General features: G+C 68.6%; 52 protein-coding genes (2 of these 52 only partly in view). 32 read left to right on the top strand and 20 right to left on the bottom strand.

The genetic code is table 11. The features are described 5' to 3' along the window. The 4 genes from M9945_RS21850 to M9945_RS21835 form a co-directional block, all read left to right on the top strand. A protein-coding gene (locus M9945_RS21850) for an ABC transporter ATP-binding protein (RefSeq protein ID WP_367946223.1) crosses the window boundary here: on the top strand, positions 1–711 show its 3' portion. 75 nt of this gene lie to the left of the window's left edge; 711 of the gene's 786 nt are visible here — the last part of the coding sequence; the start codon falls outside the window, past its left edge; the stop codon is at positions 709–711. Positions 712–722: 11 nt separating this feature from the next. Continuing rightward, entirely contained in the window at positions 723–1,541 is an 819-nt protein-coding gene (locus M9945_RS21845) for an ABC transporter ATP-binding protein (protein WP_367946243.1), read from the top strand. 61 nt (positions 1,542–1,602) lie between these two features. After that, entirely contained in the window at positions 1,603–3,489 is a 1,887-nt protein-coding gene (locus M9945_RS21840; protein ID WP_367946222.1) for a long-chain fatty acid--CoA ligase, read from the top strand. A gap of 53 nt (positions 3,490–3,542) precedes the next feature. Next, positions 3,543–4,718 carry an ABC transporter substrate-binding protein gene (locus M9945_RS21835; RefSeq protein ID WP_367946221.1) on the top strand — a complete coding sequence of 392 codons (1,176 nt, stop codon included), beginning with the start codon at positions 3,543–3,545 and terminating at the stop codon, positions 4,716–4,718. A 56-nt stretch (positions 4,719–4,774) separates the two neighbouring features. Here the strand turns inward: M9945_RS21835 and M9945_RS21830 are convergent, their stop codons facing one another. Further along, positions 4,775–5,995, bottom strand: coding sequence for an MFS transporter (locus tag M9945_RS21830; protein ID WP_367946220.1), 1,221 nt, complete (start codon positions 5,993–5,995; stop codon positions 4,775–4,777). Between M9945_RS21830 and M9945_RS21825 the strand changes: the two genes are divergently transcribed. Beyond that, complete coding sequence (locus M9945_RS21825; protein WP_367946219.1) at positions 5,974–6,981, top strand: LysR substrate-binding domain-containing protein; 1,008 nt, start codon at positions 5,974–5,976, stop codon at positions 6,979–6,981. The two genes, M9945_RS21830 and M9945_RS21825, sit on opposite strands and share 22 nt — an antisense overlap. Positions 6,982–7,029: 48 nt before the next feature. Here M9945_RS21825 and M9945_RS21820 read toward each other — a convergent pair whose 3' ends face one another. Next, positions 7,030–7,842, bottom strand: a complete 813-nt coding sequence (locus tag M9945_RS21820; protein WP_367946218.1) for a helix-turn-helix transcriptional regulator — start codon at positions 7,840–7,842, stop codon at positions 7,030–7,032. A gap of 140 nt (positions 7,843–7,982) precedes the next feature. Here M9945_RS21820 and M9945_RS21815 point away from each other — a divergent pair, with 140 nt between their 5' ends. Then, positions 7,983–9,197 (top strand): YbfB/YjiJ family MFS transporter, encoded by a 1,215-nt coding sequence (locus M9945_RS21815; protein WP_367946217.1) that lies wholly within the window; start codon positions 7,983–7,985, stop codon positions 9,195–9,197. A gap of 16 nt (positions 9,198–9,213) precedes the next feature. Here the strand turns inward: M9945_RS21815 and M9945_RS21810 are convergent, their stop codons facing one another. Both M9945_RS21810 and M9945_RS21805 read right to left on the bottom strand, forming a co-directional pair. Next, positions 9,214–12,351, bottom strand: coding sequence for an efflux RND transporter permease subunit (locus tag M9945_RS21810; RefSeq protein ID WP_367946216.1), 3,138 nt, complete (start codon positions 12,349–12,351; stop codon positions 9,214–9,216). Positions 12,352–12,371: 20 nt separating this feature from the next. Then, on the bottom strand, positions 12,372–13,532 hold the full coding sequence (locus M9945_RS21805) for an efflux RND transporter periplasmic adaptor subunit (protein WP_367946215.1): 1,161 nt from the start codon (positions 13,530–13,532) through the stop codon (positions 12,372–12,374). 382 nt (positions 13,533–13,914) lie between these two features. Here M9945_RS21805 and M9945_RS21800 point away from each other — a divergent pair, with 382 nt between their 5' ends. The 8 genes from M9945_RS21800 (at position 13,915) to zigA (ending at position 26,608) form a co-directional block, all read left to right on the top strand. Then, complete coding sequence (locus tag M9945_RS21800; protein ID WP_367946214.1) at positions 13,915–15,285, top strand: glutamine synthetase family protein; 1,371 nt, start codon at positions 13,915–13,917, stop codon at positions 15,283–15,285. Between the two features lie 77 nt (positions 15,286–15,362). Further along, complete coding sequence (locus tag M9945_RS21795) at positions 15,363–16,748, top strand: aldehyde dehydrogenase family protein (RefSeq protein ID WP_367946213.1); 1,386 nt, start codon at positions 15,363–15,365, stop codon at positions 16,746–16,748. Between the two features lie 26 nt (positions 16,749–16,774). Further along, positions 16,775–17,947, top strand: coding sequence for an iron-containing alcohol dehydrogenase (locus tag M9945_RS21790; RefSeq protein WP_367946212.1), 1,173 nt, complete (start codon positions 16,775–16,777; stop codon positions 17,945–17,947). A gap of 726 nt (positions 17,948–18,673) precedes the next feature. Continuing rightward, a complete protein-coding gene (locus M9945_RS21785) occupies positions 18,674–20,638 on the top strand; it encodes a TonB-dependent receptor (protein ID WP_367946211.1) in 1,965 nt (654 codons plus the stop codon). Positions 20,639–20,641: 3 nt separating this feature from the next. Continuing rightward, positions 20,642–24,523 carry a cobaltochelatase subunit CobN gene (gene cobN / locus M9945_RS21780; protein WP_367946242.1) on the top strand — a complete coding sequence of 1,294 codons (3,882 nt, stop codon included), beginning with the start codon at positions 20,642–20,644 and terminating at the stop codon, positions 24,521–24,523. A 27-nt stretch (positions 24,524–24,550) separates the two neighbouring features. Then, positions 24,551–25,015, top strand: coding sequence for a MotA/TolQ/ExbB proton channel family protein (locus M9945_RS21775; protein WP_367946210.1), 465 nt, complete (start codon positions 24,551–24,553; stop codon positions 25,013–25,015). Beyond that, positions 25,015–25,338, top strand: coding sequence for a DUF2149 domain-containing protein (locus tag M9945_RS21770; protein WP_367928613.1), 324 nt, complete (start codon positions 25,015–25,017; stop codon positions 25,336–25,338). Before M9945_RS21775 ends, M9945_RS21770 begins: the two co-directional genes overlap by 1 nt. Before the next feature lie 46 nt (positions 25,339–25,384). Then, on the top strand, positions 25,385–26,608 hold the full coding sequence (gene zigA / locus M9945_RS21765) for a zinc metallochaperone GTPase ZigA (RefSeq protein WP_367946209.1): 1,224 nt from the start codon (positions 25,385–25,387) through the stop codon (positions 26,606–26,608). 27 nt (positions 26,609–26,635) lie between these two features. On the opposite strand, the gene recQ is transcribed toward zigA, so the two are convergent. The 4 genes from recQ to M9945_RS21745 form a co-directional block, all read right to left on the bottom strand. Then, positions 26,636–28,438, bottom strand: coding sequence for a DNA helicase RecQ (recQ, locus tag M9945_RS21760; protein ID WP_367946208.1), 1,803 nt, complete (start codon positions 28,436–28,438; stop codon positions 26,636–26,638). 102 nt (positions 28,439–28,540) lie between these two features. Next, on the bottom strand, positions 28,541–29,674 hold the full coding sequence (locus M9945_RS21755; RefSeq protein WP_367946207.1) for a CaiB/BaiF CoA transferase family protein: 1,134 nt from the start codon (positions 29,672–29,674) through the stop codon (positions 28,541–28,543). Beyond that, complete coding sequence (locus M9945_RS21750) at positions 29,667–30,407, bottom strand: NAD(P)H-dependent oxidoreductase (RefSeq protein ID WP_367946206.1); 741 nt, start codon at positions 30,405–30,407, stop codon at positions 29,667–29,669. The genes M9945_RS21755 and M9945_RS21750 overlap by 8 nt, the downstream gene beginning before the upstream one ends. Positions 30,408–30,527: 120 nt before the next feature. Next, entirely contained in the window at positions 30,528–31,484 is a 957-nt protein-coding gene (locus M9945_RS21745; RefSeq protein WP_367946205.1) for a LysR substrate-binding domain-containing protein, read from the bottom strand. Between the two features lie 121 nt (positions 31,485–31,605). On the opposite strand from M9945_RS21745, the gene M9945_RS21740 reads away from it, so the two are divergent. From M9945_RS21740 to M9945_RS21695, 10 genes are read left to right on the top strand one after another with little or no spacing between them, the layout of a single operon-like run. After that, the gene (locus M9945_RS21740) at positions 31,606–32,148 is read left to right on the top strand and encodes a thiamine pyrophosphate-binding protein (protein ID WP_367928652.1); all 543 of its coding nucleotides are present in this window, start codon (positions 31,606–31,608) and stop codon (positions 32,146–32,148) included. Between the two features lie 5 nt (positions 32,149–32,153). Then, positions 32,154–32,738, top strand: coding sequence for a thiamine pyrophosphate-dependent enzyme (locus M9945_RS21735; RefSeq protein ID WP_367946241.1), 585 nt, complete (start codon positions 32,154–32,156; stop codon positions 32,736–32,738). Positions 32,739–32,745: 7 nt separating this feature from the next. Further along, positions 32,746–34,224 carry an aldehyde dehydrogenase gene (locus M9945_RS21730; RefSeq protein ID WP_367946204.1) on the top strand — a complete coding sequence of 493 codons (1,479 nt, stop codon included), beginning with the start codon at positions 32,746–32,748 and terminating at the stop codon, positions 34,222–34,224. A 9-nt stretch (positions 34,225–34,233) separates the two neighbouring features. Further along, positions 34,234–35,406, top strand: a complete 1,173-nt coding sequence (locus M9945_RS21725) for an NAD(P)/FAD-dependent oxidoreductase (RefSeq protein WP_367946203.1) — start codon at positions 34,234–34,236, stop codon at positions 35,404–35,406. Positions 35,407–35,432: 26 nt separating this feature from the next. Then, positions 35,433–36,206 (top strand): SDR family NAD(P)-dependent oxidoreductase, encoded by a 774-nt coding sequence (locus tag M9945_RS21720; RefSeq protein ID WP_367946202.1) that lies wholly within the window; start codon positions 35,433–35,435, stop codon positions 36,204–36,206. A gap of 4 nt (positions 36,207–36,210) precedes the next feature. Further along, entirely contained in the window at positions 36,211–36,660 is a 450-nt protein-coding gene (locus M9945_RS21715; RefSeq protein ID WP_367946201.1) for a VOC family protein, read from the top strand. 30 nt (positions 36,661–36,690) lie between these two features. Further along, positions 36,691–37,467, top strand: a complete 777-nt coding sequence (locus M9945_RS21710) for a LamB/YcsF family protein (RefSeq protein WP_367946200.1) — start codon at positions 36,691–36,693, stop codon at positions 37,465–37,467. Position 37,468: 1 nt separating this feature from the next. Then, on the top strand, positions 37,469–38,173 hold the full coding sequence (locus M9945_RS21705; RefSeq protein ID WP_367946199.1) for an allophanate hydrolase subunit 1: 705 nt from the start codon (positions 37,469–37,471) through the stop codon (positions 38,171–38,173). Then, the gene (locus tag M9945_RS21700; RefSeq protein WP_367946198.1) at positions 38,170–39,207 is read left to right on the top strand and encodes a biotin-dependent carboxyltransferase family protein; all 1,038 of its coding nucleotides are present in this window, start codon (positions 38,170–38,172) and stop codon (positions 39,205–39,207) included. Before M9945_RS21705 ends, M9945_RS21700 begins: the two co-directional genes overlap by 4 nt. A 41-nt stretch (positions 39,208–39,248) precedes the next feature. Next, positions 39,249–39,983: an alpha/beta fold hydrolase gene (locus M9945_RS21695; protein ID WP_367946197.1), complete on the top strand. Its 735-nt coding sequence runs from the start codon at positions 39,249–39,251 to the stop codon at positions 39,981–39,983. Positions 39,984–40,033: 50 nt separating this feature from the next. Here the strand turns inward: M9945_RS21695 and M9945_RS21690 are convergent, their stop codons facing one another. The 8 genes from M9945_RS21690 to M9945_RS21655 form a co-directional block, all read right to left on the bottom strand. Beyond that, positions 40,034–41,251, bottom strand: coding sequence for an ABC transporter substrate-binding protein (locus tag M9945_RS21690; protein ID WP_367946196.1), 1,218 nt, complete (start codon positions 41,249–41,251; stop codon positions 40,034–40,036). A 223-nt stretch (positions 41,252–41,474) separates the two neighbouring features. After that, positions 41,475–42,398 carry a LysR family transcriptional regulator gene (locus M9945_RS21685; RefSeq protein ID WP_367946240.1) on the bottom strand — a complete coding sequence of 308 codons (924 nt, stop codon included), beginning with the start codon at positions 42,396–42,398 and terminating at the stop codon, positions 41,475–41,477. A 170-nt stretch (positions 42,399–42,568) separates the two neighbouring features. Next, positions 42,569–43,447: a transporter substrate-binding domain-containing protein gene (locus tag M9945_RS21680; protein ID WP_367946195.1), complete on the bottom strand. Its 879-nt coding sequence runs from the start codon at positions 43,445–43,447 to the stop codon at positions 42,569–42,571. Between the two features lies 1 nt (position 43,448). Then, a complete protein-coding gene (locus M9945_RS21675; RefSeq protein WP_367946194.1) occupies positions 43,449–44,825 on the bottom strand; it encodes an amidase in 1,377 nt (458 codons plus the stop codon). Further along, entirely contained in the window at positions 44,818–45,006 is a 189-nt protein-coding gene (locus M9945_RS21670) for a hypothetical protein (protein WP_367928596.1), read from the bottom strand. Before M9945_RS21670 ends, M9945_RS21675 begins: the two co-directional genes overlap by 8 nt. Before the next feature lie 10 nt (positions 45,007–45,016). After that, positions 45,017–45,787 carry an amino acid ABC transporter ATP-binding protein gene (locus tag M9945_RS21665; protein WP_367946193.1) on the bottom strand — a complete coding sequence of 257 codons (771 nt, stop codon included), beginning with the start codon at positions 45,785–45,787 and terminating at the stop codon, positions 45,017–45,019. Positions 45,788–45,790: 3 nt separating this feature from the next. Continuing rightward, positions 45,791–46,453 carry an amino acid ABC transporter permease gene (locus M9945_RS21660; protein WP_367928594.1) on the bottom strand — a complete coding sequence of 221 codons (663 nt, stop codon included), beginning with the start codon at positions 46,451–46,453 and terminating at the stop codon, positions 45,791–45,793. A gap of 47 nt (positions 46,454–46,500) precedes the next feature. Continuing rightward, positions 46,501–47,508, bottom strand: coding sequence for a proline racemase family protein (locus M9945_RS21655; protein WP_367946192.1), 1,008 nt, complete (start codon positions 47,506–47,508; stop codon positions 46,501–46,503). Positions 47,509–47,736: 228 nt separating this feature from the next. Between M9945_RS21655 and M9945_RS21650 the strand changes: the two genes are divergently transcribed. Further along, positions 47,737–48,255 (top strand): DUF2478 domain-containing protein, encoded by a 519-nt coding sequence (locus M9945_RS21650; RefSeq protein ID WP_367946191.1) that lies wholly within the window; start codon positions 47,737–47,739, stop codon positions 48,253–48,255. A 101-nt stretch (positions 48,256–48,356) separates the two neighbouring features. On the opposite strand, the gene M9945_RS21645 is transcribed toward M9945_RS21650, so the two are convergent. From M9945_RS21645 to M9945_RS21630, 4 genes are all read right to left on the bottom strand, one after another. Further along, positions 48,357–48,698, bottom strand: coding sequence for a hypothetical protein (locus M9945_RS21645; RefSeq protein ID WP_367946190.1), 342 nt, complete (start codon positions 48,696–48,698; stop codon positions 48,357–48,359). A 120-nt stretch (positions 48,699–48,818) separates the two neighbouring features. Then, positions 48,819–48,992, bottom strand: coding sequence for a hypothetical protein (locus M9945_RS21640; RefSeq protein WP_367928590.1), 174 nt, complete (start codon positions 48,990–48,992; stop codon positions 48,819–48,821). 190 nt (positions 48,993–49,182) lie between these two features. Further along, positions 49,183–49,572: a YciI family protein gene (locus M9945_RS21635; RefSeq protein WP_367946189.1), complete on the bottom strand. Its 390-nt coding sequence runs from the start codon at positions 49,570–49,572 to the stop codon at positions 49,183–49,185. Beyond that, a complete protein-coding gene (locus tag M9945_RS21630; RefSeq protein ID WP_367946188.1) occupies positions 49,562–50,302 on the bottom strand; it encodes an FCD domain-containing protein in 741 nt (246 codons plus the stop codon). The genes M9945_RS21635 and M9945_RS21630 overlap by 11 nt, the downstream gene beginning before the upstream one ends. A 308-nt stretch (positions 50,303–50,610) precedes the next feature. On the opposite strand from M9945_RS21630, the gene M9945_RS21625 reads away from it, so the two are divergent. The 7 genes from M9945_RS21625 to M9945_RS21595 form a co-directional block, all read left to right on the top strand. Continuing rightward, complete coding sequence (locus M9945_RS21625; protein ID WP_367946187.1) at positions 50,611–50,916, top strand: hypothetical protein; 306 nt, start codon at positions 50,611–50,613, stop codon at positions 50,914–50,916. A 28-nt stretch (positions 50,917–50,944) separates the two neighbouring features. Continuing rightward, the gene (locus M9945_RS21620; RefSeq protein WP_367946186.1) at positions 50,945–51,832 is read left to right on the top strand and encodes an NAD(P)-dependent oxidoreductase; all 888 of its coding nucleotides are present in this window, start codon (positions 50,945–50,947) and stop codon (positions 51,830–51,832) included. A 17-nt stretch (positions 51,833–51,849) separates the two neighbouring features. Then, positions 51,850–52,722: a fumarylacetoacetate hydrolase family protein gene (locus tag M9945_RS21615; RefSeq protein ID WP_367946185.1), complete on the top strand. Its 873-nt coding sequence runs from the start codon at positions 51,850–51,852 to the stop codon at positions 52,720–52,722. 31 nt (positions 52,723–52,753) lie between these two features. Then, positions 52,754–53,641, top strand: coding sequence for a VOC family protein (locus tag M9945_RS21610; RefSeq protein ID WP_367946184.1), 888 nt, complete (start codon positions 52,754–52,756; stop codon positions 53,639–53,641). A 131-nt stretch (positions 53,642–53,772) separates the two neighbouring features. Next, positions 53,773–54,720, top strand: a complete 948-nt coding sequence (locus tag M9945_RS21605) for an ABC transporter substrate-binding protein (RefSeq protein WP_367946183.1) — start codon at positions 53,773–53,775, stop codon at positions 54,718–54,720. 185 nt (positions 54,721–54,905) lie between these two features. Next, the gene (locus M9945_RS21600; RefSeq protein WP_367946182.1) at positions 54,906–56,066 is read left to right on the top strand and encodes an ABC transporter substrate-binding protein; all 1,161 of its coding nucleotides are present in this window, start codon (positions 54,906–54,908) and stop codon (positions 56,064–56,066) included. 21 nt (positions 56,067–56,087) lie between these two features. Further along, positions 56,088–56,398 carry the start of a branched-chain amino acid ABC transporter permease gene (locus M9945_RS21595; protein ID WP_367928581.1) on the top strand. It continues 589 nt past the right edge of the window, so 311 of the gene's 900 nt are visible here — the first part of the coding sequence; the start codon lies at positions 56,088–56,090; its stop codon lies off the right edge, out of view.

Genomic DNA, 56,398 nt, shown 5'->3' with positions numbered 1-56,398 from the left:
GTCGAGGAAGGCGAGGTGTTCGCGCTCGTCGGCCCGAACGGCGCCGGCAAGTCGACCATCTTCAACCTGATCTCGCGCTTCTACGATCCGTTCGAGGGCGACATCCGCTTCGACGGGGAATCGATCCTCAAGCGCCAGCCGCACGAGATCGCGAGGCTGGGCATCGCCCGCACCTTCCAGAACATCGAGCTGTTCGACCAGGCGACGGTGATGCAGAACCTGCTCGTCGGCCGCCATCGCCATCGCCGCAGCAACATGTGGACCGAGCTTCTGTTCACGCCCTTCGTGCGGCGCGAGGAACGCCGACACCGCGAGGCGATCGAGAAGGCGATCGACTTCCTCGACCTCCAGGCCTACCGCGAGAAATACATCGCCGGCCTGCCCTACGGCGTGCGCAAGGTGGTGGAGATGGGCCGGGCGCTGGCCATCGAGCCGCGCCTCCTGCTGCTCGACGAGCCGGCCTCGGGCCTCTCGGTCGAGGAGACGCAGGACGTCGCCTTCTGGGTCGAGGACATGAAGAAGCAGATGGGCATCACCGTGCTGATGGTCGAGCACGACATGCATCTCGTCGCCTCGGTCTCTGACCGGGTGCTGGCGCTGGCCGACGGCAAGATGCTGGCCATCGGCACGCCGCACGAGGTGCAGAACGACCCGCGCGTGATCGAGGCCTATATCGGCGCGACCGACGAGAACGAGAAGGTGCTGGCATGACGGCAACGGCGATGAAGGAGGGGGCGACGAAGGCGGGGGCAGCCCCCGCGGCGCAGGCGGATGTCGTTCTTTCGGTGCGCAACATCGAAAGCTATTACGGGCCGATCATGGCGATCCGCGGCGTCAGCCTCGAGGTGCGCGAAGGCCAGATCGTCAGCGTGCTCGGGGCCAACGGCGCCGGCAAGACGACGCTGATGAAGACCATTTCCGGCGTCATGGACCCGGAAAAGGGCCAGATCGTCTATCGCGGCCGCAACATCGCCGGCCAGAGCCCGGACCGGATCGTGCGCGCCGGCATCGTCCATGTGCCGGAAGGGCGCGAGGTGTTCCCGCTGCTCACCGTCGAGGAAAACCTGAAGATGGGCGCGTTCACCCGCTCGGACCCGGAGGGGGTGAGGCAGGATCAGGAGATGGTGTTCTCCTATTTCCCGATCCTCGCCGAGCGCCGCGGCCAGGCGGCCGGCACGCTCTCGGGCGGCCAGCAGCAGATGCTGGCCATCGGGCGCGGGCTGATGGCGCGGCCGAAGCTGATGCTGCTCGACGAGCCGTCGCTCGGCCTGTCGCCGCTTCTGGTCAAGGAGATATTCCAGATCATCCGCCGGCTCAACCGCGAGCAGGGCGTGACCATGATGCTGGTCGAGCAGAACGCCAAGATCGCGCTCGAGGTCGCCGATTACGGCTACGTGATGGAGCTCGGGCGCATCGTCATGGCCGATACCGCCGACAGGCTGCTACAATCGAAGGACGTGCAGCAGTTCTATCTCGGGGTTCAGACGGAGGAGGTCCAGCGCGGCCAGAAACGCTGGAAGCAGAAGAAGACATGGCGCTGATAGGGGCGCTGATAGGGGCGCTGATCGGGCCAATGACGCGCGCTTTCGGGAGGAAAGTCGAATGACCATCGCCGAAAAGATACCGCCGCAGCAGACGCTACTCGGCCATTCGTTCAACGCCGACCTGACGAAGGGCCCCTATTATTTCGACGGCTGCGACACGCTGGTGAAGCTGTTCCGCCAGCGGTGCCTCGAACTGGGCGACAAGGTCGCCCAGCGCGAGAAGGATTACGGCATCTGGCTGTCCTACACCTGGACCGATTTCTACGAGCACGCGCGGCTGATCGGCCTCGGCCTCGTCTCGCTCGGCCTCAAGCGCGGCGAGGTTGTGTCGATCCTGTCAGAAGACAACAAGCAATGGATCTACACCGATCTCGGCGTGCAGTCGGTCGGCGGCATCGCCTCGGGCGTCTACACGACCGACTCGGCCGCCCAGCTCAAATATCTCGTCAACGATTCCGACAGCCGGTTCCTGTTCGTCGAGAATGACGAGCAGCTCGACAAGTTCCTGTCGGTCCGCCACGAGATGCCGGGCCTTGCCAAGGTCATCGTCTACGACCGCGACGGGCTGCACGATTTCGCCGACGACCAAGTCATCTTCCTCGACGATCTCTACGCGCTCGGCCGCGCGGCCCTGAAGGAGAACCCGAACCGCTTCGACGAGGAGATCGCCAAATCCACGCCGGAGGAGGTTGCGATCCTCGTCTATACGTCGGGCACTACCGGCCCGCCCAAGGGCGCGATGATCACCCACAGGAACGTCATCGCCTCGGTCATCGGCGCGGCGCTGACGCTGCCCGTCGGGCCCGACGACGAGCAGGTGTGCTTCCTGCCGCTGTGCCACATCCTCGAGCGGCTGCTGACCGTGTTCCTGCCCATCGGCATGAAGTCGACTGTCAATTTCGCCGAGAGCCCGGAAACGGTGTTCGACAATGTGCGCGAGGTCTCCCCGCACGTCTTCACCGCCGTGCCGCGCGTGTGGGAGAAGATCTACAGCCGCGTCACCATCATGGCGAGCGAGGCGACACCGCTCGGCCGATGGGCCTTCGCGCAGGCGGTCAAGGCCGGCATGAAGCGGGTCAGGGCGCTGGACGCGGGCAGGCCGGTGCCACTCGGCACGCGCCTTTCCTACGGGTTCTGGGACTTCGTGCTGCTGCGCAACCTGAGGCGCATGCTCGGCTTCGACCGGCTGCGGCGCGGAACCTCGGGCGCGGCGCCGATCTCGCCGGACCTGCTGCGCTGGTTCAAGGCGGTGGGCATCGTCGTGCTCGAAGGCTACGGCATGACCGAGAGCTCGGGCGTCATCTCCGTCAACAACCTCGAGCGCGACAGGACCGGCACGGTCGGCCCGATCGTGCCGGGCGGCGAGGTGCGCATCGCCGCCGACGGCGAGATCCAGTATCGCGGCCCCAACGTCTTCCACGGCTACTGGAACAAGCCGGACAAGACCGCCGAGACGGTGACGGAGGACGGCTGGCTGAAGACCGGCGACGTCGGCCGGGTCGAGGACGGGTTCCTCACCATCACCGGCCGCGTCAAGGACATCATCATCACCGCCGGCGGCAAGAACATCACCCCGGCCGAGATCGAGAACCGGCTGAAGTTCAGCCCCTACATCTCGGACGCGGTGGTGATCGGCGACAAGCGCAAGTTCCTCACCTGCCTCGTCATGATCGACCAGGAGAACGTCGAGAAGTTCGCGCAGGACAGGAAAGTGCCGTTCAATGACTTCCGCTCGCTCTGCGCGGCGCAGGAGGTGCGCGACCTGATCGCCGGCGTGGTGGAGGAGACGAACCGCGAATTCGCCAGGGTGGAGCAGATCAAGGATTTTCGCTTGATCGACGTGCTGCTGACAGCCGAAGATGATGAACTGACAGCCACCATGAAGCTGAAACGCAGCTTCGTGGAGAAGAAGCACAAGCGTCTGATCGACGAGATGTACGGCTAGGCAAGAAAAAAGCCTCGCCGTAAGGGACCAGGGAAACAACCAGGAGGAATGAAATGAAGAATGCAGTCACGAAATCCATTCTCGCCGCCGCTTTCGCGATGGGCATGGCCTCGGCCGCGCAGGCGACGCAGGGCGTCTCCGACACCGAGATCGTCATCGGCTCGAACGGCGACCTGTCCGGCATCTTCGCCGCGTTCAACGTCGGCGCGATCAAGGCCGCGCAGCAGCTCTTCGACGAGGTCAATGCCAAGGGCGGCATCCACGGCCGCAAGATCCGCCTCGTGGTCGAGGATCACGGCTACCAGGTGCCCAAGGCGGTGCAGAACTTCAACAAGCTGATCAACTCCGATCAGGTCTTCGCGATGATCCTGAACCTCGGCACGCCGCACAACCTCGCCGGCTTCCCGCTGATGGAGGCCAAGCAGGTGGCGAACGTCTCGCCGCTGACGGCGGCGCGCCAGATGCTCGAAGGCGACATCTCCTACAAGTACACCGGCTTCTCCTCCTACTACGACCAGATCCGCGCCGCGGTGTCGATGCTGGCCGAGCAGAACGACGCCAAGGAAGTGTGCGCGATGTACATCCCCTCCGACTTCGGCCTCGAAGTCCATGAGGGCGCCAAGGACCAGGCCGAGAAGCTCGGCCTCACCTATGCCGCGGAGACCACCCACAAGCCGGACGAGCAGGACTTCGTCGGCTCGATCCAGAAGCTGCGCGAAGCCGGCTGCGACATCGTCGCCACCGGCCTCGGCGTGCGCCAGACCATCGTCGCCTACGGCACGGCCAAGAAGCTCGGCTGGACCGACGTCGCCTTCGTCGGCTCGTCGGCAGGCATGAACACCGCCGTCGCCAAGGTGCCGGAAGGCGTGACCGAGGGCTACTACGCCGCCGCCGGCTGGTCGGATTTCGAGAACCGCCTCGACAATCCGGAAGTCAAGGCGTGGGCCGAGGCCTATCAGGCGGCGCATGGCGAGCCGGTCGGCACGGCCGCCCAGCTCGGCTACGGCGCGGCGCGGGCCGTGGTGCAGGCGCTCGAGGCCGCCGGCCCCGAGCTGACGGCCGAGAGCTTCCGCACCGGCATGGAGAGCGTGAAGTACCATGACGCCATCAACGACGTCGACATCGACTACGGACCGGACCATCAGGGCGGCAACCTGATCGTCGTCTCCAAGATCGAGGGCGGCAAGTGGGTCGAGGTCGGCCGCCTCGACGAGTCGGAAGTCAAGTAATCCGGCCTCAGCCGGGCATGGGCCGCGCGGGAAACCGCGCGGCCTTCTTCTTGCGATCAGGCGGCTTCGGCTATCGGCTCCGGTTTGTCCCGCAGCAGGAAGACCATCAGGCCGGCTCCGGCCGCCAGCGCGGCCGAAATCATCCAGACCCGGTCATATTGCATCGTCAGATCGAAGATGTAGCCGCCGGACCAGGCGCCCAGGGCCGCGCCGAGCGCGTGGCCGGCCGAGATCAGCCCCATGGCAAGACCCATGACGCGCAACCCGATATGGCTGGCGACGAGGCTTGCGGTCACCGGGACGGTCGCATAGTCCACCGCGCCGAACGCGACCGCGAAGACGACCAGCATTTCATAGCTGGCCCCGATATTCATGAGGATGAGGAACGTCGCACCCCGAAGGACGTAGATCGAGCCGAGCAGAACGACCCTGTTCATCCGGTCGGTGAGCCAGCCGGCCCCGATCATGCCGAGCATGTTGACGGCCGAGAGGGCGCCGTAGGCGGCGGCGCTCGGGACCGGGCCGAAACCGCAGAACGCGGCATAGGGCATCAAATGCGTTTCGATCACCCCGGCGGTCGTGTAGCCGCAGAGCAGGAAGCTCCAGAACAGGATGTGGAACGCCGGTTTTCTGACGATCGTGCCGAGATCGGCCTTCAGCGTCGAAGGAGCCGAAGGCGATGCGGCTCGAGCCTCGCCCCTGTCCCTTGCCGCCAGCGTCCACCATAGGAGCGGGATCAGGGCGAGGCAGGCGAGCCCCATGGCCAGGAAGCTCCAGCGCCAGCTGAATGTCGCGAGGACCGCCGCGACCAGGGGCACGATGAGGAACTGACCGCCGGTCGAGCCGGATGTGGCGATGCCGGTCGCAAGCCCGCGGTTCTTGTCGAACAGCCTCGCGATCGCCGTCGAAACCACATGCGCCGCCACGATCCCGAAGCCGATCGCGGCGAGGCCGCTGAAGCCGAGAACGAAGACAATGGCGTTGCTCGTGCCGGCAACGATCAGGCATCCGACGCCGACGAACCCCAGTCCGAGCGCAAGCGTTGCCCGGACGCCGTGCCGGTCGACCAGCCGGCCCGCGAAGGGTGCGACCGCCGCCATGACCAGCAGCGCCATCGCGGCCGAGCCGGATATGAAGCTGCGTGACCATCCAAGCTCCTGCGACCAGATTGGCATGACCAGCCCGAGGGTAGCGCGGGCCGAAAAGGCCAGCGCCAGCGCCAGAAAGCCGAAGCCGACTACGGACCATTGCAGGATTGCGGGCGGCGAACGCTTCATGGGATCCTCCTGACTATCTCGGAGGAAAAATCCGCGAGCGCGGCGGCTTCGGCAAACGATGGTTTTGCCGCCCGTGTTTAGCTGTGCTAAACACAGACATGGCCGTTCCCTTGTCCTTGCTGGAAACCTTCGTTGCCGTCGCCCGCGCCGGACGGATGCGCCAGGCCGCCGATGCCATGTCGCTGACACCGGGCGCGATCAGCCAGCGCGTGCGGGAGCTGGAAGAACTGGCGGGGCATCGCCTGTTCGACCGAACGCCGGCAGGCGTGACGTTGAGCGCGGCCGGGCAGTCCCTGTTCGCGGCTCTGGACGAGCCATTCCGCCGGATAGACGACGCAAGGCGCGAGCTGGAGCGCCCGTCGGCCCGCCGCATCAGGGTCAGCACGATGGCGTCCTTCGCCTCCAACTGGCTGGTGCCGCGCTTGTCGCGCTTCTCGAAGCGCCATCCCGAGATCGACATCGAGCTGGAAACGGACAGCCGGCTTGTCGATTTGAGGCGCGAGCCGGTGGATATGGCGATCCGGCACGGGCTTGGAACCTATGCCGGGCTGGTCGCCGTACCGCTTGTCGCCCCGGAGCTGGTCGTCGTCGCCAGCCCTTCCTTGCTTGATGGGCGCGCGCCGATCCGGACGCCGGCCTACTGCCTCGCATTTCCTCTGCTGCACGACATGGAGCGGGCCGACTGGCGGCTCTGGTTCGAGGCGCATGGCGTGCAGGCCCCTGCCCATCTCGAAGGCCTGTCGTTCTCCGAGGACCATCTGACGGTGAAGGCGGCCGTTGCGGGGCACGGACTGGCGCTCGTGCGGGATACCTATGCGGACGACGATTTACGCGCCGGCCGGCTCGTGAGGGCGATTTACGTCCGATGGCCGACGCGCTTCGCCTATTACGCCGTGAGCACGGCGCAGGCGTTGCAGCGGCCGGCGGTGATGCGCTTCCGGGAGTGGCTGGTCGAGGAAGCCGCCAGCGCGCCGGACAACTCCTGAATCGCCGGGGCTGCGCGGGAAACCGCGCGGCCTTTTCTTTTTCCGCCGTCAGGCGGCATCCGCGCGCCGGCGGTAGACGTCGGGGCTGTGCCCGGTCTCCATCCGGAACATGTAGATGAAGGCCGAGGTCGAGGCGTAGCCGAGCTCGAAGGCGATGTCGGTGACGCTCATGCCGGTCTCCAAGAGCTCGATGCCGCGGAACAGGCGCAGGCGCCGGCGCCAGGCGCGCAGCGTCATCCCCGTCTCGTCGCGGAAGCGGCGCGCCAGCGTGCGCTCCGACATGCCGAGCCGGCGGCTCCAGCGCGCCATCGGCAGCGGATCGTCGGGCTGCGCGTCGAGCGCCTCGCACAGCCTCGTCAGCGCCGGGCTTTCCGGCCAGGGCAGGGCAGCAGTGAGCGGCCGCGCCCGGCGCAGCTGGGCGAGGATGAGGTTGTGCACCTGCTGGCGATAGGCGGCGTCGGCGTCGTCCGTTTCGAGCGCGTCGGCCTCGACGATCAGCGCCCGCAGCAGGGGCGGGACGGCGAACACCATGTGCTCGCTCGCCAGCGCCAGCGCCGGGTCGTTGGCGATGTAGAGGCTGTGGAACCCGGCGCCGAGACGCGTGCCTGTGCCGTGCAGCGTGCCGGCCGGCACCCATGCCGCCTGCTCGGGCGAGATGACGTAGCGCCGGTTCGCGACCGAGACCGTGACGACGCCGGAAACGGCATAGGCGAGCTGGTGCCAGTCGTGGCGGTGGAGCGGGAAATAGTGGCGCGGCGGCAGGCGCTGGGCGCGGACCCTGATCGGGTCCGGCGCGGGATGGTCGCGCGGCACGTCGAGCTCCGTCCATCGCGCGGCGTCGGGCGGGGAATGTCTGTTCATCGACAGATTTTGTCATGGCGTCGAAAGCCTGTCGAGCCGGCTTCGGCTAGTAGAGGATAGCGAGCAGGCCTCCCGCGTCCGCCGCCGAAACGCTGGATGCGGGAGCCGTTTCGACGCTGGCGCGCATGCGGAGACGATCCATGACCGAGGGCACGACGCAGACCTCTTCCCGCTCCTCGCCGTTCGCGCCGCGCCATCCGTGGCAGGTGCTGTGCGCGGGGATCGCCTCGCTGGTGCTCACGGTCGGGCTCGCCCGCTTCGCCTACACGCCGCTCCTGCCGCTGATGCAGGCGCAGGCCGGGCTGAGCGAGTCCATGGGCGGCTGGCTGGCGACGCTGAACTATGCCGGATACATGACCGGGGCGCTGATCGCCTCGGCGGCGTCGCGGCCGGCGCTGCGTCTCAGGCTCTATCGCCTCGGCCTGCTGGCCGGACTGATCGGCACAGGCGGAATGGGCCTGACCTCCGATCCGGTGCTGTGGATGGTGCTGCGCTTCATCGCCGGGGCGAGCGCCGCGGCGGGGCTGCTGCTCGCCTCGGGCATGGTGCTCGGCTGGCTGGTGGCGCATGGCAGGCGGCCGGAGCTCGGCCTCCACTTTTCCGGCATCGGCACCGGCATCGTCGTGTCGGGCGTGCTGGTGGCGCTGATGACGCCCGCCTTCGACTGGGCGCAGCAATGGCAGGTCATGGGCGCGGTCGGGCTGGCGCTGCTCGTTCCGGCCTTCCTGTGGATGCCGGCGCCGCAGCCGCCCGCGGCGACCGCTCCCGCGGCCGCCGCGCCCTCGCGGCCGAGCCTTTCGATGTGGCTGCTGATCGCCTCCTATTTCTTCGCCGGCATCGGCTTCGTCATCACCGCCACCTTCCTCGTCGCCGCGACCGAGAAGCAGCCGGCGCTCGTAGGGACGGGGTTCCTCGTCTGGATCGTGGTCGGCCTGACCTCCATTCCCGCCACCTTCGCCTGGGACCGCATCGCGCGGCGCATCGGCGAGGTGCCCGCGATGATCGTCGCCTATGTCCTGCAAGGCCTGTCCAGCCTGCTGCCGGTGATGAGCGCGCATCTGTGGGCGGCGCTCGGCGGGGCGGTGCTGTTCGGGGTCACCTTCATCGGCATCGTCTCGCTGATGCTGACGCTGGTCGGCAAGCGCAACAGCGCCAATCCCTCGCAGGCGATGGCAAGGCTGACGCTCTCCTACGGCGTCGCCCAGATCGTCGCGCCGGCCCTCGTCGGCACCGTGGCGGAGAAGACGGGCAACTACGACGCCGGCCTGTGGCTGGCGGCGCTGGCGATGTTCGCCGGCGCGGCCGTGCTTGCCGCCTATATCCCGGTCGAGCGCCGTCGGGCGGCAACGCGATGAGCGGGCGTCCTTGCGCTTATTCCGCCGGCTGCGCGGCAGCGGCTTCCCTGGCGCTCGCCTCCTCCAGCTCGCGGTGGAGGCGCTTTTCCTCCTCGACCTTCGGCGTGACGAAGCGGCCGAGCAGCAGATAGGCGACCGGCGTCAGGTAGAGCGTCGAGATGGTCGACAGGCCGAGCCCGCCGACGATGACCCAGCCCAGCGCAATGCGCGCCTCGGCGCCCGCGCCGCTCGCCAGCACCAGCGGCAGGCCGCCGACGATGGTGCACAGCATGGTCATCACCACCGGCCGCAGCCGGATGTTGGCCGCTTCCTCGATCGCCTCGTGCAGCTTCATGCCCCGGTCGCGCAGCTGGTTGGCGAACTCGACGATCAGGATGCCGTTCTTGGCCATGATGCCGACGAGCAGGACGAGGCCGATCTGGCTGTAGACGTTGAGGCTGGTGCCGGTCAGCAGCAGTGCGAACACGGCGCAGGCGAGGCCGAGCGGCACGGTGGCCATGATGATGGTGGCCGAGACGAAGCTCTCGAACTGGGCGGCCAGCACCAGGAGGATGATGACGATGGCGAAGCCGAAGACGACGGTCATGCCGCCGGAGGTTTCCTGCAGTGTCGCCGCCTCGGCCAGCGGCACGATGCGGCTGCCGGCCGGCATGTGCGGCGCGGCAACCTCCTGAACGACCTCGTAGGCCTCGCCGAGGGCGAAATTGCCGACGAGCTCGGTGGTGATGGCGACGGACCGCTGCTGCTGCTCGCGGGCGAGCGAGGGCGCGACGGCCTGCTCGCTCAGGATCGCGATGGTCGACATCGGCACGAAGCGGCCGTCCCGCGCCTTGATGAAGATGTTCTCGAGGTCGGTCGGGTCGTTGATCGGATGCGTGGCCGACAGGAGCTTCACGTCGTAGGAGCGGTCCTCGATGAAGACCGATCCGATCTCGCGGCCGTCGAGCATCGCCTGGATCGTCTCCGACAGGCCGGCGATGTTGACGCCGAGGTCGGAGGCGCGCTCGCGGTCGATGCGCACGGAAAGCTGCGGCTGGGTCGTCTCCTGCGTCAGGCGCGCGTTGCGGAAGCGGCTGTCCTTCTCGAGGTCGGCGACGGTGGCCTGCGCCGCCTGCGTCAGCTGGGCGTAGGAATTGCCGACGATGGCGAACTGCAGGCCCGAGCCCGCGCCGCGGATGCCGAGGCTGTTGGGCTGGAATGCGAAGGCGCGCACGCCCGGCACGGCCTCGACGCGGCTCGTCACGTCGGCGAGGATTTCCTGCTGGGTGCGGCTGCGCTGGTCCCACGGCGCCAGCGACAGCACCATGAAGCCGCTGTTCTGCGAGCCGCCCGAGCCGGCGATGGCGAAGACGGAGGCGATCTCGCCGGAATCGCGCAGCGGCCGGATCAGGTCCTCGAGGCCGCGCATCTGCTGGGCGAGATAGTCTAGCGACACGCCCTGCGGCGCGCTGATGCGCAGGAAGGCGGCGGAGCGGTCCTCCTGCGGGGTCAGCTCGGAGCGGATGGTGGGGAACAGCACCACAGCCAGCGCCGAGAACATCGCGGCGATGAGGACGACGACGAGCGGCGCGTTGAGCGCGACGTGCAGCGTGCGGCGGTAAAGGGTGGCCAGCAGCCCGCCGATCCGGCCGAGGATGCCGGAGGAATGCTCGTGATGGCGGCCGGTCATCAGCCGCGAAGCCATCATCGGGCAGAGCGACAGCGCGACGACCGCCGAGAGGAACACGGCGATGGCCAGCACGAAGCCGAACTCGCGGAACAGGCCGCCCGTCTGCCCCGGCAGGAAGGACAGCGGGATGAAGACGGCGATCAGCGTCGCGGTGGTGGCGACGACGGCGAAGAACACCTCCTTGGTGCCGAGAACCGCGGCCGCGCGAGGACCCATGCCCTCATTGCGGCGGCGCACGATGTTCTCCAGCACGACGATGGCGTCGTCGACGACGAGGCCGGTGGCCAGCACGAAGGCGAGGAGGGTGAGGATGTTGATCGAGAAGCCGGCGAGGTAGATCGCCGCGACCGAGCCGATCAACGCTACCGGCAGGGCAAGGCCCGGAATGATGGTGGCACGCACGTCGAGCAGGAACAGGAATATGATCAGGAGGACCACGGTGACCGAGATGCCGAGCGCGATCTCGACCTCGTGGATGGCGCCGTTGATGAACACGGCCTCGTCGCCGGTGACGAAGATGTCGAGCCCTTCCGGCAGGGTCGGGCGGATGCGTTCGACCGCCTCGTGCACGCCTTGCGAGATCTGCAGCGTGTTGGACTGGGCCTGGCGCAGTACGCCCATGCCGATGCCGGTGTTGCCGTTGGCGCGCAGCTGGGATTCGCCGGTGTCGCCGCCGAGGGTGACGGTGGCGAAGTCGCCCAGCCGGTTGGTGCCGTTGATGATGATGGCCTCGAACTGGTCGGGCGTCGTCACCGGCGCGGCGGCGCGCACGATCAGATCCTGGTTGTTGCTGGTCAGCGAGCCGGCCGGCGTGTCGAGCGCGACGGTGTCGAGCGCGTTGCGCACGTCGGCGACGGTGAGGCCGAGGCTCGCCAGCCGCGACTGGTCGATGTCGACGCGGAAAATCTTGTCGCGGTCGCCATAGAGCTGCACCTCGGCGACGCCGTCGATGGATGCGAGCGTGTCGATGATCTGGTCCTCGACGAGGACTGTCATGTCGTGGACGCTCATGGTCTCGGAGGTGATTGCGAGCCGCACCACCGCTTGCGAATCGGAATCCGCCTTGACGATCTGCGGCAGCTCGGCGTCGTCGGGCAGGTCCCTCTGGATGCGGCCGACCGCGTCGCGCATGTCGGAGGCCGCCGTGTTGAGGTCGACACCGTCGCGGAACTCGACGGTGACGCGGCTGCGGCCGAAGGACGAGGACGAGGAGATCGACTTGACGCCGGCGACGCGCGCCGCCGCGCCCTCGACGACGGCCGTTATCTCGCGGTCGATCGATTCGGCCGACGCGCCCGTGAAGGTGGTGGTGATGGTGATGACCGGACGGTCGACGTCCGGCAGCTCGCGGATCTCGATGCCGAAGAAGGCGGCGAGGCCGGCGACCGCGATCAGCACGTTGAGGACGAGCGCCAGAACCGGCCGGCGCACGAACAGCGCGGTCAATCCGGTTTCGGTGGCGGAGATGCTGGGGGGCTGGCTCATCGCGTCGTTTCCCGTTCCGTTCAGGAGCCGGTGACGGCGGCTGTCGGCACGCCGCCGGCCACGGGGTTGAGGATGCGCACGGGCGCGCCCTCGCGCACCGCATGGATGCCCTCGGTGACGACCGCGGCGCCGGCTTCCAGATCGCCGGCGACCAGCACGGTGTCGGTGTTGCGCTGGATGATGCGCACGGGGACCCGGCGCGCGAGCCCGTCCTCGATCAGCCACACGAAGGCGCCTTCCGCGCCCCACTGGACCGCGAGCGGATTGACGGCGGGGTAGGTGTCGCCGGGGAAGCTCATCCCGATCTGGAACGACATGCCGGCACGCAGCGCGTCGGACGAGTTGTCGATGCTGGCCTGGATCTGCAGTGTGCGGCTCTGGGAATCGATGCGGCTGTCGACGGCGCTGACGACGCCGCGGAAGCCGTCGTCGGGCCGCGCCACGGAGGCGGCCGAGACGGGTTGGCCGACCGAGACCATGCCGGCGAAACGCTCGGGCACCCAGAAATCGACGACGATGCGCGAGCGGTCGTCGATGGTGGCGATGACGCTCTGCTGGGTCATGTGGTTGCCGACCGTGACCGGGATGATGCCGACGATGCCGGAAATCGGCGCGCGGATCGAACGCCGCTCCAGCGTCAGCTCGGCGTCCCGCACGGCAAGGCGCGCGTTGGAGACGGCAAGCTCTGCCTCGGTCTGCTGCACGGCGGTGACGGTGTTGGAGGCGCGCAGCGCCTTCACCCGCTCCAGCCGGGCGTTGGCGTCCTCGAGCGCGATGCGGGCGCGGTCGAGGGCGATTTCCTCGGCGTCGGAATCGAGCCGGGCGATGGCCTCGCCGGCGCCGACGCGACTGCCGGATTCGACGAGGATCTCCGTCAGCCGGCCGGAGGAGAACGGCATCACCGAGACCGAGTTCAGCGCCCGGCCGGTGCCGATGGCGACCAGACGGTCGTTGATCGTCGCCGTGCCGATGACGGCGGTGACCACGGCGGGCACCTGCTGCCCGCCCGGGCCGTCACCCTGCGGCCCGCCTGCCTCGCCGGTTCCGGTGCGCTCCGGCGCGATCCATTCCAGCCCGTAGCGGGCGAGGATGTCGGGTGCGCCGGTGTAGAACCGCGCCCACAGCACCGCCGCGGCCACGACGACGACCAGCGAGACGAGCAATTGCTTCCACAGAGACATCCATTACTCCGCATCAAGGGCGGCTGAGCCGGCGTTCGACAGGTTCGAGCAGCCGGAAAGCGAGCCTGTAAGAGCCGCTCGCCTCATGCGCGCAGGCGTCCCTTTCACGTTACTATGCCAAGTGCCGCCGGGGGATAAAGCGGTTTACGCATTAAATATCGGTAATTTGATCGCCGTTCGGGCGGGTTTGCGATGCGCCGGCGTCATGTCCGTCATGCAACAAGCCGCTCGATTCCGGCCCGTTCTGTCTGTAAAACACCTCCCGGCCTGGCCCCTATCGGGGTCCCGGCTGGCCCGTTGCGCGGACGGATGCGGATGCGCAGACGATAGGCGATCAACACAAGAAGCTCCGGACCCCAGGCCGGAGCCAAGGGGAAACAAAGTGGCAGGCACGATTTCGTTCGATGATCTGAAGAAGAGGGTCGGGGCCGGGGAGATCGACACGATCCTCGTCGGCGGCGTCGACATGCAGGGCCGGCTGATCGGCAAGCGCTTCCTGGCGAAGTTCTTCGTCGAATCCGCCTATGGCGAGACGCACGGCTGCAACTATCTTCTCGCGGACGACATCGATATGGAGCCGGTGCCGGGCTACAAGGCGGCGAGCTGGTCCAAGGGCTACGGCGACTTCGTCATGAAGCCCGACCTTTCCACCATCCGCCTGACGCCGTGGCTGGAAAAGACGGCGCTGGTGCTGTGCGACATCCAGGACCATCACACGCATCAGGACCTGCCGCATTCGCCGCGCGGCATCCTCAAGAAGCAGCTCGCCCGGCTGACCGAGCACGGCTACCTCGCCTATTTCGCCTCCGAGCTCGAATTCTACCTGTTCGACGAGACCTACGCCACGGCGCGCGCCAAGCACTGGCAGGGGCTCGACACGGCTTCGCCCTATATCGAGGACTACCTGATCGGCCTGACCTCGAAGGAGGAAGGCGTGATGCGCCGGATGCGCAACGAGATGGAGGCGGCCGGCATTCCCATCGAGAACTCCAAGGGCGAGTGGGGGCCGGGGCAGGAAGAGATCAACGTGCGCTACGCCGAGGCGATGGAAATGGCCGACCGGCACGTCGTGCTGAAGGACGGGGCCAAGCACATCGCCTATTCCGAGGGCAAGGCCATCACCTTCATGGCCAAGTACGATTACGGCCTCGCCGGCTCGTCGAGCCACATCCACAATTCGCTGTGGAGCGCCGACGGCAAGAAATCCCTGTTCTTCGACCCCAAGGCCGAATACACGATGACGCCGTTGATGCGCGCGTGGGTGGCGGGGCAGCTCAAATACGCCCGCGACTTCACCTGGTTCCTGTGCCCCTACATCAACTCCTACAAGCGGTTCCAGGCCGGCACCTTCGCGCCGACCAAGACCGCGTGGAGCCTCGACAACCGCACGGCGGGCTTTCGCCTGTGCGGCGAGGGGACGAAGGGCATCCGCATCGAATGCCGCATCGGCGGCGCGGATTTGAACCCCTATCTCGCCTTCGCGGCGCTGATCGCGGCCGGGCTCGCCGGCATCGACGAGAAGCTGGAACTGGCGAAGCCCTTCGAGGGCGACGCCTACCAGGCCGCGCGCCTGACCGAGATTCCGAAGACGCTGCGCGAGGCCATCGACGCGATGGCGAAGTCGAAGATGCTGAAGGCGGCGCTGGGCGAGGAGGTGATCGAGCACTACCTGCACACCGCCCGCTGGGAGCAGATGGAATACGACCGCCGCATCACCGACTGGGAGCTGCATCGCGGCTTCGAACGCTACTGATAATCCAAAAAAGCAATTCCAGGAAAAGTGTGAAGCGGTTTTCCGTCCGGAATTGCGTCGAAGAAAAAGAGGCTCTCATGACCGAAACGGTCAAGCTGAAATCCCCTATTGACGGCTCGATCTATGCCGAGCGGCCGACCGCCACCGAGGCGGAAATCGCGGCGGCGCTCGCCCGCGCCCGCGCGGCGCAGGCTGAGTGGGCGAACGTCTCCATCGGCGAACGCTCGAAATACCTGCTCGCCTTCCTCGAGGCCTTGCTGGCCATGAACGACGAGATCGTGCCGGAGATCGCCTGGCAGATGGGCCGCCCGGTGCGCTACGGCGGCGAGAAGGGCGGCGTCGAGGAGCGCACCCGCTACATGGTGGCGCTGGCCGAGAAGGCGCTGGCGCCGTACGTCCCCGAGGATCGCCCCGGCTTCCGCCGGTACCTCAAGCGCGCGCCGCTCGGCATCGTGATGACCATCGCGCCGTGGAACTATCCCTATCTCACCACGGTCAATTCGGTCGTGCCGGCGCTGATGGCGGGCAATGCGGTGATCCTCAAGCACGCGGCGCAGACGCTGCTGGTCGGCGAGCGTTTCCAGAAGGCGTTCGACGCTGCCGGGCTGCCGAAGGGCCTGTTCCAGAACGTCGTCCTCTCCCATGGCCAGACCGAGAAGCTGCTCGGCTCCGGCGAGATCGACCATTGCAACTTCACCGGCTCGGTCGCCGGCGGGCGCGCCATCGAGAAGGCTGCGGCCGGCACCTTCATGACGTTGGGGCTGGAGCTCGGCGGCAAGGACCCGGCCTATGTGCTGCCGGACGCCAAGCTCGACCACGCCATCGCCAATCTGGTCGACGGCGCGTTCTACAACACCGGCCAGTGCTGCTGCGGCATCGAGCGTGTCTACGTCCACGAGAAGGTCTACGACCAGTTCGTCGAGGGCTTCATCGCCGAGACGAAAAACTATGTCGTCGGCAACCCGCTCGATGCGGCGACGACCATGGGCCCGATGGCGCAGGCGCGCTTCGCCGACTTCATCCGCGAGCAGAAGGCCGAGGCCCTGCGCAAGGGCGCCGTCGCCCGTATCGGCATGAAGGTGGAGGGCGACGCGGCCGGCTCGCCCTATCTCGCGCCCGAGGTGCTGACGGGCGTCAACCACCAGATGAGCGTGATGCGCGAGGAGAGCTTCGGCCCGATCGTCGGCATCATGAAGGTGCGCGACGACGAGGAGGCGGTCCAGCTGATGAACGACAGCCCCTACGGCCTCACCGCCTCTGTGTGGACCACCGACATCGAGCATGCGGCGGCCATCGGCGACCGGATCGAGACCGGCACCGTGTTCATGAACCGCTGCGACTATGTCGATCCCGGCCTCGTCTGGACCGGCGTCAAGGACACGGGCAAGGGCGGGGCGATGGGCCTCGTCGGCTACGAGAACCTGACGCGGCCGAAGAGCTACCACCTGCGCGAAGCGATCTGATCTCTCAGAAAGACCACGAACACATCATGACCAACCTCGTCTCGAAATGGAACTACCCCACCACCGTCCGCTTCGGCGCCGGCCGTATCAGGGAGCTGCCCGAGGTGCTGAAGGAGGTGGGCATCAAGAACCCGCTCTTCGTCACCGATCCGGGGCTGGCGAAGCTGCCGGTGACGGCCTCGACGCTGAAGCTGCTCACCGACGCCGGCATCCCCCACGGTGTCTTCTCCGACGTCAAGCCCAACCCGGTGGAATCGAACCTTTATGCCGGCATCGAGGTCTACAAGGCGGGCGGCCATGACGGCGTCGTCGCCTTCGGCGGCGGCTCGGCGCTCGACCTCGGCAAGCTGATCGCCTTCCAGGCGCATCAGGCGCGCCCGGTCTGGGATTTCGAGGACATCGGCGACTGGTGGACGCGCGCCGACGCCTCGAAGATCGCGCCCATCGTCGCGGTGCCGACGACGGCCGGCACCGGCTCCGAGGTCGGCCGCGCCGGCGTGCTGACGCATGAGGCGAGCCACACCAAGAAGGTGATCTTCCACCCGAAGATGATGCCGGCCATCGTCATCGCCGACGCCGAGCTGACGGCCGGCATGCCGGCCTTCATCACCGCCGGCACCGGCATGGACGCGCTCGCCCACTGCCTCGAGGCCTATTGCGCGCCCGGCTACCACCCGATGGCCGACGGCATCGCGCTGGAGGGCATGCGGCTTTCCTTCGAGAACCTGCCGAAGGCGTTCGCCAACGGCGCGGACCTCGAGGCCCGCGCGCACATGATGTCGGCCGCGGCCATGGGCGCGACCGCGTTCCAGAAGGGGCTCGGCGCGATCCATTCGCTGTCGCACCCGATCGGCGCGCTCTACGACACGCATCACGGCATGACCAACGCCGTGTTCATGCCCTATGTGCTGGCCTTCAACCGGCCGGCCATCGAGGCGCGGATCGCCCGCGCCGCCGCCTATCTCGGGATCGAGGGCGGCTTCGACGGCTTCGCCGGGGCGGTGCTTGCGCTGCGCAAGGGGCTGAACGTGCCGCACACGCTGCCCGAGTTCATCAAGGACTTCGCCCCGGACGCCGCGCGCAAGGACCTGATCGCCGAGATGGCCATCGTCGACCCGACCGCCGGCGGCAATCCGGTCAAGCTGACCAAGGACGCGGCGCTGTCGCTTCTCGACGCGGCGATCGCCGGCAAGCTCTGAGCGGGCCCTTCGGCAAGCCTTCCTGCGGCCCGCTTCCCTCGGGGGAGCGGGCCGCATGTCTTTTGTGGGGATAATTTTCCCGGCGACGGGTCTTCATATTTCGTTAACTATCCCCATATAGGCTGCAAGTAGATCGCTTCCATCTCTGACCACGGATGTACTGGCAGGATGTCGAGGCGGCAGAGGAAGGTCGGGCCGTGCCCGGCCTTTTTCGTTTCAGCGCCCTGAATTTCCGCGCCGCCTGCTTCATCGTCCGTCGCCAGCCGTAAGGCGGCTAGGGCGTGTCTCATCTCATCCGCTCCGCAGGAGCGCGATCTTTGACCGCCTGCGCCGCCCCTCATCCGCCCTTCGGGCACCTTCTCCCCGTGAACGGGGAGAAGGAATGCCGGCCGCAATCCCAAAGGTCTTCTTGGCACGCATGCGATTGGCGAAAGCAAGGGCGGCAGCTTTCTTCTCCCCGTTCACGGGGAGAAGGTGGCGGCAGCCGGATGAGGGGTAGCGCCGGCGGCGCAGATGATGCACATAAGGCACGACACGCGATGACGCGCCTACCCTCGTTCCGCTCTCGCCGAGTGGAGAGGGCGCTCCTTCGATTCTCCCGGCACGTCTCCCCCGATCCCGCCGCCGCCGGGCGGGGTCGGCATTTTTGCCCTTGTCAAATGTTATACTATTACATAGTAACGATATAACGTAATTCCCAACGGGCTTTCTTTCCAGGAGGATCTCATGCCGTCACGCGTCGCGTCGAGAACGGGCGTCGCCATTCTGCTGGCCTCGGTTTCGATGCCGGCCAGCGCCCTTGCCCAGTCGCCCGGACACGACGCCACCGTGCTCGCGCCCATCGTCGTCACCGCGACCGCCGGCGAGCGTTTCCTTCAGGATGCGCCCGCCAGCGTCACCGTCGTGACCGGCGAGGAGCTGCGCGAGCGGCCGGTGCGCGATCTCGCCAGCGCCATCGAGGGCACGCCGGGCGTCCAGTTGACGGGCATCGGCCTCGGGCGGCGCGGCATCTCCATCCGCGGTATGCAGCCCGACCACAGCCTGGTGCTGGTCGACGGCATGCGCGTCAGCAATTCGGCCTCGGCCATCGCCCATTCCGACTACGAGCTCGGCTGGGTGCCGGCCGAAGCCATCGAGCGCATCGAGGTGGTGCGCGGGCCGATGTCCTCGCTCTACGGCTCGGAGGCGCTGGGCGGCGTCGTCAACATCATCACCCGGCGGGCGACCGACGCATGGCGCGGCTCGTTCTCGGCCTCCGGGCTGCTGACGCAGCACGGCCTCGGCGGCAACGGCTACAGTTTTTCCGGCTATGCCGGCGGCCCGCTGATCCCCGGCGTGCTGGGCCTCAATGTCTGGGGCGCGTTCAAGGGGCGCAGCGAGCTCGCCTCGCCGCAGGAGCCGCGCGTCTCGTCCGCGGGCGAGGAGAGGACGTTCATCGGCAACGCCACGCTGACCTGGACGCCGGACGAGCGCCGGCGCATCGACCTCTCCTACGGGGTCGGCTTCGAGGACCGCTGGCAGGGGATCGAGGCGGCCACCCGCCCGCCCGCGCCGCGCGCCTTCTACCGCTCCGACGACGACATCCGGCGCCAGCGTGTCTCGCTCTCGCATGAGGGCCAGTGGAGCTGGGGAACGTCGCGCGTTCGCCTCTACAGCGCCATCCTCGACCGCGAGAATCGCCGCAGCGACGGCAGTGCCGCCTCCGGGCCGCACCGTTTCGTCGACACCGTCGGCGACGGACAGATCGGCTTTTCGCCGTTCGAGGGCCACAAGGTCACGCTCGGGGCGGAAGTCCGCCACGAATGGCTGGGGGACCCGACCGTCAACGCCGCCGGCCGGGCGGAGCAGACGCATTACGCGGCGTTCGTCCAGGACGAGATCCTGCTCGGCGACACGTGGGAACTCGTGGTCGGCGGCCGCTTCGACCACCACCGGGATTTCGGCTGGCACGCCAGCCCGCGCGCCTACCTGCTGCACCATTTCAACGACGCGCTGACATTCAAGGCCGGGGTCGGCACCGGCTTCAAGGCGCCGACGCTCAAGCAGCTTTCGCCGGACTATGCCGCCATCGCCGGCGGCGGCCGCTTCACCATCGTCGGCAATTCCGACCTGAAGCCCGAGACCAACCTCTCCTTCGAGGCGGGGCTGGAGTATCAGCAAGGCATCTGGTCGGCGCGGGCCATGGTGTTCCAGAACGAGCTGGACAATCTGATCCAGACGATCTGCGTGGTCCGCTGTGGCGGCGCGCCGGGCGCGACCTGGACCTATGTCAACGTCGACAGCGCCCGCATCCGCGGTATCGAGCTCGGCGGCGGCGTCGAGCTGCCGTGGGACATGCGCCTCGACGCCAACTACACCTGGCTCGACCCGGTCGACAGGGAGACGGGCGAGCAACTGCCCGGCCGCTCGCGCCACGCCGCGAACGCGACGCTGGCATGGACGCCGCTGGAAAACCTCACCACCTCGCTGCGCGTCAACTATGTCGGGCCGCAGAAGACGACGACCGGCTCCGGCCGCCAGCCCGGCTACGCGCTGCTGTCGGCCTATGCCAGCTACGATGTCAACGAACACGCCGCCCTCCAGTTCGGCATCGAGAACATCACCGACGTGCGGCTCGCCGACGAGAACGGCGACTACGCCTTCGCCGACGAGGGGCGGCGCTATTTCATCGGCGTCAAGGCGAGGTTCTAGGTGATGCGCGCCGCCGCCTTCCTCCTCGTCATCCTCTTCGCATTCGTGGCTTCGCCGGCCGCCGCGCAGGAACCGGCCCCCGTCGTGCGGGTCCTCACCACCGGCTTCGTGCTGCCGGCGAAGTTCCGCGCCATGCGGCCGATGGCGGACGCGGCCGGCGTCAGGCTGGAGAGCGTCGATGTCGAGCGGGCGGCGGGCGGGCCGGAGGACTGGCTGGCCGGGGCCGACCTCGTTATCCTCGACGTGCCGCGGCCGGGAGACCGGGCGCGCGTCGAGGAGGCGCTGGGCGACCGGCTCGCCGCCGCGGCCGTGCCGGCGATCACCATCGGCGGCGGCCCGCCGCGATGGAGCGGCATCGAGCCGCGCGCCGCCGGCCTGCTGCTCGGCTACTACGCCGCCGGGGGCGCGGAGAATTTCCGCCTGTTCTTCGCCGCGGTGCGCGCGTGGAAGGAAGGCGGCGACCTCTCGGCCATGCCTCATGCGGCGCGCCTGCCGGCGACCGGCTTCTACCATCCGCAGGCGCCCGAGGTCTTCGCCTCGCTCGACGATCTCCTGTCGTGGGGGGCTGAGCGCTGGGCGGGCGCGACGGGCCGCATCGGCTTCGTCGCGCATGGCGGCATGGTGTCGGACATGCAGACGGGGCTCGTCGACGCGCTGGTCGCGCGCAGCGAGGCGGCGGGCCTCGCGCCCGTCGTCTTCTGGTTCGACGGGGCCGACCCTGAGGGGCTCACCAAGATCGTCCGGCCGGGGCGGATCGACGCGCTCGTCAACCTCACCCACATGATGAACGGGACAGTGCGCAGCGCCGAGTTCCTCGACCTCGACATTCCCGTCATCCAGACGCTCGGTTTTCGCGAGGGCGGGGCGGAGGCGTGGGCGGCGGCGGCCTCCGGCATCCCCGCGCGCACGGCGGCGGTGTTCCTCGCCGGGCCTGAAGGCTGGGGCATGAGCGACCCGATCGTGCTGACGGCGGTGGAGGAGGGGGCGGAGGTGCCGCTGCCGGCGCAGGTCGACGCGCTTGTCGGCAAGCTGAAGCGCCTTGCCCTGCTGCGCCGCAAGCCGGCGGCCGACAAGACCCTCGCGCTGATGTTCTGGAACTATCCGGCCGGCGAGAAGAACCTCGCCGCCTCCAACCTCAACGTGCCGGCGAGCGTCGAGACCGTCGCCGCAGGGCTGGCGCGGGCCGGCTACGATGTCGAGCCGATCCCCGAGCCGGAGATGATCGAGGCGGGACAGGCGATGCTAGGCGGGCTCTACCGCACCGTCCCGCTGGAGGAGCTGCTGGCACAGGGCCTCGCCGCGACGCTGCCCGTCGCGGACTATGAGCGGTGGCTCGCCACGCTGTCGCCGGCGCGGCGTCATGCCTTCTCGCATCTCGGCCAGCCGGGGCGGCACTGGGCGGTGCGCGAGGTCGACGGCGTGGCGAGCTTCGTCATCCCGCGCATGAAGCGCGGCAGGCTGGTGGTGCTGCCGCAGATGCCGCGCGGCGACACGCCCGGCGCGCATTATCACGACACCGCCGCCCCGCCCGACCATCTCTACATGGCCGCCTATCTTTACCTGCGCGAGCAGGCGGGCGCCGACGCCATCGTCCATCTCGGCACCCACGGCACGCAGGAATGGCTGCCGGGCAAGGACCGGGGCCTTGCGGCCGACGACGACCCGTTCCTCGCGGTCGGCGATCTGCCGGTGTTCTACCCCTACATCCAGGACAATGTCGGCGAGGCGTTGCAGGCGCGCCGGCGCGGCCGCGCGGTGACGATCAGCCACCAGACGCCGCCCTTCGCGCCGTCCGGGCTCTATGACGAGCTGCGCGACATCCACCATCTGATCCACGAATACGGCCAGCTCGACGAGGGCGCGGTGCGCGACAGGACCGCGAGCGAGATCGCCGACGCGGCGACCGCGGCGGGCATGCATGCCGATCTAGGCTGGACGGAAGAGGCGGTGCGGCAGGACTTCGCCGGCTTCCTGCCCGTGCTGCACGATCATCTCCACGAGCTCGCCCGCACGGCGATGCCGCTCGGGCTGCACACGTTCGGCAAGCCGGCCGATGCGGACGCCCGGCTCTCCACCGTCATGCAGCAGCTCGGCCAGCCCTTCTACGACGCGGTCGGCGCGGAGGGGGAGGAGCTTTTCGTCGACGATTTCGCGGCGCTGAAGGAGACCGCGCCCTACGCCGCGCTCCGGCAATATCTGCGCGACGGCGGCGACCGGGCCTCGCTCGCCGCGCCGCTCAGGGACCTTCTGGAGCGCGCCGACGCGCTGGAGGCGAACCTTGCCGCGCCGGGCGAGATCGAGGCGCTGCTCGCCGGGCTCGAAGGTCGCTTCGTCGCGCCTGGCGCGGGCGGCGACCCGATCCGCAACCCGGATGTGGCGAGCGGCAGGAACCTCTACGCCTTCGAGCCCGACCGGATACCGACGAAGGCGGCCTACGAGGCCGGGGCCGAGGCGTTCGACCAGTTGGTCGCCGCGTTCCGCGCCGACCATGGCGGCGCCTTCCCGCGGAAGATCGCCTTCAGCCTGTGGTCGTCCGAGGCGATCCGGCATCTCGGCGTCACCGAGGCGCAGGTGCTGCATGCGCTGGGCCTGCGTCCCGTCTGGGACGAGGGCGGGCGCGTGCGCGGCCTGGAGATCGTGCCGGCGGCCGAGCTCGGCCGGCCGCGCGTCGATGTCGTCGTGCAGGTGACGAGCGTCTACCGAGATCAGTTCGACGGCTTCATGCGGCTTCTGGCCGAAGCCATCGAGCGCATCGCTGCGCTGGATGAGGCCGACAACCCCGTCGCCGCCAACAGCGCCCGGGTGGCGGCGCTGCTGGAAGCGAAGGGCCTCGGCCCCGACGAGGCGCGCGCGCAGGCGATGCTTCGCGTCTTCTCCAACGCGCCGGGCAGCTACGGCAGCGGCATGCCGCACATGGCGCTCGCCTCCACGACATGGGACGAGGATTCGGCGCTCGCCGAACGCTTCCTCGACGGAACCCGCTACGCTTACGGCGCGCGGGCGTGGGGCGAAGCCTCACCGGCGGCCAACCTGTTCGCCGAGCAGCTCAGGGGCACGCAGGTCGCGGTCATGTCGCGCTCGTCCAACCTGCACGGCGTGCTGTCCACCGACCATCCGTTCGAGTTCCTCGGCGGCCTGTCGCTGGCGGTGCGCCATCTCGACGGGGCCGCGCCGTCGCTCTACGTCTCGGACCTGCGCGACGCCGCCGCCACGCGGACGACGCCGCTGGCGCGCTTCCTCGCCGATGAACTGCGCGTGCGCGCGCTCAATCCGCACTGGATCGAGGGCATGAAGGCGGAAGGCTATGCCGGGACGCTCGAAATGCTCAATGCCGCCAACAATCTGTTCGGCTGGCAGGTGGTCGATCCCTCGACCGTGCGCGCCGACCAGTGGCAGTCGATGTTCGACACCTATGTCGCCGACGCGCGCGGTCTCGACCTCGACGCGTATTTCGAGGCGCACAACCCGACCGCGCAGGCGCAGCTCATGGAGCGCATGATCGAGGCGATCCGCAAGGGCTACTGGGATGCCGCCGACGAGACCCGCCGGCAGCTCGCCGAACGCTGGCAGGCGCTCGCCGCCGACCACGGCGTCGATGTCGGCGAGGCGCTGACGAGGGAGTTCGTCGCGAACATGGCGGCGGGCTTCGGCCTCGCGGCGGCGCAGGCGGCCGCGCCGGAAGGCGGCGGGCAGGACCGGCCCGACACCGAGGCGACCCCTGTGGCCGGCGCGCCGCAGCCGGTCGCCGGGCAGGTGCTGGAGGAGGTCGCCCCTTCCGGCACGGCGCAGGACGAGCGGCGGCTTTGGCTCGCGCTTTCCGTCATGCTCTGCCTCGTCGCGCTCGGCGGCGGGCTTCAATGGCGGGCGAACGCCCGCCGCGCTTAGGTTTCCAGATTCAATCCACGGTGCTTCATGAACGATTTCGAGCTCGGCCTCTTCGAGGTTTCGCGTCTTTTCCTCGTCCCGATTCTCGCGCTGATTGCCGGCTCGCTCGCCTATGCGCTGGTCGCGCTCGGCATGTTCCTCGTCGAGGCGGTCCAGCGCGGGCGCGGCGCCTACCGCTCCGTGCTGGACGGCGCGGCCGGTCATAGCGACGACCTCGAGCTGGCGATCATGAAGCGGCTGGAATGGCTGCGCATCGTCTCGCGCACCGCGCCGATGCTCGGGCTCGTCGCCACCATGATCCCGATGGGGCCGGCGCTGCTGGCGCTGAGCCGGGGCGATGCGGGCTCGGTCGGCGAGAACCTCGTCGTCGCCTTCTCCGCCGTGATCCTCGCTCTCGTCGCGGCCAGCATCACCTTCTTCGTCCTGACGATCCGCCGCCGCTGGCTGCTCGAGGAACTGCGGGCGGCGGAACGGCAAAGGGAGGCAGGCTGATGCGCTTTCTCGACCACGACGACGCCGACGATCCGATCCTGTCCGTCGTCAACCTGATCGACCTCTTCCTCGTCGTCATCGGCATCCTGATGATCGTCATCGTCACCAATCCGCTCAACCCGTTCTCGTCGGCGCGGGTGACGGTGGTGGAGAATCCGGGCGAGCCGGACATGCGCATCACCGTCAAGGATGGGCGCGAGCTGACCCGCTACGAGGCGAGCGGCCGGATCGGCGAGGGCGAGGGCGTGCGCGCCGGCATCACCTACCGGCTCGACGACGGCCGCATGATCTACGTCCCCGAGGCTGATCCGGGCGGCGATTGACCGCGCGCCCCGCGCCCCTTCTCCCCAAAACCCCAAGAGGCCCGCCATGCTCGACACAGCCAAATCCTCCAGCCGCCTTCCCGTCACCGTGCTCTCCGGCTTCCTCGGGGCCGGCAAGACGACGCTGCTCAACCATGTGCTCAACAACCGCAGCGGCCGGCGCGTCGCCGTCATCGTCAACGACATGAGCGAGGTGAACATCGACGCCTCGCTCGTGCGCGACGGCGGCGCGAACCTGTCGCGCACCGAGGAGCAACTGGTCGAGCTGACCAATGGCTGCATCTGCTGCACCCTGCGCGACGACCTTTTGAAGGAGGTGCGCCGCCTGTCGCAGGAGGGCCGCTTCGACTACCTGCTGATCGAGGGCACGGGCATCGCCGAGCCGCTGCCGGTCGCCACAACCTTCGACTTCCGCGACGAGAACGGCGAGAGCCTGTCCGACGTCGCGCGGCTCGACACGATGGTGACGGTGGTCGACGCCGCGAACCTGCTCAGGGACTATGCCTCGCAGGATTTCCTGCGCGACCGCGGCGAGGTCGCGGGCGACGCCGACGACCGGGCGCTGGTCGACCTCCTGGTCGAGCAGATCGAGTTCGCCGACGTGATCGTGCTCAACAAGGTGTCCGACACGCCGGCGCGCGACCTCGACCTCGCGCGCAAGATCGTCCGCTCGCTCAACCCCGACGCGGAACTGATCGAGACCGATTTCGGCAAGGTCGCCCTTGCCGACGTGCTCGACACGGGCCGCTTCGATTTCGACAGGGCCGAGCAGCACCCGCTCTGGTTCAAGGAACTGAACGGGTTCAGGGACCACGTTCCCGAGACAGAGGAATACGGCATCCGCTCCTTCGTCTACCGCGCGCGGCAGCCGTTCGAGCCGATGAAGCTGAAAGCGTTCATCGACCGGCCGTGGCCGGGCGTGGTGCGCGCCAAGGGCTTCTTCTGGCTCGCCACCCGCCCGCACCATGTCGGCGAGATCAGCCAGGCGGGCGCGCTGATCCGGACGGGCAAGCGCGGCCTGTGGTGGGCCTCGGTGCCGAAGCACCGGTGGCCCGACCATCCCGAATGGCGCGCGGCGATGCGGCCCTATCTCGACCCGGTCTGGGGCGACCGCCGGCAGGAGATCGTCTTCATCGGCTGCGACCCGATGGACGAGGCGACGCTGCGCGCCGGGCTCGATGCCTGCCTCGTCAGGGAAAAGGACTTCATGCCGGGCCGCTGGCGCGACCTGCCGGACCCGTTCCCGAGCTGGGACCGGCAGGACGATTAGCGGGGAGAAACCCGATGGCCTCGCCCGTCATTCCGCGTGGGTCGCGATGACCTCGAGGAAGTCCGCGCCGTAGCGCGCCAGCTTGGCGGCCCCGACGCCGGCGATGCGCGCCATCTCGTCCTCGGAGGCAGGCCGCGCGGCGGCCAGCTCGAGCAGCGTCCGGTCGTGGAAGATGACGTAGGGCGGCACGTTCTGAGTGCGGGCGAGCTCAAGCCGCTTTGCCCGCAGCGCCTCGAACAGGCCCTGGTCCGCGCCGGCCAGCGCCGCGGTTGTCTGCGCGCGGGCCGTCCTGTCGCGCCGGGCGCGTGCCGGGGGCGGCACGCGCAGCATCAGCGTCGGCTTTTCCTTCAGGAACGCCCGCCCCGCCTCCGCGATGGCTAGGCCGCCATGGCCGGCGAGGTCGACATCGACCAGCCGCAGGGCGATCAGCTGGCGCAGGATGGCGCGCCATGTGCGCGCATCGTGCTCCTTGCCGATGCCGTAGGTCGAGATTTGGTCGTGCCCGAAGCGGGCGATGCGCTCGTCGTCCGCGCCGAGCAGCACGTCGACGATATAGGCCTGCCCGAAACGCTCGCCAGTCCGATAGATGCAGGACAGCGCCTTCTGCGCCGCGACCGTGCCGTCGAACAGGCTGGGCGGCTCGGCGCAGGTGTCGCAATTGCCGCACGGCGCGCATTCGTCGCCGAAATAGGACAGGAGCACCTGCCGCCGGCACCCGGCGGTCTCGGCAAGGCCGAGCAGCGCGTCGAGCTTCTGGCGCTCCATGCGCTTGCGCGGCTCGGGCGCGTCCGATGCCTCGATGAAGCGGCTGCGCAGCACGATGTCGTCGTAGCCGTAGAGCATCAGCGCCTCGGAGGGCAGGCCGTCGCGCCCGGCGCGGCCGGTCTCCTGATAATAGGCCTCGATGCTGCCCGGCAGGTCGATATGGGCGACGAAACGCACGTCCGGCTTGTCGATGCCCATGCCGAAGGCGATGGTCGCCACCATGATCACCGCCTCCTCGTTCTGGAAGCGCGTCTGGTTCTTCTCGCGGGCGGCCTTGTCCATCCCGCCGTGATAGGGCAGCGCATCGTAGCCCTGCGCGCGCAGCCATTCGGCGGTCTCCTCGGTCCTGCGCTTCGACAGGCAGTAGACGATGCCGCTCTCACCCTCGTGGCGCTTGAGAAAATCCTTCAGTTGCGCGCGCGGGCTCTCCTTTTCGCGGATGGCGTAGCGGATGTTGGGCCGGTCGAACCCGGCGATGAAGGCGTCGTTCTCGTCGATCCCGAGATGCGACAGGATCTCCGCCCGCGTCGGGGCGTCCGCCGTCGCGGTCAGCGCCATGCGCGGCGTATCGGGGAACGCGGCGATCAGGCCGTCGAGCTGGCGATAGGACGGGCGGAAGTCGTGCCCCCATTGCGACAGGCAGTGTGCCTCGTCGATGGCGATCAGCGACAGGCGCGCCTTGCCGAGCCGCTCCAGCACCTCGGGGCGCAGCAGCGTCTCGGGCGCGGCGTAGAGAAGATCGAGCGAGCCGTCGTCGACGCTGCGCCACAGCGCGCGCCGCTCCTCGCCGGCAAGGTCGGAGTTCAGCGCCGCCGCGTTGACGCCGGCCTGGCGCAGCGCCGCGACCTGATCGGCCATCAGGGCGATGAGCGGGGAAACGACGATCCCGAGCCCGGGGCGGGCGAGCGCCGGAATCTGGTAGCACAGCGACTTGCCGCCGCCGGTGGGCATCAGCACGAAGGCATTATGCCCCGCCGCGACATGCCGGATGATCCGCTCCTGCGGGCCGCGGAACGCATCGTAGCCATAGACGGATTTGAGGATATGGAGCGGATCGGTGCTCAAGGCGTCGTTCTTCGGGAATCGGATGGCCCCTTGAATAGCAGATGCGGGACGGCAAGGCTGCCCGCAAAGCCGGAAGAGACGCCTTCCGATGTCTCCCGGCGGTCAGGCGGCGAATTCGGCGCGGATCCGGGCCGTGTCCGCGCCGAGAGCGGGGACGGCGGGCGGGGTCTCGAAGGCCGCGGCGCGCACCGACGGTTTCGGCAGGGTGACGGTCTTGCCGCCGGGCAACTGCACCGCGATCCGGCGCAGCGCCTTGTGCTGCGGAAGATCGCGCACCTCGCTCGCGCGGCCCCAGGCGTTCTGCGCCGCGTCGAGGCGCCGGATGGCCTCCTGATGGTCGATGGCGGCGAAGACCGGCTCGATCTCGGCGTCGAGCGCCGCGCGGTTGGCGACGCGCAGGGCGTTGGTGGCGAAGCGCGCGTCTTCGGCAAGCGCCGGCTTTTCGAGGACCGTCGCGCAGAAGCGCTTCCATTCGCTGGCCTGCTGGATCGAGACGACGATCGCCACGCCGTCGCGGCAGGCATAGGGCCGATAGGGATAGATCGAGGCGTGCGCCAGCCCGTAGCGCCCGGTCTCGCGGCCGGCATGCTCGTAATGCAGCAGCGGCACGGCCATCCAGTCGGCCATGCCGTCGAACATGGCGATCTCGATGACGCGTCCGCGCCCGGTGTTCCCGCGCGCCAGCAGCGCCTCGAGGATGGCGGCGTGCGCGTTCATGCCGGTGGCGATGTCGGCGGCGGAGACGCCGATCTTGCTCGGCGTGCCGGGCGTTCCGGTGACGGCGCAGATGCCGCTCTCGGCCTGCACCAGCATGTCGTAGGCGCGCATGGCGGCGTAGTCGGTGTCCTGGCCGTAGCCGACGATGCCGGCCGATATCAGGCGCGGATGGTCCTGCGCGATCCTTTCCGCCGACAGGCCCAGCCGGTCGATGGCGCCGGGCGCGAGGTTGTGGACGAGGATGTCGGCCTTCGCCACCATGCGATGGAGCAGCGCGAGGTCGGCTTGCGTCTTCAGGTCGAGGGCGGCGCTTTCCTTGCCGCGGTTGAGCCAGACGAAATAGGCCGACATGCCCTCGACGGCGGAATCGTAGTGGCGCGCGGTCTCGCCTTCGGGACGCTCGACCTTGATCACGCGCGCGCCCGCGTCGGCGAGCCGCACGGTGCAGAGTGGGGCGGCCACCGCCTGCTCGATCGAGACCACCAGCAGGCCCTCCAGCGGCCGGGCGGGGTCAGGCATTGCGCTGGACCCCGGAGCGGGCGAGGACGCCGGGCTTCAGCCGCTCGTCGGGGCCGTAGTCCCCGGCCGGGTGGAAGAACAGGCGCGGCGTCGTCTCGATCTCGCCGAGCCGCTTGCGGTAGGCGTCGAGATACGCCTTGCGGCCGTCCTCTCCGACGCGGCCCGGCATATAGGCGATAAAGGGCGTCAGAACGTCGAAGCCCGAATAGCGCAGCAGCCCGTTATGGATCGGCCACAGCACGGTGAGGATGTCGCCGTCGATGCCGTCGGGCGCGTAGGTGTCGGCCGAGGTGCCGGTGGTGGCCGCCACCATCGCCAGCTTTCCCCTGAACATGCCGGTGTCGTATTTGCGCCCCGGCAGATAGGCGAAGCCGCGCGCGAAGACGCGGTCGGCCCAGCCCTTCAGGATCGCCGGCATGCCGAACCACCAGACCGGGAACTGGAAGATCACCAGATCGGCGCGCTTCAGCTTCTCCATTTCGGCGGCGATGTCGGGCGCGATGCGTCCCGTCTGGCAGGCCGCGGTCTGCTCCGCCGCCAGGCTGAAGAACTCGGGGTCGGTCAGCTCGCCGGTCATGTCGGCGCGGCCGGCAACCGGGTCGAAGCCCATGGCGTAGAGGTCGCTGACGACGACCTCGTGGCCCGCCGCCGCCAGCGTCTCGACGGCGAGGTGCTTCATCGCGCCGTTGAACGATTTGGGTTCCGGATGGGCGTAGACGATGAGGACGTTCAAGACGGCTTCTCCTGCGGGAAGGCGGCACGGGCCGGATGAAACAGTCCGGATCGCCCTTTTGCTACCGCCCGCGCATCATATCGACAAGGACAGAGTCACAAGATCAGCTATGCTAGGATTTTATATGTGAAGGCGGCTGTGCTCCGGCTCCGCTTCGAGGATGCGGCCCGACCAGACGCCCCGCTCGACCAGCCTGGCGATTGTGGCGGCGATCACCTGACCTGCAAAGCGGGCCAGCCGCGGCATGGGGCGGTCGGTCGGATAGGACATGATCAGCCGGCGCACCGGCGTCGGGTTGACCAGCGGGGCCGCGCCCAGCCTCCCGGCCTTCAGCTCCTCGTGGATCGGCGCCAGCGGCAGGACGGTGACGCCGTGCCCGTGGCGCACCAGCGATTTCAGGGTCGAGTAGCTGTCGGCCTCGACCTTGATGTCGAGGCTGAAGCCGCATTCCTGCGCATAGCGGTCGACGAGCGTGCGCAGGCCGTGGCCGAGGCTGGGCAGCAGCAGGCGCTGGCCTTCGAGCGCGCGGAACTCAACCGCCTGCTCCAGCGAAAGGCCGAGGCCCGGCGGCCCGATCAGGAACAGCGTCTCCTCGAGCAGCGGCTGGATGCGCAGGGTGCGCGCCGATCTGGGATCGTAGAGGATCGCCGCGTCGATCTCGCCGCGATGGATCCAGTCGAGCAGGTAGCCCGTATAGGCACTGACGATGCGCAGCGTCGCCTCGGGATGGGTGTCGCGGAAGGCGGAGACGAGCGGCTCCGACAGGATGTCCGAGGCGGGCGGCGGCATGCCGATGGAGACATGGCCGCGCAGGGGGGCGTTCTCGTCGGAGACGACCGCGCGGATCTCCTCCAGCTCGGCCATGACCCTGAGCGCGTGGCGCAGCACGTCCTGCCCCTGCTCGGTGACGATCATGCCGCGGCCGTGGCGGTCGAACAGGCGCACTCCCAGCTCCTCCTCCAGCAGCCTGATCTGGCGGCTGAGGGCCGGCTGGGCGATGTGCAGACGGTCGGCCGCCTTCGACAGGCTGCCGAGCTCGGCGACGTGGATGAGGGTGCGAAGCTGGGTGACGTCCATTGCGATATAATATCGGTATATCTGTTCATGAAAATGGGTCGATGTAGGAATATCCGGGCAGGATTATAGAGTGGGTCAACGATTCCAGGCAGGGAGACGCGCCTTGGGTGCTGCTGAATTCATGTCCGCTCGTCGGGAGCCGAAGGGTCGCGACCTTTCCAGCGACTGGCCGGTCGCGCTCTACGAAACATTGAAGGCGGCGGGCGTCGGCCACATGGCCTATGTGCCCGATGCCGGGCACTCGACGCTCATCAGCCTGTTCGAGGAGGACGCGGACGTCGTCTCCAACGTGCTGACGACCGAGGAGGAGGGCGTGGCCATCGCTGCGGGAAGCTGGCTCGGAGGCCAGCGCAGCGTACTGCTGATGCAGTCCTCGGGCGTCGGCAACTGCGTCAACATGCTGTCGCTGCCGGTGCAGGCGCGCTTTCCGCTGCTGATGCTGGTGACGATGCGCGGCGAGTGGGCCGAGTTCAATCCCTGGCAGGTGCCGATGGGGCAGGCGACGCAAGGCGTGCTGGAGGCGATCGGCGTCACCGTGCTGCGCGCCGAGACCGGCGCGGACCTGATCGAGGCCGTCGAGCAGGCGGCGGTCATGGCCTACGAGGCCGACCAGCAGGTCGCGGTGCTGATCGGCCAGCGCCTGCTCGGCAAGAAGAAGTGGTGAGCGACATGACCCTGACGATGGATCGCCGCGAGGCGGTGAAGACGCTGCTCGACGCGCGCGACGGGGCTCTCGTCGTTACCGGGCTCGGCTCGCCGAGCTACGACGTGCACGCGGCGGGCGACCGCGACGACAACTACTATCTGTGGGGCGCGATGGGCGGGGCGGCGCTCGTCGGCCTCGGCCTGGCGCAGGCGCAGCCGGACAGACGGGTGATGGTGATCACCGGCGACGGCGAGCAGCTCATGGCCTTCGGCGCGCTGGCGACGATCTCCGTGGCGCGACCGCGGAACCTCGACCTGATCGTGCTCGACAACCAGCATTTCGGCGAGACCGGGATGCAGGAGAGCCATACCGGGCGCGGCATCGCCTTCGACAGGGTGGCGGCCGCGGCCGGCTTCGCCGAGACGGGCGAGATGCGTACGCTGGAGGAGGTCGGCCGACTGACTGACCGCCTGCGCAACAAGGCCGAAGGGCCGCGCCTCTTCGTGCTCAAGGTCGCGGCGGAGAACCTGCCGCGCTCGTTGCCGCCGCGCGACGCGACCTTCGTCAAGAACCGCTTCCGCGCCCATCTCGGCTTCGCGACCTGTTGAGGCGACGATGACGCTGGCGCGCTTCCACAACATCGTGGCCGGGCGGCTCCAGCCCGCACCGGCCACCTTCGAATCGTTCGATCCCTATACGGGCCGTCCCTGGGCGCTGATCCCGCTGGGCGGCGCGGCCGAGGTCGACGCCGCGGTGGCGGCGGCGAAGGCGGCCTTCCGTTCGCCGGAGTGGGGCGGGCTCACCGCCAGCGCGCGCGGCAAGCTGCTCGTGCGCCTCGCCGGGCTGATCGAGGAGAACGCGGAGCGGCTCGCCGCCATCGAGACGCGCGACAACGGCAAGCTGATCACCGAGATGACGGCGCAGCTGCGCTACATCCCCGAATGGTTCCGCTATTTCGGTGGCCTCGCCGACAAGATCGAGGGCGCGGTCCTGCCGATCGACAAGCAGGGCATGTTCGCCTTCACGCGGCGCGAGCCGCTCGGCGTGATCGCGGCCATCGTGCCGTGGAACTCGCCGCTGATGCTCTTGACGTGGAAGCTCGCGCCGCTGCTCGCGGCCGGCAATACCGTCGTCGTCAAGCCGTCGGAGCACACCTCGGCCTCGGCGCTCGAATTCGTGCGGCTGTTCGATGAGGCGGGCTTTCCGCCCGGCGTCGTCAACACCGTCACCGGCTTGCCGCAGGATGTCGGCGTGCCGCTCGTCTCGCATCCTGACGTCGCCAAGATCGCCTTCACCGGCGGCGAGCCGGGCGGCGTCGCCGTCTATCACGCGGCGGCGGAAGGGCTGAAGACCGTCACGCTGGAGCTCGGCGGCAAGTCGGCCAACGTCGTCTTCGACGACGCCGACATCGACAGCGCGGTCAACGGCGCGGTCTCCGGCATCTTCGCCGCCAGCGGCCAGACCTGCATCGCCGGCTCGCGGCTGCTGGTGCAGCGCAAGGTGCATGACAGGGTGGTCGAGGGCGTGGTCAGGCTGGCGGCGAGCGCCCGCATCGGCGATCCCTCGCGACCCGAGACACAGGTCGGGCCGATCACGACGCGGCCGCAGCGCGACAGGGTGCTGTCCTATCTCGACATCGCCCGCGCCGACGGCGCGCAATGCGTGCTGGGCGGCGGAACGCCGGCGGATGCCGCGCTGGCCGGGGGCTGGTTCGTCGAGCCCTCGATCTTCACCGGCGTCAGCAACGCGATGCGCATCGCCCGCGAGGAGGTGTTCGGACCGATCCTGTCGGTGATCCCGTTCGACGACGAGGACGAGGCCTTCGCCATCGCCAACGACAGCCCCTACGGGCTGGCGGCCGGCCTGTGGACCGCGGATATGGGCCGGGCGCTGCGGGGCGCGGCCGCGATGGAGGCCGGCACGGTCTGGATCAACACCTATCGCGCGGTTTCCTACATGGCCCCCTTCGGCGGCTACAAGCGCAGCGGCATCGGCCGCGAGAGCGGCCGGGAGGCGATCGACGCCTATCTCCAGACCAAGACGGTGTGGATCGACACGGCCGGCAAGACGGCCAACCCCTTCGTGATCCGCTAGGGGGCCGTGGTGGCGGGAGCGTCCGAATCCGTCGTCATCGTCGGGGGAGCGATCGTCGGCAGCGCCGTCGCCTGGTTCCTGCGCGCGCTCGGCTTCGCCGGGGCGGTCACGGTGGTCGAGCGCGACGCGAGCTACCAGCACTCCTCCACGGCCCTCTCCGCGGCCTCGATCCGCACCCAGTTCGGCACGCCGGTCAACATCCATATGAGCCTCTACGGCGCGGATTTTCTGCGCCGGATCGGGGAGCGGTTCGGGGCCGGAGCGGATGTCGGCTTCGTCGAGCGCGGCTATCTCATCCTCGGCGGCCTGGACTCGGTGGAAGCGCGCAAGGCCGGGGTGGCGATGCAGCGGCGCGAGGGCGCGGACGTCGCCGCCCTGTCGCCCGGCGAGGCCAAGGCGCGATTTCCCTGGCTCGATGTAGATGACGTCGGCATCGCCACCACCGCGCTGCGTCATGAGGGCTGGTTCGACGCGTGGTCGCTGATGTCGCTGTTTCGCCGTGCCGCGCGGGAACGCGGCGTGGCCTATGTCGAGGCGGAGGCCGTGGGTCTCGACATCGCCGGCGACCGGGTCCGCGGCGTGCGGCTGGCGGACGGCGGCGCGATTGCCGCCGACCGCTGCGTCGTCGCAGCCGGCGCGTCGTCAGGCACGCTGCTGCGGGGCGCGGGCATCGACCTTCCCGTCACGCCGCGCAAGCGCACCGTCTTCGCCATTCGCGCGCCGCTCGACCGCGCCGACGTGCCGATGCTGTTCGACACCACCGGCGCATGGATCAGGCCCGAGGGCGAGGGCTTCATCTGCGGCATCGCGCCGCCGGCGGACGACGACCCCGACGCCACCGACGATTTCGAGCCGGCGCACGAACTCCTCGAAGAGGTCGTCTGGCCCGCGCTCGCCCATCGCATACCGGCGCTGGAGCAGTTGAGGCTGGAGCGCGCCTGGGCCGGCCATTACGAGGTCAACGCGCTCGACCACAACGGCATCGTCGGGCCTCACGACGAGATCGCCAACCTGATCTTCGCAACCGGCTTTTCCGGCCATGGCGTGATGCATGCGCCGGCCACCGGGCGCGGTGTGGCCGAGCTGATCGTCAAGGGCGGGTTCGAGACGCTCGACCTGTCGCCGCTGGGCTACGGGCGCATCCGCGCCGGGCTGCCGCTCCGCGAGAGCGTGATATACTAGTTGATCAAAGAAGGAAGGAACGCGGGATGAGACTGGAAGGCAAGATCGCGATCGTCACCGGGGCGGCGCGCGGCATCGGCCGCGCCTGCGCCGAGCGCCTGCTGGCCGACGGGGCGAAGGTCGTGGTCGCCGACATCGACGAGGCGCGGCTCAAGGAAACCGCCGCCGTCATCGGAACGGCCGACACCGTGCTCGCGGTCGTCACCGACGTCAGCAGCAAGGAGGAGGTCGAGGCGCTGGTCGCTGCCGCGGTCGGGAAATTCGGCCGCCTCGACATCATGGTCAACAATGCCGGCATCGCCATGGTGCAGGACTTCCTCGACATCACCAAGGCCGACTACGACAAGGTGCTGGGCGTCAATCTCGAAGGCGCGTTCTGGGGCACGCAGGCGGCGGCGCGGCAGATGATCGCGCAAGGCGGGGGCGGCGTCGTCGTCAACATGTCGTCGATCAATTCGGGCCTCGCCAACCCGCGCGTCGCCACCTACGCCATCACCAAGGGCGGCATGAACCAGATCACCGGCACGGCGGCGGTCGCCTTCGCGCCGCACGGCATCCGCGTCGTCGGCGTCGGCCCGGGCACCATCGACACCGACATGATCCATCAGGGCTTCGTCTCCGACGCCTCGGTGCGGGGCATCCTGTCGCGCACGCCGCTCGGCCGCTACGGCAAGGCTTCGGAGGTGGCAGCGGTGGTGTCGTTCCTCGCCAGCGACGACGCGTCCTACATCACCGGCGAGACGATCTATCCCGACGGCGGCCGCCGGGTGCTCAACTACACCGTGCCGGTCAAGGAATAGGGCGATGGGCAACTTCGACAAGCTGCACCACATCTGCATCGTCGTCCACGACATCGACAGGACGCAGGCCTGGTACGAATCGATCGGCATCGGGCCATGGGAAGCCTACCCGCCGCTGGTGGAATATGAGGAACTGGAGGTGCCGCATCGCGGTGGCTTCATGGCCATGCAGTACCGCATCTGCAACCTGCCGAACATCCAGCTCCAGCTCTGCCAGCCGAACGGGGACCCGACGCCGCAGCGCATCCATCTCGACACCAAGGGCGAGGGCGTGTTCCATATCGGCTTCGAGGTCGCGGATGCGGACGACGCGGAAGCCAGGGCCGCGGAAAGCGGGCTTGCGCCGCTGATGCGCGGGCGCCGCCAGAACCGCACCGGCTTCACCTATTACGACACGGCCGGCGAGGGCGGGGTCGTCATGCTGACGCGCGCCACGAACCTGCCCGGCAAATAGCGCGCCGGGCGAGGAGGCAGGGGACGAAGGATGAGAATCGACCTCAATTCCGATCTGGGCGAGAGCTTCGGCCCCTGGCGCATGGGCGACGACGCGGCCATCCTCGGCGTCGTCACCAGCGCCAACATCGCCTGCGGCGGCCATGCCGGCGACCCGGCCACCATGGTCGAGACGCTGACGCTGGCGCGCGAGCGCGGCGTGGTCGTTGGCGCCCATCCCGGCTTCGCCGACCGCGAGGGGTTCGGGCGGCGGCTGATCCCGCTGTCGGTCCGCGAGGTCGAGCAGCTCGTCGCCACCCAGATCGGCGCGCTGATGGGCGCGGCGGCGCTGGCGGGCTCGAGCGTGCGCTACGTGAAGCCGCACGGGGCGCTCGGCAACTGGGCCGCGGACGATCGCGCCGTGGCCGACGCCATCGCGCGCGCCACCCGGGCCGTCTCGCCCGATCTCGCTATCCTCGCGATCTCCGGCACCGAGCTGGAAGCCGCCGCCCGCGCGGCCGGCCTCGCCGTGTTCAGCGAGATTTTCGCCGACCGCGGCTATCTCGCCAACGGCCGTCTCGTCCCGCGCGCCCGCGAGGGCGCGATGATCCACGATCCCGTCGCGGCGGCGGCGCGGCTGGTCGATTTCCTGTCCACCGGGCGGATGCCGACGATCGAGGGGGTGGCGATCCCGCTCGAGGCGCATTCGATCTGCGTTCACGGCGACAGCGCCGGCGCGCTCGCCATGGCGCGCCACGTCCGCGCCGAGCTGGAGGCTGCGGGCGTCACGGTCGCGCCTTTCCTGCAATCCGCCGGAGGCGCCGGCTGACATGGGCGGTCCTGTCCCTGCCGATGTGTTTCCGCGCTGCCGCCCGGTCGCCGACCGGGCGGTCCTCGTCGAGTTCGGCGAGGCGATCGACAAGCGCATCCACGACCGGGTCGTCCAGCTCGACGCGGCGCTGGCGGCCGCGCCGTTCGACGGCTTCGTCGAGGCGATTCCCGCCTATGCCAGCCTTCTCGTCTGCTTCGATCCGCTGGTGACCGCGCATCGCGCGGTGGAGGAAAGGCTCACGGCGCTGATGGCGCTCGATGCCGGGGCCGGCACCGAGGGCGCGCTACGCGAGGTCGAGGTCTGCTACGATGCGGAGTTCGCACCCGATCTCACTGTTGCCGCCGAGGCGAGCGGCTTGACGCCGGAGCATGTCGTCGCGGCGCATCTTTCCGGCGATTATGACGTGGCGATGTACGGGTTCGCGCCGGGCTACGCCTATCTCGCCGGCGTGCCCGAGGCGATCAGGCTGCCGCGCAAGCAGGCGGCGATCCGCGGCGTGCCGGCAGGCTCCGTCATCATCGCCGGGCCGCAATGCCTGGTGACGACGCTGACCATGCCGACGGGCTGGTGGATCATCGGCCGCTCGCCGACCCGCATCCTGCGCGGCGAGGACGAGGGACGGCCGTTCCTGTTCGACGTCGGCGACAGGGTGAAGTTCCGCCGCATCTCGCGGCAGGATTTCGACACGCGGGCGAAACCATGAGCGAGGCCGTCCTTTCCGTCGGCTTCGCCGGGCCGCACGTCTCGATCCAGGATGCGGGGCGGCCGGGCTTCATGCGCTTCGGCGTGCCGGCTTCCGGGCCGATGGACCGCGCCTCCTTCGCCGCCGCCAACGCGGCGCTGGGCAATCCGCCCGGCAATCCGGCCATCGAGATTTCCATGGGCGGGCTGGTGCTGGAATGCCTGTCGGGCGCAATCACCTTCGCGGTGGCGGGCGGTGGCTTCGTCGTCGAGCATGGCGGGCACCGGGCCGGGTCATGGACCGTCGCCACCCTGCGCGCCGGCGAGCGGCTGGCGATCCGGCCGGGGCACTGGGGCAGCTGGACCTATCTCGCCTTCGCCGGCCGCCTCGACGCGCGAGGGTGGCTCGGCAGCTTTTCCACCCACGCGCTTTCCGGGCTCGGCGGCGGGCGCGTCGTCTCGGGCCAGCGCCTGACCGTCACTGATGCCGAACTGCGCGAGGAGAGGGAGGGCGCCATTCCGTGCCCCGTCACCGCGCGGCCACGGCAGGAGCTGCATGTCGTGCCGGGCCCGCAGGACGGGTTCTTCGCCGCCGGGACCGTCGCTGCCTTTCTTGCCGGCCCGTACCGTCTCACCGATGCCTACGATCGGATGGGGGTTCGGTTGCAGGGGCCGGCCCTGCCGCTGAACGCCAGCCTCGACATGCCGTCCGGGCCGATCGCGCGCGGCTCGGTGCAGGTGGCGGGCGACGGCGTTGCGACCGTGCTGCTCGCCGACCACCAGACCACGGGCGGCTATCCGCGCATCGCGACGGTGATCGACACCGACCTCGACGCCTTCGTGCAGCTGCGGCCGCGCGACATGATCGCCTTCCGCCCTGTCACGCCGGAGCATGCGGTGGAGCAGGCGCGGCTGCGCGCCGCCTCCGCCGCCCGCTATCTCGCCGCCATCGCCAAGCCGCGCGGCACCCTCTCGCAGCGGCTGATGGGCGAGAACCTGATCGGCGGCGTGGTCGATGCCGGCCGCCTGCCCGAGGAGACCGGCTCCGATCCGTAAGGTAGGATGAGCCGCACGCCCGATTCACGCCGGAGACACCTATGCCCTCGCGTCCCACCGTCCTTTTCCTGCCCGGCCTGCTCTGCGACGCGGAGCTGTGGGCGCATCAGGTCGAACATCTCAACGACCTCGTCACGCCGGTCGTGGCCGACCTGACCCGCGACGACAGCATCGCCGCCATGGCGCAGCGCGCCGCCATGGCGCAGCGCGCCGCCGGCGGCGTGCAGGGGCGCTTCGTCGTCGTTTCCCTGTCGATGGGCGGCTATGTCGCGTTCGAGCTTCTGCGCACGGTGGCCGAAAGGATCGCGGGCGTTGCGCTGGTCGACACCACGGCCGCGCCGGACACGCCGGAAAAGGCGGCCGAGCGGCGGGCGGGGATCGCCAGCCTCGCGGCGGGGCGCTTCGCTGGCGTGACGGCGCGGCTGCTGCCGCAGCTCGTCCATCCGGACCATATAGACGGCCCGGTCGGGGCGCAGGTGCGGGCGATGGCGCAGCGGGTCGGCGGCGAAGCCTATGTGCGCCAGCAGAACGCCATCCTGGGGCGGCCGGACTCGCGGCCGCTGCTGCCGCGGATCGACATGCCGGCGCTGGTCGTCGTCGGGGCGCAGGACGTGCTGACGCCGCCGGCCGAGGCTCGGGTCATGCACGAGGGCATCGCCGGGTCGACGCTGCACGTCATTCCCGATTGCGGCCACCTGCCGCCGCTGGAGAGGCCGGACACGACGACGGCGCTGCTGCGCGACTGGCTGGAGCGGGACGTCCTGCCGACCCTGTAGGTGGCTGCGGCGCGCCGGACGACGCCGGGCGCGCCGCGTATCGGTTCGTCCTACTGGACGAGCGGGCAGTTGCCCTGATCCATAGGGCGGAACGCTTCCGCCGCCGGCACCGTCGCCAGCACCTCGTAATAGTCCCACGGGCCGGTCGACTGGTCCGGCGCCTTGACCTTGAACAGGTACATGTCGTGGATCTTGCGGCCGTCGGCGCGCACCTCGCCCTTGCCGAACAGCGGGTCGTCGGTCGGCAGTTCCTTCATCTTGGCCATGACAGTCGCCGTGTCCTTGGTTCCCGCCGCCTCGACGGCCTTGAGATAATGGAGGACCGAGCCGTAGACGCCGGCATGGGCCATGGTCGGCATGCTGCCGTTGTGGGCGCTGGCGAATCGCTCCGACCACGCCCGGGTCTCGTCGTTGAGGTTCCAGTAGAAGCTCTCGGTCAGCACCAGCCCCTGCGCGGTCTCGAGGCCGAGCGCGTGGACGTCGGTGATGAAGATGAGGAGACCGGCGAGCGCCTGTCCCGCCTGGGTGATGCCGAATTCGGCCGCCTGCTTGATCGAGTTGATGGTGTCGCCGCCGCCATTGGCGAGGCCGATCACCTTGGCTCCGGAAGCCTGCGCCTGCAGCAGGAACGAGGAGAAGTCGCTGCCGGGGAAGGGGTGGCGCACAGCACCGACCACCTTGCCGCCTGCGGCCTCGACCACGGCCGAAGTGTCGGCTTCGAGCGCGTGGCCGAAGGCGTAGTCGGCGGTCAGGAAGAACCAGGAATCCCCGCCCGTCCGCACCATGGCCGTGCCGGTGCCGTGCGCCAGCGACCAGGTGTCGTAGGTCCAGTGGACGGTGTTGGGCGAGCAGGCCTTGCCGGTCAGGTCGGACGAGGCGCCCGTCGAGACGAGGAAGATCTTGTCGCTCTCTCGGGTGATGTCGTGCACGGCGAAGGCGGCCGACGAGGTCGGCACGTCGGCGATCACGTCGACGCCGTCGCGGTCGTACCACTGGCGGGCGATGGTCGAGGCGACGTCCGGCTTGTTCTGGTGGTCGGCCGCGACGATCTCGACCTTGATGCCCTTGGCCTCGGCGCCGAAATCCTCGACCGCCAAGCGGGCGGCGACCACCGAGCCCTCGCCCGACAGGTCGGCATAGATGCCGGAGCGGTCGTTGAGCACGCCGATCTTGACGGCGATGTCCTCCGCGAAGGCGCTGGGGGCCAGCGCGCTCGTCGCCATCAGCGACGCGGCGAGGGACGCCAGCAGAAATCCGGTCTTCCTCATGTCATTCTCCTCCGTTGGCCGGACAATTCCGGCTGCGTGATCGGCCCGGAAGGGTCGCCGGCCGTGGGGATTCTTCATGTCCCCCTTGACCGCTCGATCCCGGCGGCACGGGACGCCCATGCCGATGTTCCCCGGTTTCCGGAACCATCGCACAGGGGAGGTCTAACGACCATGAAAGTCGTGAATGATCAGATATCGAGGAATTTTATCGGTTGGATGCGGTCTACAGGGTTTCCCAGTGCGTCTCGAGGGAGATCTGCGTCGTGATCCAGGTGTAGAAGCTCGCCGTCAGCGGGTTGTGGATGTCGTGCTCCGGGACGACGAGATGATAGCTCGCCTGCGTCGGAAGCTGGCGGTCGGAGAGGATGACGAGCGCGCCGCTGGCAAGCTCGTCCTCCAGCAGGAACTTCGGCACCAGCGCAACGCCGAGGCCCGAGACGGCGGCGCTGATCAGCGAGGAGATGTGCTCCAGCCGGTGACCGAGGCCGATGGGCGCGTGGTCGGGCAGGTTCTCGAACCAGACCGTCCATTCGCGCGGACGGGTCGACAGGTGGAGAAGCGGCGCGCGCGCCAGCACCTCCTCGCCCGAAAGGCCGCGCAGCGTCTCGGCGCGCAGCAGGAGCGGGCTGGCGACCGGCACGACGGTCTCGTTGAAGAGGAACCGGCACATGCCCTTGGGCCAGGCCGGCGCGCCGTAATGGATCGCGGCGTCGAGCGCGTGGTCGGCGAGGTCGAACGGGCCGTCGCGGGTCGCGATGTTCAGCGAGATGCCGGGATGGAGGGCAATGAAGCTCGACAAGCGCGGAATGAGCCAGCGCGAGCCGAATGTCGGCAGGACGGCGATGCTGAAGATCGAGGTGGCGTTGGCCGCTGTGATCGTCTGGATGACGAGTTCCTCGGCCTGTTGCAGCAATTGCAACGCCTGGGGACGGAACTTGCGGCCGGCGGCGGAAAGCTCGATGCGCCGGCGCACGCGGTTGAACAGGACGACGCCGAGCTGGTTCTCAAGCTCCTGTATCTGCCGGCTCACCGCGCTCTGCGTCAGGTTGAGCTCCTGGGCGGCGAGCGTGATGCTCTGGTGCCGCGCGGCGCTTTCGAACGCCTGCAACCGCTCGATGCTCGGCAACAGGCGCCGGTTGAATCGTATGGAGGAAACCATCTTCGATGCGGGTCGCTCTTCCGGTGCCTGCCGGCGCAATGCTGTCCGGCGCCATTTCATCGTGTTAGCGCCGGTCGCGCAAGCGTCCGCCGGGCGTCCGGCATGCCCGGCGGCGCAACGCCATGGATGCGCTGTGCCGCCGGTCGCTGTGCAAGCCTTCAGAGCTTGACGTCGGCGGGAATGTCTTCCGGCTCGACGCCGGCGAGCTTCATGCCGTTGGTCAGCCACTCGGTCATCTGGCCGATGCCGCGATTGTACTCGACCCACACGTCGAGGAAGTTCTTCCAGTCGAGATTGTCCTCCTTCGGGATGGCGAGGCAGGCGGGCAGGCCGATCACCGGCTCCGTCAGCATCGAGAACTTGCCGATGCTGGGGTTCTTCTTGACGGCGGTCATACCGAGCAGGGCGGCGAAGACGGCGCAATCGACACGCTTGCTCTGAAGCGCCAGCATCACCTCGTCGCGCGTGGCGAAGGCGGTGATGTTGGCTTTCGGGGCGAACCGGCGCGCGGCCATCTCCTGCGTCGAGCCGAGGTCGACGGCGACCTTGATGTCCGGGTTGTTAAGCTCGGACCAGGTCGAGATCGACAGGCTCTCCGGCGCGACCAGCCCGTAGCCGTGCAGGAAGTAGGACTTGGAGAAGTTGATCGACAGCGAGCGCACCGGGGTCGGCGTCAGCGACATGGCGATGTCGGCCTTGTCGGTCTGGAGCTGGATCACCGAGTTGCCGTAGGTCGAATCGACGAACTCGATCTCCACCTCGAGCAGCTTGGCGATATCCCTGGCCATCTCGACGCAGGCGCCCGACCACTCGCCCGACACCGCGCTCTTGACGAAATAGGGCGGCTCGCCGACGAGCGCGGCCACGCGCATCTTCTTGGCGGCGCGGATCTTGGCGAGGGTCGAGGGCGCGCCTTGGGCTTGCGCCGCGCCGCCGGCGGCGGCGGTCCCGGCGACTGCGATGGACCCGGCCGCGGCGAGCTGCACCAGCCTGCGCCGCGACACCGCCTGGTCGAATGCTGTTTTCGAAGTCGTCATGTCATTCCCCTTTCTTGGTTTGATCGGTCCCGGCTTCCGGAAACGGAAGCTGGTGCGGATAGGCGAGCAGCCTTTCCAGCCGCTTGCCGAGGGCGAGCAGGCGCGGCTCCCCGCCGCTGCCGCCCATCAGCTGGATGCCGAGCGGCCGGCGCGTGGCATCGCGCAGCACGGGCAGCGACAGCGTCGGCGCGCCGGCGCAGTTCGCCACCACGTTGAGGTTCTCCCGTTGCAGGAAGTAGAACTTGTCGACCGTGGTCAGCGGCGTCGGCCCGACGGGATAGCCGGGCAGCAGCAGCGCACCGAAGCCGTCGAGCGCCCGGGCGATCTCGCCGGCGAGCCGCCGGCACTGGCGCAGGGCGAGCGCATAGGCGCGGCCGGGGATGCGCTCGCCGAGAAGGACCCTGTTGCGGAACACCTCGCCGAACTTGAGATAGTCGCGCCGCACCTCGGCGGCGAAGCCGTCGGCGACCTCGCGCATCATCACCACGGAGCTCGCGGCGTGGATGGCGCGCAGCGAGGGCAGGGCGACGGTCGAGACGGCGATGCCGTCGGCCCGGAAGATGGCGCAGGCGCGCTCGTAGGCGGCGAGGCTGTCGGGGCTGCATTCGAGCGCGGCGATCCATTCCGGCTCGGGGATGGCGAGGCGCGGCGCGACGGCATCCTCCGCCCCGGCCGCGCCGCCGTTGCCATCCGCGATCACGGCGTAGATGGCCGCGCAATCGGCCACCGAGAGCGCCATCGGGCCGACGCTGTCGAGCGAGGGGCTCAACGCGCACACGCCGTCGAGCGGCACCCTGCCGCTGCCGATCTTGAGGCCGACGATGCCGCAATGGCTGCTCGGCAGGCGGATCGAGCCGGCGGTGTCGGAGCCGATCGAGGCGTGGCAGAAGCCGGCCGCGACCGAAACGCCCGACCCGCTCGATGAGCCGCCGGGAAACAGCTCGTCGTCCCACGGGTTCCGCGCCGGCGGGAAGGGCAGGTCGAAGGCCGGCCCGCCGAAGGCGAATTCATGGCAATTGGCCTTGCCGACGATGACCGCCCCGGCGCGCCGCAGCCGGGCGACCAGCGTGGCGTCTTTCGCCGCGACGCGGTCGAGCCGGCTGCGCGAGCCGCAGGTGGTGGCGACGCCCTCGACGTCGATAATGTCCTTGATCGACACCACCATCCCGTGCAGCGGCCCGCGCTCGGCCGGGTCGAGCGCATCCAGCATCGCGGCCTGCCCGCGCGCCTCGTCGGCCATGACGCGGGTGAAGGCGGAGAGCCTTTCCTCGTGGCGCGCGATGCGCGAGAGCAGGGTTTCGACCGTGCGCGAGACGGCGCCGGGCGAAGCCGCGTCCGCGATGCCGGAACCGCCTGCGGGCGGGGAGGCTTCATTCATGGCGCACGACACTCCCCTCGGCCTTGGCCAGCGCCTCGTTCGTGTCGACCTCGCCCAAGAGTTCGGCGAGGATCGTCAGCCCGCGGGCGAAATCGGCGCGTTCGGTGTCGGACGCGCCGTCCGGGAGGATGGTTTCCAGCAGCAGCGCGATCTCGGGACTGGGGTGGGTCTGTTCCGTCATCGTCGCTGCCCTAGCGGTTGAAGTGGGAGAGGAAGGAGCGGGTCGCCGCGTGGACGGGATTGGCGATCACCTGCTCGGGCGGCCCCTCTTCCACGATCAGGCCGTCGCGCATGAAGACGACCCTGTCGCCGACATCCCGCGCGAAGGCGATCTCGTGGGTGACTATGATCATCGTCATCCCCTCATCGGCGAGGCCGCGCATCACCGCCAGCACCTCGCCGACCAACTCGGGATCGAGCGCCGACGTCACTTCGTCGAACAGCATCACGTCGGGCTTCATCGCCAGCGCCCGCGCGATCGCGACGCGCTGCTTCTGGCCGCCCGACAGGAAGGCGGGGTAGACATCGGCCTTTTCCGCCAGCCCGACCTTTTCGAGCATGGCGAGCGCCTCGGCGCGCGCCTGCGCGCGCGGCTGCTTCAGCACCGTCAGCGGGCCCTCCATGACGTTCTGCGCCGCCGTCATGTGCGGGAAGAGGTTGAAATGCTGGAACACCATGCCGGTGCGGGCGCGGAAGGCCGACAGGGCGCGGTCGCCCGGCAGGCGTTCGCCGGGCCCGAAGGCGAAGCTGCTGCCGTTGACGCAGACGCTGCCGCCGTCGGGGACGACCAGCAGGTTGAGGCAGCGCAGCAGCGTCGACTTGCCCGAGCCGGATGGCCCGATCAGCGCGACGACGCCGCCCTTCGGCACCGTCAGGTTGATGTCGCGCAGGACCGTCAGCGCCCCGAACGACTTGCTCAAGCTGCGGATCTCGATGATGGCGCGCTGTGAACTCTCCTGCATCGCTCAGCCCTTCACGTCGAGGCGGCGCTCGAGCTGCTGAACCAGCAGCGTCGCCGGGAACAGGATGGCGAAGTAGATCACGGCCACGGTGGTGTAGACCTCGAGCGGCCGATAGGTCTCATGCGTCACCAGCTGGCCCTGATAGATCAGGTCTGGCAAAGCGAGGACCGAGACGAGGGACGTGTTCTTCAGCTGGAGGATGGACTGGTTCATCAGCGGCGGCACCATGCGCCGCAGCGCCTGCGGCAGGATGATGCGGCGCATCGTGTCGGCCCGGCGCATGCCCAGCGCCTGCGCGGCTTCCCGCTGGCCGCTCTCGATCGAGATGATGCCGGCGCGGATGATCTCGCAATAGAAGGCGCCGCCGTAGAGCGACAGCGCCAGCATCCCCGCGGTGAGCGCCGAAATCTGGATGCCGAGCAGCACGGGAAGCGCGTAGTAGAACCAGATCAGAATGACCAGAAGCGGCGTGCAGCGGAATATCTCGACCAGGAAATGCGCCGGCAGCCTGACGATCCGCAGCGGCGACAGCCGCGCGAACGCCTCGACCAGCCCGACGAGCAACCCGCCGACGATGCAGGCGACGGTGTAGTAGAGCGTGTTGAGCAGCCCGACCGCGAGAACCTCGCGGTAGGTGTAGATCACGTCGAAATCCCATTGATACATGCCTTGCATCCTCCATGCGGCCGGGGCGCGCGCCCGGCCGCGCCATCTCAGGATTCGACGATGAAACCGTGGCCGAACGGATCGGCGGGATCGATGACGAGCTGGCAGATCCCCATCATGTAGGACTTGGCCCCGATGGTCGGCACGACGCAGGGCCGCCCGTCCGGCAGGGTCGAGCGCGCGGCGGTGCCGGTGAAATGGGTCCCGAGCAGGCTGCGCTGGACGAAGGGCTCGGCCGGATCGTGGGCCCCGGTGGCGACGCGCAGCGCGATATGGGCACTGCTGCCGGTGCCCGAGGGCGTGCGCCCCATGCGGCCCGGCTTGTAGACGTTCGCCGCCAGATAGGCGCTGCCGCGGCCGGCCTCCTGGCGTGCCGTGAAGGTGAACAGGTCGAGCGGGACGGGCTTGCCGCTGGCCGGGTCGGTCAGCGGGCTTTCCGCGCCGATGCTCTCCCACAGCGCCTGCGCCGTGGCGATGATGCGCGGCTCCGCCTTCTGCTCGAGGTCCAGTCCCGCCGACGCGGCATCGATGAAGCCGTAATAGAGGCCGCCGAACGCGACCTCGACCTGAAGCGTCCGGCCGTCGGCCAGCGCGGCCTCGAAGCCGCCGACCCGGTAGGAAGGGACATTGCTGAAGCGCACCTCCTGCACCACGCCGCCGGCAATTTCGGCCTCGATGGAAAGCGGGCCGAGAACCGTATCGAGGACGAAGCGCGTGACCGGCTCGGCGACAGGCACCATGCCCATCTCGATCAGGGCGGCGGCGGTCGCGAAGGTGCTGTCGCCGCAGCCGTCGAACGTGCCCGACGGGTGAAGGAAGATGACGCCGAAGGCCGCTTCGTCGCTGACCGGGTCGGTCAGCACCGCACCGAGAAGGTTGCGATGGCCGCGCGGCTCGCGCAGCGTCGATTCATGCAGCCAGGACATGGTGCGAAGGTAGAACTCCACCTTCTCGCGCATGGTGCGTCCCCGGATCGCCGGATGGCCGGACAAGATGGTGCGCGAGGCCTGGCCGTGATGATGATCGACGCAGGTAATGACATTCCTGGAAAACATGCGAAAACGCCCTTCGATTGCAGCGGCGGCCGATGGCGGCCCGGCATTTCCCGTTGGGAAACGGCCTGTTCCTAGCATCAGAGTAAAGGCCGGCAGAGCGACTACAAACGTCGATTTCGGATAAGTTCATGCGATAAATTCATGCAAAAGGCGCATGAACGCGGCCGGCGGCGCAAAATCGCGCCGGGCTCCTCGGCCGGTGCGCCGTTTCGTGCTATGGCTTGGAGCATGACCCGGTCGGACGCCATCGCCGTCGTCGCAAACCGCGAGGGACAGGACACGCAAGCCCTGCTGCGCGCCGCGGCGGATGCCTGGAGTCAGGCGGGCGCAAGGGTCGTCGGCGTGCTGGCGGAGGACGGCGACGCCGAAGGCGAATGCAGCGCGGCGTTCCTGCGCGACATCGCCTCGGGGCGCCGGTTCTCCATCCATCTCGACGCGGCTCCGGCCGGCACCGCCTGCCATCTCGACACGGCAGGCATCGACGATGCCTGCGCCGGGCTGCTGCCCCAGATCGCCGATGCCGATGTCGTCGTCCTCAGCAAGTTCGGCAAGACCGAAGCGGCGCGCCGGGGCCTGTGGATGGCCTTCCGCGAAGCCGTCGCGGCCGGCAAGCCGCTGCTGACGACGGTTTCGGCGAAGCACCGGGATGCGTGGACCGCCTTCGCGGGCGAAGCCGTCTGGCTGGAGCCGGACAGCGGGTCGATAGAGCGGTGGCGGCAAGCGGTGGAGGGGCAGGGCCGGCGCTAGAGCAGCGGACGTTCTGACGAACGCTCCTTCCGCTGCTCCAGCTTCTTTCCTTTAGCCGCATTTATGCGACGTCAGACGATTCCGTCTGACTGCAAAATGCTTTAGCCGCCTGCCGCCTTTTGCCGTCCCCGGCCGTCGGCGGCGGCCCGGATATCTTCGGCAGCGCCGGGCCTCAGCGCGGCGCGGGCCTCGTCGAGGCCGCGCAGCGCCGAGAACAGCGCTTCCCGATCACGCAGATGCGCGTCGTAGAGAGCGACGAAGATCGAGTTGGTCGTGACATGCGGGCCGGGCGCTTCCTGCGCCCGCCGCAGGCTTTCGTCGGCGGCACGCTTCGCGGCGCGGACGGCAGCCAGCGACGCCTCGACGGCGGCGAAACCGTCGCGATAGCGATCCCGCTCCGCGACTTCGGTGAGCGCGTCACGCGGTGGCTTGTAATGCATCATGCCGCAAATCTCCCGGCTGGAGCGCTGTCGCCGCCCTGCCGTGCTCCGCTTTCGCCCTTCGTTTCGCTGGCCGGCGGCACGGCGATGCCATGCCGGCCGGCCCGGGTTCGCGATCTCGCGCTAGATCCCCTTCAGCAGGTTGCCGGCGGCAAGCACGAGGAAGGCGACCAGCAGCAGCCAGTAGCTGTAGGCCCCGAGGGTGCCCAGCGAGATGCCGATTACCGGCAGCAGCGAGATGACGGCCAGAACGATGGCGATGATGAACACGATCTTGGTGGGTGCGCTCAGTTCCATTTTCCCTCTCCATAGTCCTCGCCGGACATGCCCGGACCATTCCGGGCGAAGCGGCGCAGCGAATAATATCGCGTCGTCCCGCCAGGGAAAACAAAAAACTGGATAAAAAATGTCATGTTTATGGCAACGCGTTCCGGTAGGGCGCGGACGCGGAAAAACCGACCCTCGGCGACGACCCGACTTCGCGACTTTAGGGCAATGCCGCCGTCGCGGTGGAAATGTCGACGGAGACGGTGATGCGGCCTTCGTTGACGGTCCATTTGCGCACTTGCGGCTCGCGCTGGCCGGCCAGAACGAAGGGGTCCCTGCCGGCGATCGCCTCGGCTTCCGCGAGCGAGGCGGCCCGGACGATGGTGAGCCCTTCGCCCGCCATCTCTCCACCCGGCTCGCTGAGCGGACCGGAGGCGAAGAGCACGCCCGATTGCTCGAGCTCGATCATATAGACCAGATGCGCATGCAGATGGGGCCGCATCTCGGCCATCGGCACCAGCGGCCGGTTGAGGATGACGTAGAGCTCGCGCTTCATCATCGGCCGCATCAGCTCGGCGATGGCGGCGGTATCGTCGTTCTCAGCCGTCATGCCGGTCCTGCACGGTGATGTAGCTGAGGACCTGCTTGGTGGTCTCGCGATAGTGGTTGTCGAGCGCCTTGACCGCCCGGTCGGCGTCGCGGGCGAGCACCGCCTCGATGATGTCGCGATGCTCGTCGCTGGGATCGCGCGATTGCAGGGAGGCGCCGGCCTTCGTCGCGCGGACGAGGCGAAAGCGCTCCGCCTGGTCGAAAAGCAGGCTGGCGAGGTTCATCTGCCACCGCGAGCCGCAGGCGGACAGGAGCTCCATGTGGAAGGCGCGGTGATGCGTCGCCCATTTCGAGGAGACCTCGTCCTCCGGCGAGCGGGGGATCGGCGTGCGGCTGATCGCGTGATACGCGGCGACCACGCGCGTCTCCCAGGCGATGTCGCCCTGCTCGATCGACTTGCGCAGCGCCACGCTCTCGATGATGAGGCGGGTTTCCATGACGTCCGTGACGTCGCCGGCGCTGATCGGCGCGACGCGGAAGCCCCGCTGCCCGACCGAGGTGACGAGCCGCTCCGCGGCGAGGCGCGTCAACGCCTCCCTGAGCGGGCTGACGCCGACATCGTAGGTCGAGCGCAGCTCGTCCGAGCGCAGCGGGGCGTCCGGCGCGAGCACCCCCCACAGGATGTCGGAGCGGATCCGGCGATAGACGCGTTCGGTCAGGGTGCGCGGTTCGTCGCCGTCGGTCTCGAACGGCTGCGCATCTGGGCTTTCGGATGTGATCGATCTTTTCATGATTTCGTTATTGACACGTATGACGGTCAGGTTCTACTATTTTTGGAAATTACAGCAAACTTTCCAAAAAGAAAAGCTTGGTCAGCCGTAGCGGTCTGGTCCGGCCCGGGAGGACATCGTGAGCCATGCATGCGTGCGGGTTCTGCCGCGCATCGGGGCGGCATTCTGCCGGGCGGTCCGCCCGCCGGCCGCGTCGGTGACGGGAAAGGCTCTCAATGCACGCCTCCGCTGACCGGGCCTGGGGCGGGGCCGATGGCGGGCCGTCGCCGGTCCCGGCCGCCGCCGGCCTTGCCCCTGTTCCCGGCATCATGCATCTCGTCGACCTCGCTCGTGGATCGCTTTTCCTGCCCGGCGTCTTCGTGGCGGCGCTGACCGCAAGATCGATCATACGACATCTCCGCGAACGCAGCCACCTCGGACAGGTCATGGCGGCATTCGGTCCCATCCTGTTCTTGGCTCAACTGCTGCGGAAGGCCGAGGGCAGGGCGCCGATCTTCCCGTCCCGGCCGCGCATACTGTCGCAGGCCGGCAATTCCGGCATTGGCTTCACCCGCTCATCTTGCCGCATCGCCGAAAGGGCGGATGCCCGCCGCGCGCCGCGCCGGACGGGCTGACGAGGAATCCGAGAAAAGGAGAACGACCGTGACAAGCGTGGGAGTGATCGGCCTGGGTCAGATGGGCCTTCCGATGGCGCGGAACCTGATGAAGGCCGGCTTTCCGGTCGTCGGCTATCGCCGCGGCGACGCCTCGGATCTCGCGGCGGCGGGCGGCAAGGTCGCGGGCTCCGTCCGCGAGGTGGCCGAGAGCTGCGAGATCATCCTGTGCTGCCTGCCTTCGGCCGCCGCGCTGGAGGAGGTGGTGGACGGCCCGCGCGGGCTCGCGGCGGGCGATTGCGCCGGCCGGGTCCTGGTCGAGCTGTCGACGCTCGACACCGGGGTCAAGCGGCGGATGGCCGGGCGGCTGGCCGAACGTGGCGGCGAGATGCTCGACTGCGCGATCAGCGGCATCCCGCGGATGATGGAGGAACGGGCCGGCGTCGTCTTCGTCAGCGGCGCGGGGTCCGTCGCGGAGCGCGTGCAGCCGCAGCTCGACGCGATCTCGGCCAAGGTCTTCTACATGGGCCCGTTCGGGGCGGCGCTGAACGCCAAGCTCTGCGCCAACATGCTGGTGGCGATCAACATCGCCGCCACCGCCGAGACCCTGACCTTCGGCCGCAAGCTCGGCATCGACCCGATGCGGCTTTACGAGGCGCTCAAGGACGGCGCGGGCGGCTCGCTCCAGTTCACCGCGCGCGGCGGGCGGATGGCCGCGCACGACTGGGACAAGGTCATGGGCTCGACGGCGACACTGGCCAAGGACATCGGCCTGATAGAGGCGCGCGGCGCCGAGACCGGATGCCCGATCCCCGTCCTCTCGGCGGCGGCCGAGCTCTACGGGCTGGCGATGGCGGAAGGCCATGGCGACCGGGACGTGGCCGCCGTCTATGCCTCGGCGGTGCGGCGCGCCGGCCTCGATGACGGTATCAAGTAACTGGAGAAGCATTCGAGATGCGTGACTACAAGCTCGCCACCGGCGTCGTCGACGGAGCCGAACAACCATTGCTGCTTCTCGACGGGGCGGTCTACACGCTGGGCGAGGTCCTCGGCGCGCATGCGCCGGCCTCGCTGCTCGACGTCTTTCGCGACTGGGCGCGGTTCGACGGGCTGATCGCGCAAGCGACGCCCGCGGGGCCGGGGCGCGATCCGGCGACTGTGGAGTACCGCACGCCGATCGCGATGCCGCCCAAGGTGATCTGCGTCGGCACCAACTACCGCGACCATCTGGCCGAGATGAAGGTGACCACGCTGCCGGTGTTCCCCTATTCGTTCATGCGGCCCTATACGTCGCTCGCCGCGCATGGCGAGGCGATCCACCTGCCACAACTGCCCAAGATGGTCGACTGGGAGGCCGAACTCGGCATCGTGATCGGCACCTCGGTCGGGCCGGGCAGCGGCGTCGACCCCGCCGACGCGATCGCGGGCTATACGGTCATCAACGACGTGTCGGCCCGCGACTGGATCCAGAGCCGGCCGCATGTCGGCATCGACTGGGTGATGCAGAAAGCATGGGACAGGTTCCAGCCGACCGGCCCGTGGATCACGCCTGCCCGCTGCGTCGCCGACCCGCAGAACCTCGCCATCGAGCTCCGGGTGAACGACGTCACCAAGCAGAAGTCCAACACCTCGTCGATGATCTTCGGCGCGATCGACATCGTGCGGCACCTGTCCTCGATCATGACGCTGGAGCCGGGCGACCTGATCGCCACCGGAACCCCGGCCGGGGTCGGGTTCGGCCGGACCCCGCCCGAGAGCATCCGCCCCGGCGACCGCATCACGGTCACGATCGAGGGGCTGGGCCAGCTCGAGAACACCTTCGTCTAATCCCGTTCAGGGCAGCAAGTGAGGAATGCACATGATCAAAGTCAGCCGTATCGCCCACGCGGCGTTCGAGACGCCTGATCTCAGCGCGCAGGTCGATCACTACACGCGCGTGATGGGGCTTACTCTGGTCGATCGCGACAGCGAGGCCGCCTATCTCTCGGCCGGGGCCGACCACCATACCGTGGTGCTGCGCGCCGGCGGCGGCGCGGCCTGCCATGCGCTCGGCTTCCAGCTGCCGGCCGGCACCGACCTCGGCGACTACCAGCGGCAGATCGAGGCGCACGGCATCAAGACCCGGCGCCTGTCGGACAGCCAGCCCGCCATCGCCGACCTTCTCGCGTTCGAGGACAGCAAGGGCACCCGCGTCGAGGTCTTCGCCAGGGCCGAGCCCGCGGGCGTGCCGGTGGGGCGGCAGCCGGGGATCGCCCCCAACAAGCTCGGCCATGTCGCGTTCAACGCCGTGGACCTGAATGCGGCGGTCAAGTTCTACTGCGACGTCCTCGGCTTCAAGGTCAGCGACTGGATGGGCGACTTCTTCGCCTTCCTGCGCTGCGGGGCGGACCACCACACGATCAACCTCGTGTCCGGCAAGGCGAACAAGATGCACCACATCGCCTTCGAGCTGCGCGACTGGACCCACATCCGCGACGCGTGCGACCACCTCGCCCACGACCGCATCGCGCTGGTCTGGGGCCCCGTGCGCCACGGCATCGGCCACAACATCTCGACCTATCACCGCAACGCCGACGGCCAGATCATCGAGCTGTTCTGCGAGCTCGACCGCGTCAACGAAAGCCTCGACATCTACGAGCCGCGCCTCACCCACCAGACGTTCCCGCAAGGCGGGCAGACATGGGAGGACGTGCTGCTCGCGGCCAACATGTGGGGATCGCCGCCGCCGGAGGGGTTCCTGGACTGAGCCGGGCCTTCCCCGCGCGGGTGCGGCGGCGTTCCTCCCGCGCTTTTGTCCGTGCCCGCGTCTTCCCGCCCCGGGCTGGCGCTGCCGCCCGGGGCGGGAGCTAACGAGATTTCTACAGGAGTGTCCCGTCCATGGTCACGGCAAGTTCGGCAACCGGCGCACCGCCGCTCGAGGTCATCGTATTTCCCGGCGGGTTCAACTGGCCGCTGTTCGTCGCGGAGGCGAAGGGCTTCTTCGCGCAGGAGGGAATCGGCGTGAACCTCACCCCGACGCCGGATTCCCAGTACCAGATGGTCGGCTTCATCGACGGGAAGTTCGATATCGCCATGACGGCGATCGACAACGTGATCGCCTATGCCGAGGGGCAGGGGGCCGCTCCGACCGAGAAGGCGCCCGACATCGTCGCCGTCATGGGCATGGACAACGGCTTCCTGCGGCTCGTCTCGGTGCCCGAGGTGACGTCAATTGCGGAGCTGAAGGACAGGCAGGTGGGCGTCGACGCGCTGACCACCGGCTACGCCTTCGCGCTGCGGGAAATGCTCGAGCGCGGCGGGCTCGATCCGGCGCAGTTCGAATATGTGCGCGCCGGAGGCGTCCTGAAGCGGTTCGAAGCCCTGATGAACAGGGAGTTCGCCGCGACCCTGCTGGTCTCCCCGTTCGAGGCGGCGGCGGCACGCGAGGGCTTCCACGTTCTCGGCAACGCCACGGATGCGCTGGGCGCCTATCAGGGGGTGGTCGGCGCGGTGCGGCGCGACTGGATCGCCGGGAACGAGGCGCGCCTGATCGGCTACATCCGGGCCTGCCGGTCGGCGCTGGCGTGGCTCCACGACCCGGCCAACAAGGAGGAGGCCATCGCCATCCTGCAAGCGGCGGTTCCGGCCATGGCGCCGGCCGTCGCCGCGGCGTCCCATGCCATCCTGCTCGATCCGCGGCTCGGCTTCTTCCGCACGCCGCGGATCGACGAGGCGGGCGTGGCGAAGGTGCTGGAGCTGCGGGTGAAATATGCCGAGCCGGCCAAGGCGCTTTCGGACCCGACGAAATACTACGACACGCGCTTCGTCGAGGCGGCCTTGAAATAGCCGTCAGGGTTCCCGGACGCGCTCGACCGGCGTGTAAAAATTTCCAAAATCTATTGACTTTGGAAAATTGAGGGCCAATCATGCCGCAAGCTCGATCCGTCTCCCTTTTCATAGCACGGGGAACGGAAGCAGGCGCCCCAGGCCCAAACATCAACAAATACCTACCAAGAGAGGGAGCTCGGCTCATGCGAATGATTGCACGCTACATTTCCCGCCTGTCTGCCGTTTCTGTCGTCGGCCTCGTCGCGGCGACGGCGTCGGGTTTCGCTCAGGAAACGATCAAGATCGGCGTTCTTCTGGACCAGACCGGACGGACATCCTTCTACTCCCTGCCCGTCAACGAGGGGACGGAGATGGCGGTCGAGGCGCTGAACGCCGCCGGCGGCATTCTCGGCAAGAAGGTCGAGCTGCTTCTGGAAGACGACAACGGCCGGCCGGACCTTTCCGCGACCAAGGCGCGCAAGCTGGTCGAGGAGGGCGTGGTCGCCATCGTCTCGAATTCGAATTCGGGCGCGACGCGCCAGGCCATCGGCATCACCGCCGAGTCGCTGACGCCGCAGCTCGCCTCGGCCAACGCCTCCGAGACGCTGACCACCATCGACAATTCCTGCTTCTTCCAGCTCGGGCCGGTCGAGTCGATCCAGATCAGCACCATGCTTGAATACGCCAAGACGCAGGGCTTCAAGAAGGTCGCCCTCGTCGGCGACAGCTCCGGCCTGTCGGTCTCCGTCGTCGACGAGTTCCGCAAGTACCTGAACGAGGCCGGCTTCGAGATCATCGAGGAGCAGCTCATCCCGGCCGGCGCCCAGAACGCCATCGCCCAGATGCAGCGGGTCCGCGCGGCCAATCCCGAGGCGATCTTCCAGGTGGCGCAGATGGGGCCGCAGGCGGTCCAGTTCTTCCAGGCCTATCACCAGCTCGGCCTCACCGCGCCGATCCTCGGCACCTTCAACCTGTCCACCCCGTCCTACCTGACCACGGCCAAGGACCTGATGGACGGCACCGTCTTCACCGACGCCTTCGACCCGGGCAAGGAAGAGGCGGCCAGCTTCGCCGAAGCCTACGAGGCGCGGTTCGGCCAGGCGCCGTCGTCGTTGCAGGGCTACGGCTACGACAGCGTCATGCTGATCGCCGATGCCATCACGCGGGCGAACTCGACCGACCGCGCCGAGATCTGCAAGGCGATCTCCGAGACGCAGGGCCTCGCGCGGGTGATGGGCGCCAAGGGCACCGGCTTTGACTTCTCCCACGGCGACCGCCGCGGTTTCCACCACGACGGCGTGGTCGTGCGGAAGATCGAGAACAACGCCTACACGCCGGCCATCTTCAGCGGCGCGGATCGTTGATCTAGGACAGGGGCACCCGACGTGGCCGATTTCTATGAACTTCTCGTAAGCGGCGTCGCATCCGGGTGCCTCTATGCCTTGATGGCGCTGTCGTTCCTTCTGGTGATGCGCCCGACCGGCATCGTCAATTTCGCGGTCGGGCAATATGCGATGCTCGGCGGCTTCGCCGCCGTCGCCATCACCACGACCATCCTGCTTCCCTGGCCGGATCTGCCGTTTGTGCCCGGCCTGATCGCCGTGCTGGCGATCATGGCGCTGCTGGGCGCGACCATCGAATGGGTGGCGATCCGGCCGCTGGTGCGGCGCGGGGCCTCTCATCTGGCACTCATGCT

It is taken from the genome of Aquamicrobium sp., from assembly GCF_023954335.1.
In the GTDB taxonomy this organism is placed as follows: Bacteria; Pseudomonadota; Alphaproteobacteria; order Rhizobiales; family Rhizobiaceae; genus Aerobium.
The sequence above is the reverse complement of the archived record's forward strand: the minus strand, read 5'-3'. Positions and strand labels throughout refer to the sequence as shown.

What these genes read in the sequence shown, in the direction of transcription:
- M9945_RS21630 (WP_367946188.1), bottom strand. Translation starts at nt 50,302, where the DNA reads ATGAAAAGATCGATCACATCCGAAAGCCCAGATGCGCAGCCGTTCGAG.
- M9945_RS21775 (WP_367946210.1), top strand. Translation starts at nt 24,551, where the DNA reads ATGAACGATTTCGAGCTCGGCCTCTTCGAGGTTTCGCGTCTTTTCCTC.
- zigA (WP_367946209.1), top strand. Translation starts at nt 25,385, where the DNA reads ATGCTCGACACAGCCAAATCCTCCAGCCGCCTTCCCGTCACCGTGCTC.
- M9945_RS21770 (WP_367928613.1), top strand. Translation starts at nt 25,015, where the DNA reads ATGCGCTTTCTCGACCACGACGACGCCGACGATCCGATCCTGTCCGTC.
- M9945_RS21810 (WP_367946216.1), bottom strand. Translation starts at nt 12,351, where the DNA reads ATGAGCCAGCCCCCCAGCATCTCCGCCACCGAAACCGGATTGACCGCG.
- M9945_RS21710 (WP_367946200.1), top strand. Translation starts at nt 36,691, where the DNA reads ATGAGAATCGACCTCAATTCCGATCTGGGCGAGAGCTTCGGCCCCTGG.
- M9945_RS21705 (WP_367946199.1), top strand. Translation starts at nt 37,469, where the DNA reads ATGGGCGGTCCTGTCCCTGCCGATGTGTTTCCGCGCTGCCGCCCGGTC.
- M9945_RS21740 (WP_367928652.1), top strand. Translation starts at nt 31,606, where the DNA reads ATGTCCGCTCGTCGGGAGCCGAAGGGTCGCGACCTTTCCAGCGACTGG.
- M9945_RS21670 (WP_367928596.1), bottom strand. Translation starts at nt 45,006, where the DNA reads ATGACGGAACAGACCCACCCCAGTCCCGAGATCGCGCTGCTGCTGGAA.
- M9945_RS21690 (WP_367946196.1), bottom strand. Translation starts at nt 41,251, where the DNA reads ATGAGGAAGACCGGATTTCTGCTGGCGTCCCTCGCCGCGTCGCTGATG.
- M9945_RS21635 (WP_367946189.1), bottom strand. Translation starts at nt 49,572, where the DNA reads ATGACGGCTGAGAACGACGATACCGCCGCCATCGCCGAGCTGATGCGG.
- M9945_RS21820 (WP_367946218.1), bottom strand. Translation starts at nt 7,842, where the DNA reads ATGAACAGACATTCCCCGCCCGACGCCGCGCGATGGACGGAGCTCGAC.
- M9945_RS21720 (WP_367946202.1), top strand. Translation starts at nt 35,433, where the DNA reads ATGAGACTGGAAGGCAAGATCGCGATCGTCACCGGGGCGGCGCGCGGC.
- M9945_RS21600 (WP_367946182.1), top strand. Translation starts at nt 54,906, where the DNA reads ATGCGAATGATTGCACGCTACATTTCCCGCCTGTCTGCCGTTTCTGTC.
- M9945_RS21840 (WP_367946222.1), top strand. Translation starts at nt 1,603, where the DNA reads ATGACCATCGCCGAAAAGATACCGCCGCAGCAGACGCTACTCGGCCAT.
- M9945_RS21625 (WP_367946187.1), top strand. Translation starts at nt 50,611, where the DNA reads ATGCATCTCGTCGACCTCGCTCGTGGATCGCTTTTCCTGCCCGGCGTC.
- M9945_RS21745 (WP_367946205.1), bottom strand. Translation starts at nt 31,484, where the DNA reads ATGGACGTCACCCAGCTTCGCACCCTCATCCACGTCGCCGAGCTCGGC.
- M9945_RS21735 (WP_367946241.1), top strand. Translation starts at nt 32,154, where the DNA reads ATGACCCTGACGATGGATCGCCGCGAGGCGGTGAAGACGCTGCTCGAC.
- M9945_RS21605 (WP_367946183.1), top strand. Translation starts at nt 53,773, where the DNA reads ATGGTCACGGCAAGTTCGGCAACCGGCGCACCGCCGCTCGAGGTCATC.
- M9945_RS21795 (WP_367946213.1), top strand. Translation starts at nt 15,363, where the DNA reads ATGACCGAAACGGTCAAGCTGAAATCCCCTATTGACGGCTCGATCTAT.
- M9945_RS21730 (WP_367946204.1), top strand. Translation starts at nt 32,746, where the DNA reads ATGACGCTGGCGCGCTTCCACAACATCGTGGCCGGGCGGCTCCAGCCC.
- M9945_RS21665 (WP_367946193.1), bottom strand. Translation starts at nt 45,787, where the DNA reads ATGCAGGAGAGTTCACAGCGCGCCATCATCGAGATCCGCAGCTTGAGC.
- M9945_RS21615 (WP_367946185.1), top strand. Translation starts at nt 51,850, where the DNA reads ATGCGTGACTACAAGCTCGCCACCGGCGTCGTCGACGGAGCCGAACAA.
- M9945_RS21655 (WP_367946192.1), bottom strand. Translation starts at nt 47,508, where the DNA reads ATGTTTTCCAGGAATGTCATTACCTGCGTCGATCATCATCACGGCCAG.
- M9945_RS21715 (WP_367946201.1), top strand. Translation starts at nt 36,211, where the DNA reads ATGGGCAACTTCGACAAGCTGCACCACATCTGCATCGTCGTCCACGAC.
- M9945_RS21650 (WP_367946191.1), top strand. Translation starts at nt 47,737, where the DNA reads ATGACCCGGTCGGACGCCATCGCCGTCGTCGCAAACCGCGAGGGACAG.
- M9945_RS21675 (WP_367946194.1), bottom strand. Translation starts at nt 44,825, where the DNA reads ATGAATGAAGCCTCCCCGCCCGCAGGCGGTTCCGGCATCGCGGACGCG.
- M9945_RS21845 (WP_367946243.1), top strand. Translation starts at nt 723, where the DNA reads ATGAAGGAGGGGGCGACGAAGGCGGGGGCAGCCCCCGCGGCGCAGGCG.
- M9945_RS21805 (WP_367946215.1), bottom strand. Translation starts at nt 13,532, where the DNA reads ATGTCTCTGTGGAAGCAATTGCTCGTCTCGCTGGTCGTCGTCGTGGCC.
- M9945_RS21680 (WP_367946195.1), bottom strand. Translation starts at nt 43,447, where the DNA reads ATGACGACTTCGAAAACAGCATTCGACCAGGCGGTGTCGCGGCGCAGG.
- M9945_RS21815 (WP_367946217.1), top strand. Translation starts at nt 7,983, where the DNA reads ATGACCGAGGGCACGACGCAGACCTCTTCCCGCTCCTCGCCGTTCGCG.
- M9945_RS21790 (WP_367946212.1), top strand. Translation starts at nt 16,775, where the DNA reads ATGACCAACCTCGTCTCGAAATGGAACTACCCCACCACCGTCCGCTTC.
- M9945_RS21785 (WP_367946211.1), top strand. Translation starts at nt 18,674, where the DNA reads ATGCCGTCACGCGTCGCGTCGAGAACGGGCGTCGCCATTCTGCTGGCC.
- M9945_RS21645 (WP_367946190.1), bottom strand. Translation starts at nt 48,698, where the DNA reads ATGATGCATTACAAGCCACCGCGTGACGCGCTCACCGAAGTCGCGGAG.
- M9945_RS21755 (WP_367946207.1), bottom strand. Translation starts at nt 29,674, where the DNA reads ATGCCTGACCCCGCCCGGCCGCTGGAGGGCCTGCTGGTGGTCTCGATC.
- M9945_RS21835 (WP_367946221.1), top strand. Translation starts at nt 3,543, where the DNA reads ATGAAGAATGCAGTCACGAAATCCATTCTCGCCGCCGCTTTCGCGATG.
- M9945_RS21660 (WP_367928594.1), bottom strand. Translation starts at nt 46,453, where the DNA reads ATGTATCAATGGGATTTCGACGTGATCTACACCTACCGCGAGGTTCTC.
- M9945_RS21700 (WP_367946198.1), top strand. Translation starts at nt 38,170, where the DNA reads ATGAGCGAGGCCGTCCTTTCCGTCGGCTTCGCCGGGCCGCACGTCTCG.
- cobN (WP_367946242.1), top strand. Translation starts at nt 20,642, where the DNA reads ATGCGCGCCGCCGCCTTCCTCCTCGTCATCCTCTTCGCATTCGTGGCT.
- M9945_RS21640 (WP_367928590.1), bottom strand. Translation starts at nt 48,992, where the DNA reads ATGGAACTGAGCGCACCCACCAAGATCGTGTTCATCATCGCCATCGTT.
- M9945_RS21695 (WP_367946197.1), top strand. Translation starts at nt 39,249, where the DNA reads ATGCCCTCGCGTCCCACCGTCCTTTTCCTGCCCGGCCTGCTCTGCGAC.
- M9945_RS21830 (WP_367946220.1), bottom strand. Translation starts at nt 5,995, where the DNA reads ATGAAGCGTTCGCCGCCCGCAATCCTGCAATGGTCCGTAGTCGGCTTC.
- M9945_RS21610 (WP_367946184.1), top strand. Translation starts at nt 52,754, where the DNA reads ATGATCAAAGTCAGCCGTATCGCCCACGCGGCGTTCGAGACGCCTGAT.